Source organism: Mesorhizobium sp. P2_F8, assembly GCF_056403655.1.
The window spans coordinates 111,838-164,919 of the sequence record NZ_JBFUFB010000011.1; the positions used below are offsets into that span (position 1 = coordinate 111,838).

The window sequence follows — 53,082 nt, forward strand, 5'->3', positions numbered from 1 at the left end:
GCCCGACAGTTTTGTCCGTCAACTTCTCCCAGACGCATTTGTCGATGGGCGGGCGCGACGGAGCACCCTCGTCAGCCCAAGCCACGGCGGATACCGTGACGCATGCAAACAGGGCGCAGGCCCAGGTGATCGATCTCATGGCGCTATTCATCGCTGCATCCTGTCAAAGTAAAGGCGTCCCATGCCGAGCCATTGGGATTGGCGTTGGCGAAATCGGCCCATTCGGTGAAATGGTCACCGAAATCAGGCAGCAACAGGCCTTTCGGCGCCGGTGTCGCTTCGCTCGAATTCAACTGCTCGGCGCCGCCGCCGGTCAAGGCATAGATCTGCCCATCCCATATCCTGCACAGGCCGCTGCCATCCTGAAGGCCGGCTTCGCGGTCGTCGTCAGTGCAGGTGTGGCGGATGGTGCCGAGCGGAAACGAATTCTTGCCATTCGTCCAGGTGATGTCGGCAGGCAGACGGGTGTCGGTATGGGGAACGGTCAGCGAAAACACCTCGGCCGTCAGCGCCGCCGGCTCATTGTCCAGTGGCCGAAATTGCAGAACGGCGCCCGAGCGCGGCTCGCGGTAGGTGGCGTGGCTCAGCAAGCATTCCTTGGCGCTCGCTCCCTGGATCGGGACGAGCAGGCCCAGAAAAACAAAGGCCAGTTTGCGAATGATCATCAAATGTCTCCGGGAGAGCGTTGCCGAAGCCAAAAGCCTGTTCTCACACCAGCCCGACCAGGAAGGCGGCGCCGAGAAATCCTGCCGAACAGACCCACAGCAGCCAGAGCCCGCGCACCCGGCATTCGAGCACGGCCGAGCCGGGGTTGGCGGGATCATAGTGCACGTCGACCTTGCTGCCCTCGACATAGCGACGCGCCTGGCCACCGACGAGGCCGGGCAGCGAAGCCGTGACCGTGGCGCCGAAGGCGACGCGGTCGGCGCTGTAGCGCTGGCCGGCGACGCCATAGCTGTAGACGATGCGAGATTTGAAAACGGTGCGCCAGCGTTGATAGCTTGAATGGCTTCGCAGCGCCTGCAGACCTGACGCATCGATGCGGCCGGCGGCGACCGGCCATTTTGCCGCCTGCTCGGCAAGCGACTTCTGGGCAAAGCCCATGCGCAGGGCGAACAGGCCCATGAACAGCAGCAATGCCGCGGCACCGAGGTTTTGCGGTTTGGGCAGATGCGGGCGGATCGCCTCGAGCACGCCGCCGACGGAAAACACCAGAACCGCCGTGCCGATCACCAAACCGGCCGAGAGCTGGACCATGAACTTGAAGGCACCATCCGGCATGGTGCGCTCGATTACGGCTTTGCTCGGGTCGGCTGGATTGTAAAAGACGGTCACCTCCGCGCCGCGGGGAAACTGCGCAAGGGTTTCGGGGACTTCAAAGTTCCCCAAATTCTCCTTCACGCTGTAGCGCGAGCTTTGAAATTTCTTCCCGCCGACTTTGTATTCGAAGGTGATGGCCGGGAAATTGCGCATCTCCGTGGTATCGGTGCTGTCCGAGCCAGCGCCCGAGCTTCTGACCTCACGCGCCTCGACGCGTGACGAGATGATCTTTCCCGGCGTCGGCAACCAGCGGCTGAGGGTCTGCACCTCGCGCCATTTCACAAAGGTGATGAGCGACAGCATGCCGGAGACCGCGCAGGCAAAGCCGACAAGCAGAAATTTGAGTTCCAGCTCCACCCTGATCCCCCCGGAGTGCAGGAACAGGCACTAGACAGCACTGCGGCGGCAATGTCTCGCCTATTCGCAAAAATCGGAGGTGACGGACCCAGTCACGACGGTCTCACGGCCAGGAACGTGTTCCACTCTTCGTTGTTGCGGCCGATGTTGAAGTCGTCCCTGATAAGGACCAGCCCAGCGGCTTCGATGCGGGCGGCGAAGTCTTCCCTGCGCCAGTAGACCGTGTGATATTCGCCGCCCGTCTCGCCATCGCCATTGCGCATCGATACGAGGAACGCGCCGCCTGGGCGCAGCGACCCGGCTATCTTGGCAAGGACCTGGTCGGTCTGGTCGCGAGGCACATGGATCAGGACGCACAGGGCCAAGACTGCGTCGTAGGGGCCGCGGAGATCATCGGTGATGAGATCGAGCAGTTCACCGTGCTTGCCGCGCGCGGCCTGCAGCTCAAGAAACCGCCTTGTCGCGTCGGTGCGCCGAACCCTAGCTCCCAAGGTCTCCAGAAAGTCGGCGTCGTATCCCGCTCCCGACCCGACTTCCAGAATCTGGCCGCCTGTGCCGGCGATCGCCACGAGGCGCCTTAGCGCTGCCTGTTCCCTCGGGTTGGGAACATGCCGCACGATTGCATCATACTGCTTCGCATAATCCTCATAGGAGGAGATCGTTTGACGGCTCTTCGCCAGGGCCTCCGCAGATACGCTCATCCTTTCCTCCCGTTTGCACCAGTCAATGCACGCAAGTCAGCAGGGCACGCAAGTCAGCGGGGCACGCAAGTCAGCGGGTGCTGCCGGCAGAAGCGTGTCCGTCGAGCACGCCGATATCGCGCAGGAAATGATCCGACAGCGCACGCTGGTCGAGCACGCCGCGCGTGCGGGGTCTGAACGGAGCGGTGAAGAGGTCGAGCACCGGACGACGAAGTGTGTTGTAGAGGGTCATTGCCGTGTCCTTTCGGGTTCGAGTTGATGACCAGAGTATGCCTGGTTGCGGCCTTGGCTTCCAATCGAACGTCGCGTACTATGCATCAGGAGGTTTGATGCGTCATGAGTTGGGAGCTACCACCACTGGGCGCCATTCGCGTCTTTGAAGCCGCGGCGCGGCTGGGCAGTTTCACCAAGGCTGCCGAGGAACTCGGCATGTCACAGTCAGCGGCCAGCTATCAGATCAAGGTGCTGGAAGAGCGCGCCGGAACGCCGCTTTTCATAAGAAAAACAAGGCATATAGCCTTGACCGAGGCCGGACAGCAGTTGGCGCCGCACGCAACGGGCGCATTCTCGGCCCTGGCCGACGCGTGGGTCGCCACGAAGGGTGGAGCGACTGGCGTGCTGTCCGTCACGACCTCGGAAACATTCGCATCGAACTGGCTGGCCGTGTGGCTTGGAACATTCCAGCTGATGCATCCCGATCTCGCCGTGAAGGTGAATACATCGTCCCGGCTGGTCGATTTCACACGCGAGGACATGGATATCGGGATCAGAACCGGCACCGGAAAATGGCCCGGCCTGACGGCTCATTACCTGTTCAAAGCAGACTATACGCCAATGCTCAGCCCGAAACTGGCCGAGAGCGTGGGCGGCATTCGCCACCCCGAGGATCTCTACAAGGTGGCGCTGTGCTGTGCCGACGATCCCTGGTGGAAAATCTGGTTCGAAACAGCCGGCGTACCCTTCGAGCCCGATCGCGTCATGGCCGGACCGAACCTGGGTTCGCAGGCTTACGATGCAATGGCGGCGCTAACCGACCAGGGCGCCGCGATCCTGACCCGCAACATCTACAGCGCCCTGCTGGCAAAGGGCCAGTTGATACAGCCATTTGAAGTGCTGGGATCAGATGGCGACGGCTATTGGCTCGTCCACCTGGAAAGCCGCCGTAACACGCCGAAGATCAAGGTGTTCCGGGACTGGGTGCTGGCCCAGACGGCTGACATACGCCAGCGTGAGGTACGCCGGGCCTGATAGGCTGGCCTCAGTCGGCGTCGGCGACGGAAATCCGTCCGCCGGCCCAGGCGCGCCATTGCCGTTCGTCGCCATGGAAGACGTTGAGGTCGATGCGGCCGGTGACACCGTGCGACAGACCGGAACCGGAATACTGCCAGAACAGCCATTTGCGGTCGGGGTAGACCTTCGACGGATGCCGCGCCACCGCGCGCACCCAGAACGGATAATCGAGAAATTCGCCCCGGAGATTGTCGCGGTAGAAATCAGGCGCGGTGTAGATGATGGGCCGCTGGCCGTAATGACGCTCCAGCTTGTCCATGAACACCTGCATCTTCTCCAGCACCTTTTCGCGCGACGGCCGCCGCTTGCAGCTGGATTCGCCGTTCCATTCGACGTCGATCACCGGCGGCAGAGCGCCATCCATCTTAGGCACGTTGCGGATGAACCAGTCGGCCTGTTCGCCCGCTGTGCGGCACCAGTAGAAGAAGTGATAGGCGCCACGCTTCAGGCCGGCGGCGTCGGCATTGCGCCAGTTCTTCATGAACATCGGATCGAGATGGTCGCCGCCATCGGTCGCCTTGATGTAGGCGAAGTTGGCGCCCTGCGCGCGCAGCTTTTCCCAGTTGACGTTGCCCTGCCAGCGCGAAACATCGACGCCGTGCACGGCAAGGTGCCGGGGCGAGGACCGGCCAAAATTGATCGGCTTGGCATCGCGAAAGCCGTAACGGGTGACCGGCCCGGCCAGCATGGGCGGTGCTGCGCGGCTCAACAGCCTGGGCGGTGATACAAGCGCAGCCGGCTCGACCGGCGGCTCGGCGCTGTCGGGCAGTTCAGGCGCCGGGAATGACACTGTCTCTTCTTCAGCCAGGCCGAAGGGCCGAGTATTTTCGGCGGCAGCATTGTCGTCTTCCAGACCATTGTCAGGCAGACCATTGTCAGGCTCGGGCGCCCTTTCGGCCCTCGGCGCGCTCCTGGCCATCGCCTTCGGAGCCGCGGCGATCGGCGCGGGCGGCCGTATCACGGAACTGGTGGTTTCGTTCGACGGTTTCTGCAAATCCAGCGCGTCGACGCCGGCCGTCGATGTACAGCCGGCAAGGCATAGCGATGCGATCAAAAAACTGATGGCGCCCGGAATCCGCATCTGGACCTGTACTCAAAACACAACAGACCGAGGGCAAAACGACAGCCGACGGACAAACCAGATCGAGTTATGAACGAGAAATTACCAATAAAGTTTGAATCAAGTTTTTTCGAGCGCGCTAGGCCGCGAAATTTGGCTCCCGGTGCAGCTGATCGGCGGCAAGCGGGGTGGCAAAGCCGCTAGGATTTCCTGAAGACGCCGATCATCGGTCCGAGATTCCAGTAGTCGTCGTTGCGGCCGATGGCCGGCGCGAACAGGCTCGATATCGTGCCGTCGAGGAAAAGCGCGTTGTCGCAGCCGAGCGCGTCGCGGAAAAGACGGGCAAAGGCATGGAAGGTCACCGTGCCGTTGGAAATGGCAAAGACGGCGACGCCGTCCTTCCGCACGCCGACACCGTCGCGGGTCTTGCGCGAGGTGCTGTCGGCCTGGAATTTCGGATGCAGCTTGCCGTCGATCACGAGCATCGGCCCGGATTGCGTCGCATAATCGAGCGGCGGTCGCTTTTTCAGGAAGTCCCTGGTGGCGCGGACCGTGGCCTTGCCGTTGCTCATGTAGAAAATGCCGTTCGGCTGCAGGGAAAAATTGCCGCTTCCCGATCCCGTCTTCACCGACGCCCTTTCGTTGCCGCGCTCGACATACAGACCGACCGGATCGAGGTCCGGGTGATACATGCCGGCATTGATGGCAAACAGCATGGTGCGCCCGGCCGCCTGCTCCGAGGCATCGAGATTGTGCAGCGATTGAAACGGCTTGCCCGCCGGATCTTTCCAGAACAGTTCGATCGAATACCGTTTCGGGTCGACCTCGCAGACGAGGTAGCTGGTCGCCTCAAAGGCAAAGTCGCGGCATGGCGGCAGCGAAGCGACCCATTGGCCAAATCCCATGCCGAACGCCGCCACCGACGGCAGCGCGCCCTTGGCGAGCGCCAGCAGCAGCGGCAGCGATTGCAGGAGGGTCAAAAAATCCATGCGTGTACCGGAATCGAAGTTCAGGAGGATCCGGTAGGGATATAGCCCGTTTCAAGCGATACCGTGAAAGAGCCCTAGGCAAGCCATCCCATCGCCACGCATAGCAGCAGGACGACGCCAAGCAGGCCGCGATAGATGACGAACGGCCAGGCCGAAAAACGCTCCAGCACACGCATCAGGCCCCATATGGCGAAGAAGGCGGAAACCGAGGCGACGACCAGTCCGACGATCAGAACCGACCAGCCATGCGCGTCGAGATGGACCTTGTGCAGTTCCCAAAGCTCCTTGAGGCCGGCCAGCGCAATGGCGGGCAGCCCAAGCAGGAACGAGAACCGCGCCGCCTCGGCCCGCTTGAAGCCGAGCCCGAGTGCGGCCGTCAGGGTCGAGCCGGAACGAGAGACACCCGGAATCAGCGCGCCGATCTGGGCGACGCCGACGAGCAGCGCGTCAGTCAGCGATGCCTCGCCGACGGTGCGCCGGTGGCTGGCAAAAATCTCGGCCAGCGCCAGAAGGATCGCCATCACGATACAGGCCCAGCCGATCACCGTCAGGCTGCGCAGCGGCGAGTTGCAGGCGTTGAGCACGCCCGACAGCGCCACGCCGGCGATGACGATCGGGATGGTCGCCAGCACGATCCACAGCGCCAGCCGGAAATGCCGGTCGGCGAAATCGCGTCGCGTCAGCGCGTCGAGCGAACCAAACAGGATATCCCTGACATCGCTCCAGAAATAGCTGACCACCGCGGCCAAGGCCGCAAGCTGCATGGCGGCGGAGAAGGCGGAGCCCGGATCCTGCCAGCCGAGCACGGCCGGTACGATGCGCATATGGGCGGTCGAAGAGATCGGCAGCAATTCGGTGATGCCTTGCACCAGGCCGAGGAACGCCACCTTGGCGAATCCCAGCCCGACAAAGCCGGTGTCGACGCCTTGGGTGCAGATGTCTGCCATATCGAGCCTTTCTGTCGAACAATCGTGAGGGGCGATCCCCGCCGAGCCATAGTCTGGCGATCCCCGGAATCCAATTTACGGATTTGTAAGGCGCCGCTTGACAAGCCATGCGGTTATATTAAAATCCGCTAATCTTACACTGTAAGGCATATGACGGAGGAGAGCCATGCAGACCGCCCTGTCAGAATTGCAGCCCCTGCCCGAACCATGCCCGCCTGTCATCGCGATCGAGGATGTCTCGCGCGACCTCAGCCGTATTATCGAGCACGCCGAGGTGAATGCCTGGCTCGACCTCTACGCCGCCGTGCCTGCCGATTTCGCCGCAAGCCAAGGCCTTTCGATAGCGCAAGAAGGCGGCCTCGCCTGGACCACCTGCACGACAATTCCGTTCGTCCATTTCAACTGCGTGAAGAACTTCGGCGTCGACAGCCCGGCCACCGAAAGCCAGCTCGACGCGCTGCTGGCGCACTACCGCGCCGCCGGCATTTCGCGGCCCTGGTTCTATGTCAATCCGCACACTGAACCATCGCGCCTCAGATGCTGGCTCGAGGCGCGCGGCCTGCAGCGCCAGGGCGGCTGGGAGCGGATTTATCGCGGGGCAGAACCGCTGTCATCCGAGCCGCTCTTCACGGCTGAAGGGGTTTCAGTAGAACGTGTGACGAAGGCATCGGCAAGCGAATGGGCCGGCTTCATCGACAGCCGCTACCGGCTGCCCACCTCACCATGGCTGACGGCTCTGGTCGGCCGAAAGGGCTGGCATCACTACATGGCCAAGCGGGACGGCGCGGTGGTGGCGGTGCGCTCGCTGTTCATCGGGCCCGACGGCGCGGCCTGGAGCGGCATCGACGCGCCGGTGCCCGGCGTCATGGCGCCGAGCTTCGATCTCGACGCGGTGCTTGGGGAAGCGCTGGTGCGCGACGGGATTGCGGCCGGCGCGAAACTGTTCGTCGCCGACATCGAGGCGCCGCACGAGGAGCGCGACGGCCCTGCCTATCGCAACTACGCGCGCCTGGGCTTCAGAATCGCCTATTTCCGCAGCCATTACAGCTATTTGCCGGCCAGCTCCAACTGACCGTAGCTAAGTAAGCAGCCATTGCTGGAAACAGCTTTTGGCCACCATATGGGCCGGCGGCACCATAGGCTCGTCGACGGAAGTCCGGCGAACCCGTTCGAGCAGCATGCGCACCTGTTCGGGGCGCACACGATCGCGCTCCATCACAAGCAGGACCATCGGATCGCTCAAAAGCTCGTCCAGGGTGCTGATGCTGTCGTTCATCCGTCGTCTCCTCGAATGCCGTACCCGCGCCCCATAAATAGGGACACGATGATGGCCCGCCAATGACGCTTTGCCGGCTATCTCGTGTCTCTTTCGATTAAATTTTGTTCATGCTTGAGGCTTCCTTTCTCCCTTGCGGAAAAAGGCAAAAGCTTCAGCCTGGCGGTGCGCCTTCATACTGCGGCAGGCCATCGTCAAGCATCACCCAGGGCTGCTTCGAGGCCGTGAAAATATGCATTTGCGGCTTGAAGGCCGTGGGATCGTCGAGCGAACCGGTGGTGATGCCGATGATGCCGGCGGAATCGCGCCGGGAGAACATCGTCGTGCCGCAGCTTGGGCAAAACCCGCGCTTGAGATCGGGTGAGGTGTTCACCATCGCCAGTGGCCCCTCGATCGTCACTTCATCGACGCGAAACAGCACGCGTGCGTTGAAGGCGGCGCCAATCACCTTCTGGCACAGCCGGCAGTGGCAGACGCGTTCGTTGATGGGGGCTGCGTCGACGCGATAGCGCACCGCCTTGCATAGACATCCGCCCTGATATTTGGCCATCGTCCTTGATCCATAGGTGAAGAGAATAGGCGGCAAGGTAATGGCCGACCCGATTGGGTCAATTGAAAAGCTTTGATACAACGCCATCGCTTATCGTGATGCAGTGGACCTGAAGCCATGACACCGGACATCGAAACCATCGGCATTGAGGATCTGTTCGGGCCGTCCTCGCCCGCCCGTGACCGTACCGACGCCAGGATCATGGCCGCAGCTTCGGGGATCGGCTTCATGGCCGTCCGGGACTTTCCCGGCGATGACCGGCTGACGCCGGAAAGAAGGGCGCAATTGCTGCGCATCTTCGCGCTTCCCGACGGGGAGAAGCAGAAATTGCTGCGCTGGAATTTCGACCGCAGCAAAAAGAACGTCTATCGCGGCTGGTTCCCTTTGCAGCCGGCAGCCGTTTCCTACAAGGAAGGCATCGACATGGGTCCGGACCTTGCCGATCCGGGTCTTGTCGACGCGGCTGATGCCTCGGTTTCCGACGATCCGTTGTGCGAGCCGACACCCCTGCCGGCCGAAGAGGCCCTGCCCGGCTGGCGCGCGGCGGCAGCGGACTACTACCACGCCATGGAGACGGTGGGCAACGCGCTGATGCGGTCGATCGCCCGCGGACTTGGCCTGCCGGAAACGATCTTCGACGCCTATTTCGATCACGGCATCTCGACGCTGCGCCTGATCCGTTACCCCTTGCGTGACGCCAATGCCGGCGTCGACACCAGCGGACCGGAGTTTTCGGTGATGCACAAAGGCGAGACGCGCACAATCATCGGGCGCGAGCATGCCGATTCAGGCTTCGTCACTTTGCTGGCGCAGGACGGTGTCGAAGGTCTGCAAGCAAAGAACCTCACTGGCGAATGGATCGACGTGCCGCCGGCCAACGGCACGCTGGCGGTCAATTTTGGCCAGTTGCTGGAGCGCTGGACCGGCGAACGCGTCCGCGCGACGCGACACCGGGTGATCGCGCCGAAGACGGCGCGCTTCTCGATCCCGTTCTTCTACGAGCCACGCGTCGACGCGGAGATCGCGCCGCTGCCGTTGACCGACGCGGACCCTTTCGAGCCGTTCCTCTACGGCGACCATCTTTGGGAAGCGGCGACGAATTTCGTCGAGATGAGCGGCATCAAGCATCTCAGGCAGCCGCGCCGCGCAAAAGCCTCGTAAGCAAACCAACGGCCGCCTCGATCGAGACGGCCGGTGGGGACGGCAGGCAGTTATTCCGTTTCGCTGACGACCTCGTCCCAGGTCTTCACCTTGGTCTCGCCGTTGAGAAACGGCAGTGCGGCAGCGGTCAGTTCGGGGGCGAAGAAGACGTCGTAATGGGTGCGGTTGGGCAGGATCGCCAGGCGGTTCTGCGACAGGTTCTCGCGCATCCAGCCGGCGTCCTTCAGCCCGCCGCCGAGCATCTGGTAGAACTTGATCTCGTGCTCGGGCCGGTACATGTCGCTGTCGCCATAGGCCAGCATGACGGCATCTTCAGCTTGGCGACGTCGGCGGAGTAATCGTAGTCCTGACGCATGAAGTTGCCGAGCGTGTCGAGGAGCCTCGGGAAGTCCTCGGGATGCGGCGCCACCGCGACGTAGGATTTGTACATCGGCGTGTCCTTCATGAAATCGGCCGCCGCCGCGCTGACTTGCGCCTGCTGGCCGCGCATCTCGGCGTAGAAACCGTCCGCGGCATAGCCGGTCGAAACCAGCACAAGGCGGCGCACCGTTTCAGGATGCTGGACCGCCATGCGGAAGGCGACGCCGCCGCCCAGCGAATAGCCCATGACGTCGACCTTGTCGTAGCCGAGCGCCTTGACGAGATCAGCCATGTCGTCACCGATCGCCTCCAGGGTGAACGGCCGATCGCCGAGTGCCGTGCGGCCATGACCCTGCAGGTCGACGCCGATGACGGTGCGATTCTCGGCAAGCTTCGGCAGGATCGGCGCGAACATGTCAGTCGTGCCAAGACCGCCATGCAGCAGAAGCAGTGGCTCGCCCTTGCCGTAGACGGCGTAATAGTAGTTCAGGCCGTTGACCGGCAGCAGGCCGGACTTTTCCGGCTTCGGCAGTGGGTTCGTAGCGGTCGTCATGGCGGGTTTTGCCTCCTCTGCATTGGTGGGGCCCGGTGAAGCAAGAAGCGCTGCTGCCGAAGCAAGAATGGCGAAAATCAGGGTTTTGAACATATCGATCTCCTCCTCGTCCCGGCGGTATCAAAGCGTTCTGGCGAGCTCTTCGAGCTGGTCGGTGCACTGGCCCCAGCCCTCGTGAAAGCCCATCTTCTCGTGCTGCTCGCGGTCGGCGACACTCCAGTGCCTGACCCGAGCAATGTAGCGGGTCTTGCCATTGCCCTCGTCCTCGAAGGTCAGCACGCCGGTCATGAACGGCTTCTCCGATGGCTCCCATGCCTTTGTGTAGGCGTCGGTAAAGACGATCTTCCTGCCGGGAACGACTTCGAGGAAAACGCCGGGGTTGGGGAATTCATTGCCGTCGGGGCCTGCCATCACGACAAGGCTCGAGCCGCCGGTGCGCACATCCATTTCGGCGCGCGGCGTCGTCCACGGTTTTGGCGCGAACCACTGCGTCACCAGTTTCGGGTCTGTCCAGCAGCGATAGACGTTCTCGCGCGGCGCATCGATGATGCGGGCCAGAACCAGTTCGCGGTCATTGGCGGGGGCGATGTCGAGCTTGGTGGTCATGATGGGGTCCTTGCATGGTTTGATCTGGCTTCCGTCCCTAGGACGAACCGATGACGCGCAAGTCGACATCGCCAGAGAAAAAATCTGGGCCAGCGAAAAAATCTGGAGAAATGCGCCTGTTGGATAAAGATCACGAACGAAGGAGCGTCAGTGGCGCTTGGCTTGCACCAGATAGGCGTCGATCTCGGTCTCGCCGAGCCATTTGGCTGCTTCCAGCCGATGCAGGCCTTCGACCAGGACATGGCGCTTGCCGTCATGGCGGACCTGGATCGGTGTTTTCATGCCGTTTTCGAGGATGTCCTCGGCGAGATGCCGGACGGTCTCGGGATGCAGTGTCTTCTTGCGCGCCGTCGGCACGTAGATGTCGTCGACCTTGACCTTCTGGATTCTGAGCATGCCGCCTCCGGTGGCGGAAAACGCCGCCTTTTGTGGAGATAGTCTTTTTGGCCACAGGGGCCAAGGGCGCGGCTAACGAATGCTGGCCCGATGGTTTCCATTTGACGCTTGACCGCCAGATAGCCGAAATGGCGCCTTTGAACCTTCAGGACTTCATGATCAACCTCCCGACCGAATTCCCCGATTTCGGACTGACGCCGAAGCAGCGTCGCCACGCGGTACGCGGCCATTATTACGAATGGCCTGGGATGGATGGCGAGCGCGGCGAGATCTGGTGCTACAGCGACCGGCTTTCCTATCGCACCGGCGAGACAGCGACGTTGCATGTCAGTTCGACGGCTCCGGCATTCAACATTGCGATCGTCCGCGATGGCGGCGCCGAGACCAAAGTGTTCGTGAAATCGGGCATCGCGGCGCGCTGGCAGGACAGCCCCGACCAGTGCTCGGCCGAAGGCTGCGGCTGGGAAGCCTCGTTTGAATTCCGCGTCGGGGCAGACTGGCCGTCCGGCGCCTATCGCGTGACGCTTGAAGCGGACGGCCGCGATGGCAAGCCGATCCATTGCCATCATCTCTTCATCGTCAGCCCGCAGCCAGGCAAGAAACCCGGCCGCGTGCTGCAGGTGGCGGCGACAGGCACATGGCTCGCCTACAACACCTGGGGCGGCTCCAACCACTATCAGGGCATCACCGGGCCGGACCGCAACCAGTATTCGCCCATCGTGTCGACGCAGCGCCCGTGGTGCCGCGGTTTCGTCGTGCTGCCGAAGGATGCGCCGCGTGTGCCGCTGGAAGTCGCCGTACCGCCAAAGACGGTGCCGCGCTATCCGCACATGGAATGGGCGCTCGCCACCGGTCATTCGAAGAAATACGCCTCGTCCGGCTGGGCGAGCTACGACAGCCACTTCTTCCGCTTTGCCGAACGCGCAGGCTATGGCGTCGACCTCGCCAGCCAGCATGATCTGCATTTCTCGCCCGAGATTCTCGACGGTTACGACTGTGCCGTCTTCGTCGGCCATGACGAATACTGGACCTGGGAAATGCGCGATGCGGTCGACGCCTATGTCGAGCGCGGCGGCCATGCGGCGCGCTTTGCCGGCAATTTCATGTGGCAGACGCGGCTGGAGGACGAGGGCCGCCGGCAGGTTTGTTACAAATACCGCGCACGTGCCGAAGACCCCGCCTATCTCCGCGGCGCCGACGTGACCCGCGCCACCAATTCCTGGGAAGCGCCGGAAATCGGCCGGCCGGGTTCAGCGACCTTCGGGCTCAACGCGACGCGCGGCGTCTATGCCGGCTGGGGTGGGTGCGCACCAAGGGGCGTGCGTGGTTTTCCAGTCTACAGGCCCGAGCACTGGTCCTTTGCCGGCACCGGCATCTATTATGGCGACCTGCTGGGCGCCGACAGCCACGTCTATGGCTATGAGGTCGATGGGCTCGACTTCGAGATACGCGGCGGCCTGCCCTACCCCACCGCGACCAGCGGTGCGCCCGACGGGTTGCAGGTTCTCGCCGTCGGCATGGCATCCCAGGTCGAGGAAAGCGCAGATATCCCGATAGAGGACCAGTTCCTTACCGACGAGGATGGCCGCTTCACCGCCGAAACGCTGTTCGGCGAGGCCAGCGACGCCAATCTGGAAAAAGTCAAACGCGGCAACGGCATGATCGTCAATTTCCCACGCGGCAAGGGCGAGGTGTTCCATGCCGGAAGCTGCGAATGGGTCGCCGGCCTCCTAAGACAAGACCCGATGGTCGAACGCGTCACCAGGAATGTCCTCGACCGTTACCTCGGCCGAAAAAAGAGGGGTGAATGATCGCTGTGCAGTCCGTTGAAACCGACCGCCGACCGAACCTTTTCCATTTCACACGAATCCAACGGCCAATTGTGGACCGCGCCGATGGGATCTACCTATGGGACAAGAGCGGCCGCCGATACATCGACGGATCGAGCGGCGCGGTTAACGTCAACATAGGTCATGGTAACCGCAACGTCATCGACGCGATGACGCGGCAGCTTGATCGCGTGAGCTTCGCCTACATCTTTCAATTTGAGAACGAACAGGCCATCGAACTCGCGCGGGGGCTGGCCGATCGGCTGCCGAACGGACTCGACCGCATCTATTTCGTATCGGGCGGCTCTGAGGCGATTGAGGCCTGCCTCAAGCTTGCGCGGCAATGGGCGGTAGCAACAGGTCAGGACAAACGCTGGAAAGTCATCGGACGTATGCCCTCCTATCACGGCGTGACGATCGGCACGCTTGCCGTCACTGGCGACGACATCCTCACCAAGACTTTCGACCCGATCGGTCGGCCGATGCCTTTGGTGCCGGCCCCTTTTGTCCATCGCGATCACGACAATCTGTCGACGGAACAGCGTGGCATCCGCTACGCCGATATGCTGGAGGAAAAGATCCTGGAGGAAGGGCCGGAAAGCGTGCTCGCCTTCGTCATGGAACCGATCGGTGGTGCCGCGACCGCAGCGCTGGTGCCGCCCAACAGCTATTTTCCGCGTATCCGCGAAATCTGCGACCGCTACGGGATCCTATTGATCCACGACGAGGTAATGACTGGCATCGGACGCACCGGAAAATTCCTGGGTGGCGACCATTGGTCCTGCCGGCCGGATATCGTCGCGCTGTCGAAAGGCCTTTCATCTGGCTATGCCCCGCTTGGCGCACTTGCCGCGACACAGAAGATCGTCGGGCCGGTTGTGGAGACCGGTGGCTTCCTGCATGGCCACACATATGGCGGCAACCCGGTCGCTTGTGCAGCGGGCGTTGCGGTGCTTGGAGAGGTCGACCGCCTTGGCTTGGTCGAGAATTCGGCCAGCATGGGCGAATTGCTGAGGGGTGAACTCGAGGCCCTGACTCGGCGCTTTCCTTTCATTGCCGACGTGCGGGGCAAGGGGCTGTTCATGGGAGCCGAAATTTACGCGGATCCGCTGGCCAAGGAGCCATTGCCACAGGGCCTCAACGCCAATTTGAGGCTCATCGATCTGGCGTTCGAGCGCGGATTGATCATCTATTCGCGGCGCGTGCGTGGCGGGCCAGTGAGCGACAATTTCATGGTCTGCCCGCCTCTGATTGTGACCCGCGATCAGATTGGTGAGATCATCGCGGTCCTTGGCGACTCGCTGCAGGCGCTGGCCTCCGAGCTCGACCTGCCGGTCGAAGGCTGAGGGACAAAAATGGCGCCGCGAAAAGTCATCATCACCTGCGCCATCACTGGCTCGGTGCATACGCCGTCGATGTCGCCCTATCTGCCGGTGACGCCGGACCAGATCGCCACCGAGGCGATCGCGGCCGCCGAAGCCGGGGCCTCGATCCTGCACCTGCATGCCCGCGATCCCAGGGATGGCCGGCCAACCGCCGATCCGGAAGTCTTCATGCAGTTCCTGCCCCGCATCAAGCAGGCGACCGACGCGGTGATCAACATCACCACCGGCGGCTCGTCGCTGATGACGCTCGACCAGCGTCTGGCGGCGCCGCTGCGGGCCGAACCCGAAATGTGTTCGCTCAACATGGGCTCGATGAACTTCGCGCTGTTTCCCATGCTCGACAAGCCGAGGGAGTGGCAGCACGAATGGGAGCCGAAGCTGCTTGAAGCCACGCGCGACACCATCTTCAAGAACACCTTCGCCGACATGGAGGGCGTGCTAGAGAGGCTGGGCAAGGGCTGCGGCACGCGCTTCGAATTCGAGTGCTACGATGTCGGCCACCTCTATTCGCTGGCACATTTCCGCGACCGCGGGCTGGTGTCGGGACCGCTGTTCATCCAGTTCGTGCTGGGCATACTGGGCGGCATCGGTGCTGACCCGGACAACCTCGTCCACATGAAACGGATCGCCGACAAGCTGTTCGGCGACAGCTACCAGTTCTCGGTGCTGGCCGCCGGCCGCAATCAGATGCCGCTGATCTCGATCGCCGCGGCGATGGGCGGCAATGTCCGCGTCGGCCTGGAAGACAGCCTCTATGATGGCCGCCAATTGGCGAAGTCCAATGCCGATCAGGTGCGCCGCATCCGTGGCATTCTCGAGGGGCTGTCGCTGGAGGTTGCCTCACCCACCGAAGCGCGCGACATGCTGGCGCTCAAGGGCGGCGACAGGGTGGCGTTCTGAGGTCGTACAGGGGTCGAGTGGCAAGCGGAGGAGCTGATATGGAAAAGGTTCTCGTTTCAGCCTGCCTGCTCGGCAGCAAGGTTCGCTACAACGGCTCCTACCGGCTCAACGACCATCCCATTCTTGCGCGATGGCAGGCAGAGGGGCGGATCGTGCAGATCTGCCCGGAGGTTGCCGCAGGCTTCTCCACGCCACGTCCTCCGGCAGAAATTCGAGGCACAGGCGACGGCCGCGCAGTGCTGCACGGTCAAGGCCGAGTGGTCGAGCAAACAGGAAACGATGTGACCGCACTCTATCTCGAAGCCGGGCAGCTCGCACTCGATCTCGCCCGACAAACAGGGTGCCGGTATGCGGTTCTTACCGACGGCAGCCCGTCCTGCGGCAGCAGTTTCATCTATGACGGGAGTTTCAGGGGTACCCGGGTGGCTGGCCAGGGCACGACCACCGCGCTGCTGGAAGCGAACGGCATCCGCGTCTTTTCGGAAGACGGCATTGACGAGCTTGATGGCCTTCTGACCAGGCCGGGCTCGGCCGGCGCCGCGGCCTGACCCATGCCAGAGAAGACCCAAGCCGGGACCACCGACACCGTTATCCGACCCGGCCGCATCGACGACGTCGACACCATTCATGCGGCGATCCTGAAACTCGGGACACACATCGGCGCGCCGGAGGAGATCATCTCGACCGCAGACGATCTCAGAGCCTACGGCTTTGGCGAAAAGCCTGCCTTCTCGACCCTTATTGCCGAAGTGGGTGGCGAATTCGCCGGCCTGTGTCTGCATTTTCCGATCTTCTCGACCTGGATGGGGCGGCCTGGCGTCTATGTGCAGGATCTCTATGTCGAGGACCGGTTCCGTGGTCGCAAGATCGGCGAGCGCCTGCTGCGGCATGTCGCGGCGCAGTGCCGGAAGGAAGGCGGCGTTTATCTGAGGCTGTCCGTCGACACCGACAATGAGGTCGCCAAGGCATTTTATGAAAGGCTGGGCATCGCCTGGTCGAGCTACGAGCAGACGCAGAAGATCATCGGCGATGCCTTTTGTGCCTTTGCCGACGCGCCGCAGAATGGGGAGCAGGAATGAAAGCCTTCTATGCCGAGGAACAGAAGCGCCACGACCCCAAGGCCTTTCTTTCGAGCGGTGCGGCGAAGCCCAATCCGGAACAGCCCGAACGGGTCGAACGACTGTTAGCCGGCGCATTATCTGCCGGCTGCACGATCGAGCGGCCGCGCAATCACGGGCTTGGCCCGGTCTCGGCGGTGCACACGCCGGAATATCTCGACTTTCTCGAGCACATTTTCGAGCGCTGGCAGCGCATCGAGGGCGCTTCTGCCGAAGTGATCCCCAACATCCACCCGATCGCGCGGTCAGGCAGCTATCCGGCCTCGGCGGTCGGCCAGGCCGGCTATCATATGGCCGACACCGCTTGCCCGATCTCGGGCGAGACATGGCAGAGCGCGCTTTGGAGCGCGTGGAGCGCCGTCGAAGCCGCTGAAGCCGTGGCATCAGGCGCGCCGGCCGCCTATGCGCTATGCCGCCCGCCCGGCCACCATGCCTTTGCCGATGTCGCCGGCGGCTTCTGCTTCATCAACAATTCGGCCGTTGCAGCTCAGGTTCTGCGCAAACAGGCGGCGCGGGTGGCGATCCTCGATGTCGACCTGCACCACGGCAATGGCACGCAAGGCATCTTCTATGCGCGATCGGATGTGCTCACCGTCTCGCTGCATGCCGATCCGGTGCGCTTCTATCCATTCTTCTGGGGCCATGCCGACGAGCGCGGCGAAGGCCCGGGCCTCGGCTACAATTTCAACCTGCCACTGCCGCGCAAATCCGCCGATGCGGCGTTTCTCGAAGCGCTTGCGGTGGCGTTCCAGCGTATCCGCGCCTTTTCGCCAGACGCGTTGGTCGTGGCGCTCGGCCTCGACGCGTTCGAGGGCGACCCGTTCGGTGGGCTTTCGGTGACGACACCGGGCTTCTCACGCATTGGCGAGGCAATCGCGAGGCTCGGCCTGCCGACCGTCATCGTCCAGGAAGGCGGCTATCTCTGCGACGAACTCGGCGACAATTTGACGGCCTTCCTCACCGGTTTCGGTGGCAAGAAGGCGTGATTTCAAGCGGGCGTCAGGAGCGCTGCTGCCTGAGCATTGCGATGACCCGGTGCACGCTCTCCAGCGTCTCGTCGATTTCGGCCGCCGTGTTGTAATGCGCGATGCCGATGCGCACGACGCCATGTTCGGCCGGAATGCCGAGCTGGTTGACGATCTCCCAAGCGTAGTTGTGGCCGGACCACAGGAAGATGTTTTCGGCGTTCATCTGCCGAACGATCGTCTCCGGCACGATGCCGTCGACGGTGAAAGACACCGTCGGCACACGTTCGGCGAGCCGTTTCGGATCAGTGATGCCATGAATGGTCAGGCCTGAAATGTCCGACAGCCCGTCTATCAGCCTCTGCGCCAGCGGGTTTTCGTAGGCGATCGACACCTCGAACGCCTTGGCGATCTTGTGCCTTTGCGACCCACCCTCGCCCGCTGCCGCACCCAATCCTGAGAAATAGTCGACCGCAGCCGTGAGACCCGCCATCAGCTCGATCTGCGGCGTTCCGAGTTCGAACCGCTCCGGCAGGCCATTCGAAGAACAGCGGCACTTGTAGGGTTTCAGGCCATCGATGACATCACGTCGGCCCCACAATATGCCCATGTGCGGACCGAAGAATTTGTAGGCCGAGCAGATCAGGAAATCGCAACCGAGATCTTTGACGTCGATCAGGCCATGCGGCGCAAACTGCACGGCGTCGACATAGACCAGGGCGCCGGCATTCCTGGCGATGGCGGTCAAAGCCTTCACCCGGTTGATCGAGCCGGTGAGGTTGCTGGCGTAGTTCAGCGCGACCAGCCGGGTCTTCTGCGAAAGCAGACCAGCCAGCGTCGCCTCTTCGACCTGCCAGCTCTTTTCGTCGAACGGCAGCCAGCGCACGACCAGACCAAGGTCCTCGGCCAGTTGCAGCCAGGGCGAGACATTGCCCTCGTGGTCCATGCGGGTGAGGATGATCTCGTCGCCGGGCTTCATCGTGCGGCCGAGCGTGCGTGACATGTTATAGGTCAGCGTCGTCATGTTGGCGCCGATGATGATTTCCTCAGGGCTTTCCGCACCGAGGAAATCGGCCATCGCCTGATGCGCCTCGTCGACGACGACCTGCGCTGCGACAGTCGTTTCGAAATAGCCGCCGAGGTTGGCGTTGGTGGTCAGAAGGCAGCGCGACACGGCGTCGGCTACTGCCTGTGGCACCTGCGTGCCGGCAGGATTGTCGAGATAGATCCGCCGCCGCCCCTTGTCGGTCAGGGAGAGCGCCGGAAACCTTCCACGCACTGCCTCGATCGGAAAATCCACCATTGTCTCCACCCCTCTGTCATTCCTGGATAATTCTGTCCCCTATCAAGGACAGGGATTGCCGACGCGCTGATGGATCGCGTCCACCGCCTTCTGCATCTCTTCGGTCCAGACGACGTCGACCGAAGACAACGCCATGTCGAGCTGCGCAAGGGTGGTCGCGCCGACGATGTTCGAGGTGACGAAGGGCCGGCTCGAGACGTAGGCATTGGCAAACAGCGCCGGTTCGAGGCCAAAGGAGCGCGCCAGCTCATTGTATTCGAGCTGTGCCTCGGCCGCGTTGGGTGTCTCGTAGCGCTGGCCGCGGTTGAAGAGCTGCGTGCGCGACCCCTGAGGGCGGGCGCCATGGTCGTATTTGCCGGTCAGGTAGCCCTGCGCCAGCGGCGAGTAGGGAAGCAGCGACACCTGTTCGCGCTCGCAGACCTCGGCGAGGTTCACCTCGAAGGTGCGGTTGACGAGATTGTAGGCGTTCTGGATCGACGCGACGCGGGGACCGATGCCTTTGTCGGCCTCCGCCAGGAACCGCATCACGCCCCAGGAACTTTCGTTCGACAGGCCGAAATGGCGGATCTTGCCGACCTTCACCAGTTCGTCGAACACGGCAAGCGTCTCGGCGATCGGCGTTTCGTCGGTTGGTGCGCCCACAGAATCGGCGCGGCGCGGTGCGGCGCCGACGCGCGTCGGGTTGGCGCCCCAGGGGATGTCCCGTTCCGGCCAGTGGATCTGGTAGAGGTCGAGATAGTCGGTGCCGAGCTTGGCCAGCGATTTGTCGATGGCGTCAAATATATCGGCGCGCACCAGTTGCGACGGCCTGTCGCCGCGAAACCAGCCGTTGGCGGTGCGGCCGACGACTTTCGAGGCCAGGATCACCTTGTCACGGTTGCCGTTGGCCTTCATCCAGCTGCCGATGATCTTCTCGGTCCGCCCTTGCGTCTCCGCCTTGGGCGGGATCGGGTAGAGCTCGGCGGTGTCGATGAAATTGACGCCGCGCGAGAAGGCCAGATCCATCTGGGCGTGGCCATCTGCCTCGGTGTTCTGCTGGCCCCAGGTCATGGAGCCCAGGCAGATCTGGCTAACAAGAAGATCGGTCCGACCGAGACGGCGTTTGTGCATGGAATTCTGCTCCGGAGGGAAAGCTTGCGTGGCGGCGTGGGAAGGAAGCCGCATCTATAGGGAAAGCAGAGGCGCTCTCCAAGCCTCGCCAGCCCGACTTTTGGGTGAACCAGTGGCGTTTAGCGGCGAGCGCCGGCCAGCGCGCGGCGCTTTGCCTCGTCGATCAGCATATTGGCCACCTGCATGCGGATCATGGCGCGCTGGCGCAGGTGCGGAGCGACACGGTCCGGATGGTTGGCAAAGGCGAAGCTGCGGCGCATGCGGCCAAAATCGGCGACCTGCTTGGGCTGATTGAGGCCAAGTTCGACGGCAATGGATTCCGGATCGATCGGCGGCAGGCTTTCCTCGGGCTTCAGCTCTTCGCCGGCGAGTGCCAGTCTGGCATGCTCGAGCAAGGCGGCGAATTCGGTCGCCAGATCGGCGCCGGCCTCGCGATATTCGGTGGAAAAGCTGCTGCCCGAAACCTTGATGCGGCCAGAATGGAGTTCATCGGCCACCGAGAGATAGTCGAACGGGATGGATGGGCGAGCGCCGGACTCTTCGCCCTCGATCCCGTCGAGCTTGTCTGAAGCGACGAAGAGGTCGTCGAGCAACGAAGCGAAATCCCGCTTGGCGCCAGTAGCGATGTCAGCCTCCCCCTTGCTCGACTATCCAAGCTTCAGACCATAGAACCGGCTCGTTAAAAATGCATGCCACCGATGTTAACGAATTTAGCCGTTGCCAGGACCAAAGCTGCGGTATCTGCCGTCCCAAAACAAAAAGCCGGACTGCACTTTCACGCAGTCCGGAATTCGCCAGGAGTGGCGAGGAAAAGCCGGCCATGTGCCGGCGTTCAGCCTACGGTGCGCATCGGGAAAAAGTTTCACCCGCTCGCAAAACTATGCTCGGAAAAATCATCAGGACATGGCAGGCATGCAAATGCTGCACTGCACAATTGTCACGATTCACCTATATTAGGAGCCGTGGAGGAATCAACCAGGAGCCTGAATCATGGGTTTCTTCACTGAAATGTTCGCCCGGCCGCGGCCGCAGGAACATCTGAGATACCGCTCGGCACTCGCACTGCTTCATTCGATGAGCAATGCCGACCGCGCCGACATCGGCATCAAGCCCGCCGACTTTCCGCGCATCGCCCGCGAAATGTCCATTCGCTGAACACGTACGCTCGCGAGATGTCCCGGACCCGTCCAGGACATCTCAAAAACCTCAAGTCCTCAGCGCGCGCCGAGGAACGTCGCCTTGCCCAATGGCACGCCATTGTGGCGAAGGATGTCGTAAGCGGTGGTGAGGTGGAAATAGAAGTTGGGCATGGCCACATGCAGGAGATACTGCAGGCCGGGCATCGAGCGTTCGCGCCCGCCAAGCTTCAACTCGATCACCTTGTCATCCGACCCGTCGAACTCGGCGGCTGAAAATGTCGCCAGCAGGTCCAGGGTCTTGGTGATGCGCGCCTGGATATCGGCAAAACTCGCCTCGTTGTCCTCGTAACTCGGCACTTGCCGACCGGCGAGCCGCGACGGCGCACCCTTGGCGTGGTCGGTGGCGATCTGCACCTGCCTCGTCAGCGCAAACATATCGGGCGCCAGCCTGGAGGTCAGGAACACCTGCGGGTCGATCTTGCGCTCAAGCGCATTCTGTTCGGCTGCCGCCAGTATGGTGGAAAGGGCTTTCAGCCTCTCCGTAAACACAGGCACGGATACCTCATACATCGATATCGTCACGTCAAATCTCCTTGTCCGGCCGGAACGCCAGCGCATGGACGTAGCGCCTTCAGGCACGATTCTTCAAGCACCACCAGCGCCACGTCACCACGTTGCCGCAATCGCCATAGTAGAATCTCCCCATCGAGCGGAGATTCCCGATGAGACGCGCCCTTTTCGCAGCGACTGCCTTTCTCTCCCTTGCTACAGCAGGCCAGACGGTACTGGCCGCCGACGATACACCCGAAGCGCCGTATGTCGACGATCGATCTAGCGCCGACGCCGTCGTCCGCTCACTTTACAGCGCGATCAACCGGCATGAATTCGCTCGCGCCTGGGGTTATTTCGGAGATACAAAGCCGGCAAAGGACTTCGACAGTTTCGTCAAGGGCTATGACGGCACCGACAAGGTCGAGGTCCAGACCGGTGCAATTTCAGACGAAGGCGCTGCCGGCAGCATTTTCTACAACGTCCCTGTCGCCATTCGCGCCACCGACAAGACCGGCGGCGAAAAGGTCTTTGCCGGCTGCTATACGCTGCGCCAGGTCAATGCCCAGATCCAGGCGGCGCCGCCCTTCGATCCGATCCACATCGAAAAAGGTGCGCTGAAACCCTCGACCGCCGATTTCGAGGAGGCGCTGCCGCCAAGCTGCGGCGACGGGCCGCCACCTCCGAAGAAGGACACGGCACTGGAACAGGCCAAGAAGGCCTTCCTGGCGACTTATGGCGACCAGTGCGACAAGCAATTCCTGGCCGATGAGCCGACCGTTTTTTCGATCAAATACAAGGACAAGGATGCAGCGCCCGGCGACCCCGACAAGGAAACACGGCTGTTCCATTTTTCCTGCTCCGCCGCTGCCTACAATGAGAGCTCGGTCTACTACATGACCGACGAGCTATCGGCCGTGCAGCAATTGCAGTTCGCCGAACCCAAGATGGATATCCGCTACGAGAACAATAACAGCGACGGCAAATTGCTGGGCGTGAGCATCGTCGGCTTCCAGACGACCGGCTGGGCGGTCAATTCCGACTATGACGAGGAAGCCCACACGATCACCACCTTCAACAAGTGGCGCGGCGTCGGCGATGCATCCGATTCGGGGACATATCTGTTCCGCAATGGCAATTTCTCGCTGGTCCAGTACGACGTCGACGCATCCTACGACGGCGAGGAGAATCCGCAGACGGTTGTCGACTACAATACCGCGCCCTGAGGGTTAGCCGGCTTCCCACAGCGTCGATCAAGGTGCCTTCGACAGCATCCAGTTGAGCGTGCCGCGCCAATCGGTCATGCGGATCGGCGTGCCGTGGGTGCCTGTCTCGAAACGGACGAAGCGGGTTGGATAGGGATAGGCTTTCGATTTGGCGATGATGGCACGGAAGAAGGCTTCCTGCTTCTCCACCGGGAAAACCACGTCATGGCTGCCCTGTCCGAAGAAGACCGGGACGTGACGCCTGAAGGCCGGGCTTGAGAAAAAACTCTCGTCCCATAGCGAGCCGAGCAGCAGCAGGCCGTTGATGCGCCGGCCCGTGTCGTTGCGGGCAGCAAGCTTCCAGCACAGGGACCCGCCCATCGAGCCACAGGCGATGAAAATCTTCGCGCTGGGAGATTGTTCGGCATAATGATCGATCAGCGCCGCCACCTGGGCCGCGCCCTTGTCGCCGAAATCGGGAAAGTCGGGGCTGAGATAGAGGCCGCCATTGCCGGCCATCAGGTTCTTGAGCCGGTTGAAATTGCCACCGAAAGTGAAGTCGTCGACGCCTTGCTTGCGGCTGCCACCCTGCCCGTGCAGGTAAAGCACGATGATGCCGGCGCCCTCGGTCTTGCCGACAGCAACGTGCCTGACATCGCCGACAACGGTCTTCAGCAGCAGATCCTGCTGCACCTTGCGCACGCTGGTGTCGGTGTATTGGGCGCGCACCCTGCGCTCCGGCACCTCGTCACGCTGGTTGATGTCGCGTAGCTCGTGGTAGTCGAGGACCGTGTAGGCGCCGCCGGTGTCGGACGACAGCACGGCCGGATAGGCGAAGAGATCGTCCTTGAAAGGTTTTAGCGACAGCGTCTGACTTTGCGCGGCCGCCGACAACAGGGCTGTCGCGGTTACAAGGACACAGAAAAATCGGAAGCGGAAAGACATGCCAGCAGGCATGCGTTTTTCAGCTTCGGTTTGTCAATCCTGCAGAACGCCGCCGGCGCCTTCCAGCGCTTCGCGGGTGTCGACATCGACGGACGCCCCTGCGCCGATCTCGACATCGATGACATCGAGCCCTTCGGCCTCGACCAGATGGCGTGCACCGGTGTCGCCTTCCAGATGGGCGATCGCCGGAAACAGCGAGCGCGGCAAAAGTACCGGGTTGCCGCGCTTGCCGTCATGCGAGGCGCGCACCACCGAATTGCCGCCGGCCTTGCGGAATGCATCGATCAGCCTGTCGAGGTCATCAGACGAGACACCCGGCATGTCGCCGAGAACGATCATCACACCGGCGGAGCCTTCGGGCAGATAGGCAATGCCGGCCTTTAGCGAGGTGGACAGGCCGTCGGCGAAATCGGGATTGTCGGCGAAAGCCACATCCAGCCCCGCCAACGCCGCCTGCACCCGCTCGCGCTGGTGGCCGGTGACGACAATCGTGCCCGAAGCCTTCGAGCCGAGCGCGCGCTCGGCGGTGCGGCGCACCAGCGGCTTGCCGTCGAACAGGGCCAAGAGCTTGTTCGACCCGCGCATGCGGCTCGACCGGCCAGCCGCCAGAAGCACGATGCCAACCTTGAGCTTGTTTTTGGGCGGCAGCGGTTCACGCGGCTGCGGCCGGGTCGGGATTTCCATCAACAGCCCGCCGACGCCCATGCCGGCGATATCCTTGGCGGTCACGTCAAGGCCGGCGATCAACCGGTCCAGCACCCAGTCGAAGCCATTTTCCTTGGGGCTGCGGGCGCAGCCGGGTGCACCGATGACACGTTTGCCGCCGAGCGTGCCGAGCACCAGCAGATTGCCGGGATCGACCGGCATGCCCGCGCGGATAACAGTACCACCCGCCCTCTCGATCGCCGCGGGAATGACATCGGCGAAATCGCTCATCGCCGAGGCGCCGAAGATCACCACCATGTCGTTGTCGCGCGCCAGCAAGGCCGCGGCCTCCGCCACCGGAACGATCTCGTGCGGAGTGCGACGCTCCGCTGTCAGCCTGCCGCCGGTGCGCGCCAGCCGCGCTTCGGTGACGCGCAGCGTCTTGTCGAGCACGCTCGGCTTGATGCCCGGCAAGACGGTCTGGATGACGCCGACACGCACCGGCTGATAGGCGTTGACGGCAAAGATTTCCCCGCCGGCGCAGATTTTCGTGACCGCATCGACCAGCGCAGAGCTGACCGCGAAGGGAATGATCTTCACCGTCGCGACCATCTGGCCTTTCTCGACCGGCGCATGCTGCGCCAACGTGGCGATGGTGATGGCGGGATCGACGGCGTTGATGGCGTCGATGACGGCGGCGTTGACGGTGAAGATACCGGCTGACGCGGCGTGGAGATTGACCCGCCCGGTCGCGGCCGGCCGGGCGTCGATGCCGCGAAAGGCCATGCTCTCGGCTATTTCCTGCGCGGCGGCGTCCTCACTGAGATCGTCGGCGGCCAGCACGGCCGCAACGACCTGGGAAATACCGGCGCCGCGCAGCAAGGCCACATCTTCGGCGTTCAGCCTGTGCGCCTTGCGAAAGCGCCGTTCGCCGGCCGTGGTGGCATGCGCCAGCACAGCACCTTCGGCCGCTTCGATCGGAATCGGGCCGAATTTCACGCTGCCGCGCCTTTCACTTCCAGACCGCGCGAGCGGAAGGCATGAACGACCTGCGCCAGCACCGCGACCGCGATCTCGGCAGGGCTGGCGGCACCGATATCGAGCCCGATCGGCGCGTGAATGCGGGCGATCTGGTCGGCGCTCGCGCCCAAGGCCAGCAAGCGTTCGACGCGCTTGGCGTGGGTCTTGCGGCTGCCAAGCGCGCCGACATAGAAGCAGTTGGCGTCGAGCGCTGCCTTCAGCGCAAAATCGTCGATCTTCGGATCATGGGTGACAGCGGCAAGCGCCGTGTAGCTGTCGAGCGGCTGGCGCTTCAGCACGTCCTCCGGCCATTCGGCATGCAGGGTGACATCGGGAAAGCGGTCCGATGTGGCAAAGGCGGTGCGGGGATCGATGATCTCCAGGGGATAGCCTGCGATCCTGGCCATCGGAGCCAGCGCCTGACTGATGTGCACGGCGCCRACGACAACCAGCCGCGGCTGCGGCAGATGCGCGTTGAGAAAGAAGGTCCGTCCCTCGGCCTCGACCGAACCGGAATTGCCTGATCGAAACGCCCTGGCGACAGCAACGCCGAGATCGCCTGCAACCTGGTCGCCTTCGCGCACGATACGGTCGCGGCCGTCACCGAGATCGGTGACGAGGATCGCCGCGCGGCGGGCGCGGCGTTCGGCGTTCAACATCTTGAGCGCATACGGGTCCATAAAGGTCAGCCCAATCGTTCAACATAGACTTTGATGCGGCCGCCACAGGACAGGCCGACCTGCCAGGCGGTTTCGTCGGCAACACCGAACTCGAGCATCCTGGCCTTGCCTGTGTCGATCACATCGATCGCTTCGGTAACCACCGCGCCTTCGACGCAGCCGCCGGAGACCGAGCCGTGGAAATTGCCGTCGGCGTCGATGACCAGATGGCTGCCGACGGGGCGAGGCGCCGATCCCCAGGTCTCGACCACCGTGGCGATGGCGACATCCTTGCCGTCCTTCATCCAGCCTTCCGCGATGATCAGCGGATCGCGGGCCTCGTCGAGATAAATGCTGTTTTCCATGATCGCTTCTCTTGGAGTCTGTTTATGATCTGGGCACCGCCAGTTCGCGCAAGCGGGTTCGTCGTGATCCACTTGGCGCGTGGCAAACGCATGGTCAATCAATCACCGCAAATGCGTCAACTTCGATGAGGTAGTCGGGGGACAGGCTCGCCACGCCGAGCACCACGTCAGCTGGTTTGTGATCTCCGAACAACCCTATCCGCGCCTTTTCGATGATCGGCAGGCATTCATCGCGATTGTAGTTGACGACATAGATCGTGATCCTGGTGACCTCTGTAGGCGCCGCACCGGCGGCGGCAAGTGCTCGGCCGAGATTGGCAAACACCTGGCGCGCCTGAGCCGCAAGATCACCGCGGCCAACAAGCTTGCCATGTAGGTCTTCTGGCTCCTGGCCCGAGATGAACACCAACTTGCTCCCTGTCGCAACGACGACCTGGCTGTACGTCTGCGGAATCGGCAGATCCTTGGGGTTGATGCTTTGGAGCGTCATTGATCGGGCCTCCTGCGCGGTGATTTCAATTTTTTTCTGGGAGTCTGTTTTCCGATGGATAGACATATGGCTATGCGGCGCGCCTGACACCAGCGTCCAGCCATCGGCGCGGGTCAACGGACTGCACAGATTTCTTGTCCAGCGAGGCACAGAGATCGGCGAGCGCATCAAGATTGTGCACCGAGCGGAACTCATCGACATGCGGCAGCATCGCCTTGACGCCGCGGGCGCGCGCCTGGAAACCGTCGAAGCGCAGCAAAGGGTTGAGCCAGATCAGCCGCCGGCAGGATTTATGCAGGCGCTCCATCTCCTCCGAGAGGCCGACGACATCGTCGCGCTCCAGCCCGTCGGTGATCAAAAGCACCACCGCCCCCTGCCCCAGAACGCGGCGCGACCACAGCCGGTTGAACTCGGCCAGCGTATCGCCAATGCGCGTGCCGCCCGACCAGTCCTTGACCGCCGCCGAGCAGTCGGCCAGTGCGGCATCCGGATCGCGGTGGCGCATCTGCCGGGTCAGATTGGTCAGCCGGGTGCCGAAAACGAAAGTATGGACACGGCGGCGCTTTTCGGTCAGCGCATGCAGGAAGTGCAGGAAGATGCGCGTGTACTGGCTCATCGAGCCGGAAATGTCGGCCAGCACCACCAGCGGCGGGTGAACCTCGCGCTGTGAGCGGAATTTCGGCAGGATCAGTTCGCCGCCGGTGCGGGCGGCCGAACGCATCATGGCGCGCGGATCGATGCGGCGGCCATGCGCATCGGCCTTGAAGCGCCGGGTCCGCACCATGTCGAAGGGCAGCCGCAACTGGGCGATCGCCTTCCTGGCATCCGCCATCTCGACTGCGTTCATCTGGGCAAAGTCCTTGCCGCGCAGCACCTCGTTGCCAGAGAAGGTGAAGCGGGCGTCGACCTCGATTTCGGGGATTTCCTGCGTCGGCTGGTTCTTCTGATGGCCCTCGAACATCGCCTGGCTGACGCGGTTTTCGGCGGCGCGCGGCTTCTGTTTTTGCCTGGTGTCGGGCGCCACCGGCGAGAACATCGCCAGCATCTTCTCGATCAGTTCGCGCGACTTCCAGAACAGCCGGAAAGCTTCGTCGAAGATGGCGTGGTCCTCGTGGCGGGACACCAGCACGGCATGCAGTGTCCAGTAGAAATCATCGCGCGAACCGATGCCGGCGACGAGCACTGCCTCGATGGCATCCTTGACCGACGCCGGTCCGACCCGCATGCCGGCCTTACGCAAAGTGCGGGCGAAATAGACGATATTGTCGGCAATCCGACCGTCCGCTGTCGCCTCTTTCGGCTCGGGGCGCGGCATCGCCTACTCCGCCGCCGAAAGCTCAGCCTTCACCTCGTTGAGGATGCGCCGGCCTTCGCCCTGTTCGATACGGGCAATGTCGTCCTGGTATTTCAACAGCACGCCGATGGTGTCCGATACGGTTTCCGGATCAAGCGCCACCTTGTCGAGCTCCGTCAGCGCGCCGGCCCAGTCGATGGTTTCGGCGACGCCCGGCACCTTGAACAGCTCGATCTGACGCAGCTTCTGGATGAAGGAGACCACCTCGGCCGAAAGCCGCTGGTTGGCCTGCGGCACCTTTCGGCGCACGATCTCCAGCTCGCGCTCGGCATTGGGATAGTCGACCCAATGATAGAGACAGCGCCGCTTCAGCGCATCGTGGATCTCGCGGGTGCGGTTGGTGGTGATGATGACGATCGGCGGTTCTTCCGCCTTGATCGTGCCGAGTTCAGGCACTGTCACCTGGAAATCGGACAGGATTTCGAGCAGGAACGCCTCGAAGGCCTCGTCGGTGCGATCGAGTTCGTCGATCAGGAAGACCGGCGCGGCACCCGCCTTGCCGGTCAGCGCATCCAGCACCGGGCGACGGATCAGGTATTTTTCGGAGAAAACGTTGCGCTCCATGTCGGAGCGGTCGACCTTGCCGGCCGCCTCCTCCATGCGGATCTCGATCATCTGCGCAGCGTAGTTCCACTCGTAGACGGCAGACGAGACGTCAAGGCCTTCATAGCACTGCAAGCGGATCAACCGGCGGCCAAGCTCTTGCGCCAGCACCTTGGCAATCTCGGTCTTGCCGACACCGGCCTCGCCCTCGAGGAACAGCGGCCGTTTCATGCGCAGCGACAGGAACAGCACGGTTGCCAATGACCGGTCCGCCACATAGTCCGCACCGGTCAGGAGATCGAGCGTCTCGTCGATCGTCCGCGGCGCGGCACGCGGTTTCAACTCGTTCATTCTTTCTCCGTGAACGCCGCCGCCCCGCTGTCCAGGACATGGTAGCCGCGGGCGTGATAGATCAGCGGCCGCAAATTATCGCCCATGCGCAGACCTGTCACCTTGCCAAAAAGCACACGATGCGTGGCCAGATCCTTGCTGTCGATCAGCTCGCAGTCGAACACCGCGAGCGCGCCCTTCAGGGTCGGCGCGCCGGTCGAAATCACGTCCCATTCGCCCAGCGCGAAGCGTTCCTCGACCGGCAGGCCGGTAATGCCGGAAAAGCCGATCGAGAGCGGCTCCTGATGCGAAGCCAGCGTGTTCAGGGCAAATCTGCCGTTTTTCACGAACTGCTCATTCTTGGGGTTTTCACGGTTGAGGCAGACGAGAATCGTCGGCGGCGTGTCCGACACCGAACAGGCCGCGATCACCGTCGCGCCGCGCTTGCCTGCCGGCCCATCGGTGGTGACCACATGGACGTGGCCGGCAAAATGGCTCATCGCGTCGCGATAGGCCTGCGGCCCAATGTCATTCTTCTTCAGCACCGGAAATTGTCCACAGCCAGAAACCTACCGCTATATATGGCGACATACGACATGCCACAAGCGAAGTGCTTGGCCCATATCGTGAAATTCGCGTGTTGCACCAAGGCCGGCCAGCCTTTAGGTCTTGGCGGGAATTGGCGGCTGCGAGATGTCGCCAGTTGGGAGGAATTCATCACCAGAATGCGCCCCGGGGTAACGATATCTGCCGCACTGGCCTGGCTGTTCATGGCCGGCGTCGCCAGCGCCCAGACGCTGCTGGTGGGCGTGGCTGCGCCCTTGTCCGGACCATCTGCCATCCTCGGCAAGCAGATCGACGCCGGCACCGGTCTCGCGGCCGAAGCGAACGGCGTCGAACTCAAAACCATCGATGACGCCTGTACCGCCGATGGCGGAGCCGCCGCGGCCAGGGAATTCGTGGCGGCCAAGGTCACTGTGGTTGTCGGCTTTCTCTGCACCGACGCGATCGAGGCGGCGATGCCGATCCTGAAAGACGCCAACATTCCTGTGATCACCGTGGGCGTGCGAACCGAAAGCCTGACCGACCGGCGCGCCAAGACCGGCTGGCCAGTCTATCGTCTCGGGCCACGCGGCGACGACGAGCGCAATGCGGTCGCCGCCAACCTCACCCGCCTGTGGCAGGACGAACTGTTCGCCATCATCGATGACGGGACCATCTATGGCCGCGAAATGGCCGAGACGTTTCGGGCGGCGGCCGAACAGGCGGCGCTGAAGCCGGTTTTCGTCGATACGTTCCGGCCGCAGCTCGACAACCAGATCGGCCTGGTCGGCCGGCTGAAGAAGGCCGGCGCGACGCATGTCTTTGCGGGTGGCGACGGCGACGATGTCGCCATCATGGGCCGTGACGCGGCGCAACTCTCTGCCGGTATCGTGTTCGCCGGAGGCGAAAATCTGCGCACACCGCCCGGCGACGTGCCCTATGCGACGGGCACGCTGATGATCGCACCGCCTGAATGGGCCGATGTCGCCGATCCAAAAGTGCTGGAAAGCTTCTCCGCACGGAGGATCGTGCCGGACGGCTACACACTGCCGGCCTACGCGGCGGTCGAGATCGCCAAGGCAGCATCAGGCCTGGCCGAAACTTCAGGCAAGCCGCTGGCCGACGCGCTGACCGGGCATGATTTCACCACCGCGATAGGCCCGGTCCGCTTCGACGCGAAAGGCGACCTCAGCCAGAGCCCGTACCGCGTCTTCCGCTTCGACGGCACACGTTTTGCGCCTTTGGAAAGCAACTGATGTTTCGCACCGGCCCGCGCAATCTGATCACCGATGTTGCCGGGCTGCGGGTCGGCAACGCTTCCGATGCCGGGCTGAAGTCCGGCGTCACGACCATCCTTTGCGACGAGCCGGCGGTGGCCGGCGTGCAGATCCTGGGCGGTGCACCGGGCACCCGCGAGACCGATCTGCTCGAACCGCACAATTCGGTCGAGGCGGTCCATGCGGTGGTGCTTTCAGGCGGTTCGGCTTTCGGCCTCGATGCGGCATCCGGCGTGCAGGCGGCCCTGCGCGAGCGCGGCATCGGGCTCGAAGTCGGTGGCTTTCGCGTGCCGATCGTGCCGGCGGCGATCCTGTTCGACCTGCGCAATGGCGGCGACAAGGACTGGGGTCGTTATCCGCCCTACCGCGACCTCGGCTATGAAGCAGCGCAAGCCGCCACTACCGATTTCCCGCTCGGCACGATCGGCGCCGGCACGGGTGCGCTCACCTCCGGGTTGAAGGGCGGCCTCGGCTCGGCCTCGACGCTGCTCGACAATGGCATCACCATCGGTGCGCTGGCCGCCGTCAACCCGACCGGCTCGGTGACCGTCAGCCGAACCCGTCATTTCTGGGCAGCCCCCTTCGAAATCGGCGACGAATTTGGTGGACTTGGCTACCCCTCGCCGATGCCGGACGACGCGAAACGGATCCTGTTGAAATACCGCGACAAGCATGTCGGCAGGCAGATGGAGACCGGTGGCAACACCACCATCGCCGTCATAGCCACGGACGCGGTTCTCACCAAGGCCGCCGCAAAACGACTGGCGATAGCAGCGCATGACGGGTTCGTGCGCGCCATCTGGCCGACGCACACGCCGGCCGACGGCGACCTGGTGTTTGCGCTGGCGACGGGTACCAGTGGTGTCGAGCTTGCGGCCGATGCGGCGATTGACCTCTATGCCGCGGCCGGCGCCACGATGGCGCGCGCCATCAGCCGCGGTGTGTTTGCCGCGACGCCTGCCGATGACGACCTGTTTCCGGTCTGGTCGTCGCGCTCGGGGTGAAGCAGCCGATCAGACGGGATCGGACTTTTCTTCCTCGAAGGTCACCGCGACATCGGAATTCGCCGACAGCCACACCTTCTTGCCATCGACCTCGGCAACCAGAGCCAGGGAAATGTAGTGGTGATGGCCCTTGTGAGCGCCCTCGCCGCTGTCGGCCTTGGTCAGCTTGATCCGCTTCCCGTCGACCTTGTCGACGGTGCCGACATGCACGCCATCGGCGCCGATGACTTCCATATGCTCACGAATTTTGCTGGTGTCGGTCATGGTGGTTCTCCATTGGATTGCCGACAATAACAAATGACCGGCCGATTGGATGCATCGGCTGTCGGACTGCACGACGTTTTGATTCCGTCGTGCTAGGGGATTGAAACGATCACGGCTGCCGGAGTGAAAACCGATGCGACTGCTCTTCCTGTTTGTCGTTGCCATGCTTGCACAATTCGCGACGTCGATCGCCGCCCATGCCGGCGATGTGGCCGAGCTTGAAATCCTCGGCTTCACCAAGGACGGCGGCGTCTTCGCCTTCGAGGAATATGGCGTCCAGGACGGCTCGGGATTTCCTTATGCCAACCGTTATTATATCGACACGAACGACGACAGCTTTCTCAAGGGAACGCCGATCAGGGTCCGGATCGACGATGAGAATGCCACGCTCGAAGCCGCCCGTCTCGAGGCCCGGCAAAAAGGCGAAGCGATCGTCAAACAGGCTGAGTTGACGGCGAACAGGGGCATCACAGCGGGCTTCAACCCGGTGACCGAGCTTTCGGCCGATCCGCACCGGATGGCGGTCAACCCACGGCCGATTTTTTCGCCGGTCGACCAGCCGCTTGAATTCCGGCTCGACGAGGTCGGCATGAACAACACCGAAGGCTGCGAGAGCCAGGGCGAGATCAACGGCTTCCGGTTGCTGCGCATCGAGGCGCAGGATGGCGGCACGACCAAGCTGTTGCACGAGGACAAGTCGATCCCCAAGAGCCGAGGTTGCCCGAACGGCTACCGGATCGGCGCGGTGCAGACGTTTTCAATGGACAGTCTCAGCGGCTATGCGGTGCTGATCAGCGTGCGCCAATACGGCTTCGAGGGGCCGAATTTTCGCTGGATCGCAGTGACCGGCCGCCTGTGACATCGTTTGTTCAACCCGCTGGGCGCAATCGTGCCCTGAGCCGCCTTCGCCGCGCTATACCGGCGTCGCGAACAGCGCTTTTCGGCGCCTTGTTGTGGTCCGTGGCGATGGGCGCCAGCGCGCTCGTCACCCTGCTGTTGGATGGCTGGGAGACGCCTGAAAAGATCGGCACCGTGTCGCTGCTCTATGCCTGCGGCGGAGCACTTGCCTTTCCGTTTGGCCTGTTCGCGGCGCGGCTGGTCTCTCTTGGAAGGCGCTGGGAGGTTGCGTTCGCAGCCGCGTTCGTGTGCCTGCTCGGCGCAACCATCGGCCTGACCGGCGGGCTCTATGCCTTGCAATACCGCTCCTATTATGCCGAGTGGCATGCACCGGCTTTCACCCGCAACTGGGCCATCCAGTTCGTCTTCACGGTGTTGATTGCGCTTTACCAGTTCGTGGTGCTGGGCATCCGGCTCTATTTTCCGCTCGGTTTCGCCGCCTTGCTTGCCGCGAGCGTCTGGTTTGCGCGGCAGCGGCGTTGAGCATTTTGCCCGCCTCTGTTAGGACGCGGGCAAACTCCTCGACAAATCAGGACTGACCGATGATCCCTCGTTATTCCCGGCCGGAAATGGTCGCCATCTGGTCGCCCGAAACCCGGTTCCGCATCTGGTTCGAGATCGAAGCTTATGCGTGCGATGCGCTGGCCGAACTCGGTGTCATCCCCAAGGAAGCGGCTAAAACCATCTGGGAAAAGGGCGGCGCGGCAAAATTCAACGTGGAAGCGATCGACGAGATCGAGCGCGTCACCAAGCATGACGTCATCGCCTTCCTCACCCATCTTGCTGAATTCGTCGGACCCGACGCCCGCTTCATCCATCAGGGCATGACCTCTTCGGACGTTCTCGACACCTGCTTTGCCGTCCAGCTTACCCGGGCCAGCGACATCCTTCTGGCCGACATTGACGGCCTGCTTGCGGCACTCAAGCGCCGTGCCTTTGAGCACAAGGACACCGTCACGATCGGCCGCAGCCATGGCATCCATGCCGAGCCGACGACCTTCGGCATCAAGCTGGCGCAGGCCTATGCCGAGTTCTCGCGCTGCCGCGAGCGGCTGGTGCATGCGCGGGAAGACATCGCCACCTGCGCCATTTCGGGCGCGGTCGGAACCTTCGCCAACATCGACCCCTATGTAGAGGAACATGTGGCGGCAAAGCTCGGGCTGAAGCCCGAGCCGGTGTCGACGCAGGTGATCCCGCGCGACCGTCACGCCATGTTCTTCGCCACGCTCGGCGTCATCGCCTCGTCGATCGAGCGGCTGTCGATCGAGATCCGGCATTTGCAGCGCACCGAAGTGCTGGAAGCGGAAGAGTATTTCTCGCCGGGTCAAAAGGGCTCGTCGGCGATGCCGCACAAGCGCAATCCGGTGCTGACCGAAAACCTCACCGGCCTTGCCCGCATGGTGCGGTCCATGGCGCTGCCGGCGATGGAGAATGTGGCGCTCTGGCACGAGCGCGATATTTCGCACTCCTCGGTCGAACGCATGATCGGCCCGGACGCCACGGTGACGCTCGATTTCGCGCTGTCACGGCTGACCAGCGTCGTCGACAAGCTGCTCGTCTATCCCGACAACATGCTGAAGAACATGAACAAGTTCCGCGGCCTCGTGCATTCGCAGCGCGTCATGTTGGCGCTGACGCAGGCCGGCCTGTCACGAGAGGACTCCTACCGGCTGGTGCAGCGCAACGCCATGAAGGTGTGGGAACAAGGCGCTGATTTTCTTGAAGAACTATTGGCCGACAGGGAAGTGACCGCCGCCCTGCCGGAAGCGGAAATCCGCGAGAAATTCGACCTCGGCTATCACACCAAGCATGTCGATACGATCTTCAAGCGGGTGTTCGGCGAAGCCTGAGGCAAGCTTTCCCTTCTCCCCGTCACCATACGGGGAGAAGACGCTCTCCAAATGGCAATCAGGCCTTGCCGGGAACGGTGTTGATCACTGTCCCCCACGGGTCTTCGCGGGTTACCGGGCTGGTTACATTGTCCGAACGCATCTCGACCCAGGCCAGACCCGACCGGCTCGGATCGCGGCGGCCGGCGCCGGGGCTGCGCCAGGCATTGGCGCCGATGTGGTGGTGATAGCCGCCCGACGACAGGAACACCGCCTGGCCGCCATATTTCGCCACCGTGTCAAAGCCGAATTCCTGATTCCACCAGGCTTCGGCGTCCTCCGGCCTGCCAACGCGCAGATGGACATGGCCGACAATGCTGTTTTCCGGCGCGCCCTGCCAACCGGCGTCACCCGCCGGCACCTCGGCAACGATAGATTGAATGTTCAGCCGCTCGGTCGCCATGGCAATCTTGTCGCCATTCCACTTCCAGTCGTGCGGACGGCGGTCGGCGTAGATCTCGATGCCGTTGCCTTCGGGATCGGTCAGGTAGAGCGCTTCGCTGACCAGATGGTCGGAAGCCCCCTCGATGGCGATCTTGTCGGCAATGGCGTGGTTGATCCAGCGGCCGAGATCGGCGCGGCTGGGCAGCAGGAAAGCGGTGTGGAACAGGCCCGCACTTTGCGGATCGTCCGGCTTTGCCGCGGCATCCGCCTCGATCACCAGCAACGGACGGTTGCCGGCCCCGAGCGTGATCGCGCCATCGGCGCGGCTCAGTTCCTGCAGTCCGACGACGCTGCGATAATAGGCGGCAAGACTTTCGGCGTCGCGCGCCTTCAGCCCGACGCGGGCAACGCTGACGGGTGTCGTGGCGGCAAAAGGCAATTCGCTCATCAAATTCTCCGTTCGGCCGGCCGCGGTTAGACTTCCAAGGCAAAGAGCCCCACGCCGCCAACCATAGTACGCCGCGCAGGGGTCCCGCACACGGCTGTTTCTCTCTCCACACGACAAATCGTCGATCGGCATCGTTCACACAAGACTTGAAGAAGCGAACATCGTGTTCACTATTTGTGATCAAGAGCGCGATTCATCGCCGTTGCACGAAGCGACGCCGCTCGCTATTTCAGCGCCATGAAGGTCAAGGAAGCAGATATTCTCATCGTGCCGGGTTACACCAATTCCGGCCCGGACCATTGGCAGAGCCGCTGGCAGTCGAAGCTGTCGACGGCGCGCCGCGTCGAGCAGGCGGAATGGTCCAAACCGGTGCGCGAGGACTGGACGGCGAGCGTGGCCAAGGCGGTCAACGAGGCCGAGCGGCCTGTTGTCATCGTCGCGCACTCGCTGGGTGTGGCCGCGGCAGTGCAAGCCATGCCGCAGTTCCAGAGGCCGGTCGCCGGCGCCTTCTTCGTGGCGCCGCCCGACGTCGCCAACCCCGGGATCAAGCCCCGGCACCTGATGACCTTCGGTCCTTATCCGCGCGAGCCGCTGCCGTTTCCTTCGATCGTGATCGCCAGCCGCAACGACCCGTTCTGCGCCTTCGATGTCGCCGAGGACATTGCCGGGGCCTGGGGCTCGCTGTTCATCGACGCCGGCGAGACCGGTCACCTCAACGCGGATTCGGGCTTTGGTCCGTGGCCCGAGGGCTCGATGACCTTCGCCAAGTTCCTGACCGATCTGAAACCCTGAGTTCTCTCAGGCGTCGATCGAATCCCTGACGCTCTTCAACAGGGTTTTTGCGCCGAGCCCGATCAGCGCGTGCTCCGAGCCCATGGCCAGCAGCCGGTAGCCCATCGAGACGACGCGACCGGCAATTGCCGGCTCGACGACATAGATCGCCGCATGTTTTCCCGCCTTGCGGGTGCGCTCGGCGACCGACGCCACCGTTTCCATCATGCTTTCCAGCGTCGAATTGATGGTCGCGCCATTGCTCCAGGCGATCGAGAAATCCGACGGACCGAGGAAGATGCCGTCGATGCCCGGCGTGTCTAGGATGCCGTCGAGCGCATCGAGGGCAGCACGCGTCTCGACCATGGCGAAGGCCATGGTGCGCTGATTGGTGTCGCGCAGCCATTCAGCCTGGTCGCCTTTGCCGTGGCGCGGAAAGGCATAGGTCGGGCCCCACGAGCGCTCGCCGAGCGGCGGATATTTCATGGCCGCGGCGAACAGTTTTGCATCGGCCACCGAGTTCACCATGGGCGCAATGACAGCCTCGGCGCCGAAATCGAGCGCGCGGCTTGCCATGTCGAAGCGGCCGACCGGAATGCGCACCAGCGCCGGCTTGTTTGCAGCGAGCACCGGCACCAGACCGCGCAGCACGCTGTCCTCATGATGGCCGCCATGCTGCATGTCGAGGGTGACGGCATCGAAGCCCTGCTTGGCGACGATCTCGACAGTCAGGGCATCCGGCACGCCGGACCATGCGGTGAACAGCGTTTCATCGGCTGCAAGGCGGGACTTCAGGGACATCTACGCTTTCCTCGTTAGGGATCGCAGTTTCAGCCGGAAACCGCTGCAAGGCAAAGAAAAACCGCCCGGATAGGTCGGGCGGTCGATTGGTCCAGAGTGTGGTCGGATCAGGTGTTCTTGATCTGCTCGATCGCCTGCGCCATCATCTCGTCCATGGTGCGGCGGATCTGGTGGTCCGACTGGTCCACACCGGCGTCGTCGAAATCCTTGCGTATCTTGCGGAACACGTCGTGATCGCCGGCTTCCTCGATGTCGGAGACGACCACTTGGTTGGCATAGGCGTCGGCATCGGCGCCCGACTTTCCAAGCTTTGCGGCGGCCCACAGGCCGAGCGCCTTGTTGCGGCGAGCCGAGGCCTTGAACCGAAGTTCCTCGTCGAATGCGAATTTGCGTTCAAAGCCCTCTTCGCGATCCTTCATGCTGCTCATGGCATCCCTCCGATGGAAATCGATTCGCTGGTGATGACGTATATGTGTTGGGGAAGCACAAACCAAAAGGTCGCGAGCCGGTCAATACGCTTCGTTGCATGCTGCGCTGCGGCATTTCAGTCCCGAAAGCGGTTGATTGGAAGGATTTGCCGATTGAGCAAACGATGTGATTGGGATAGACCCGGCATTGAACCCTACAGTAGCCGCACTATTTCAGGCAGACGGACAGGAAATGGTCGATTGCCGCCTGTCTGGAACCCCAGAGAAAAAATCAGATGAAAAATCGCCGCCGCATTTATGAAGGCAAGGCCAAGATCCTCTATGAGGGACCCGAGCCGGGTACGCTCATCCAGTTCTTCAAGGACGACGCAACCGCGTTCAACAAGAAGAAACATGAAGTCGTCGACGGCAAGGGTGTGCTCAACAACCGCATTTCCGAGCACATCTTCAACCATCTCAACCGGATGGGCATCCCGACCCACTTCATCCGCCGGCTCAACATGCGCGAGCAGCTGATCAAGGAAGTCGAGATCATTCCGCTCGAAGTGGTGGTGCGCAATGTCGCCGCCGGTTCGCTGTCCAAGCGCCTCGGCATCGAGGAAGGCACCGTCTTGCCGCGCTCGATCATCGAATTCTATTACAAGGCCGACGCGCTCGACGATCCGATGGTGTCGGAAGAGCACATCACGGCGTTCGGCTGGGCGAGCCCGCAGGAAATCGACGACGTCATGGCACTCGCCATTCGCGTCAACGACTTCCTCTCCGGCCTGTTCATGGGCGTCGGCATTCAGCTCGTCGACTTCAAGATCGAATGCGGCCGCCTGTTCGAAGGCGACATGATGCGCATCGTCGTCGCCGACGAGATTTCGCCGGATTCCTGCCGCCTGTGGGACGTGGCGACGCATGACAAGCTCGACAAGGACCGTTTCCGCCGCGACATGGGCGGCCTCGTCGAAGCCTATCAGGAAGTTGCCCGCCGCCTCGGCATCATGAACGAGAACGAGCCGCCGCGCCCCACCGGCCCGGTCCTTGTTGCCTCGACCGATGGCGCCAAAGGCAAGCCGCACTGATAGCGGCTTGCGTCCCGATATTGAGAACAGGAGCATGTCCAGCGTGATCAAGGCCCGCATTACCGTCACCCTCAAGAACGGCGTGCTCGACCCGCAAGGCAAGGCAATCGAACACGCGCTGTCCGGACTGGGTTTCGGCGGCGTCGGCGCGGTGCGGCAGGGCAAGGTGTTCGACGTCGAGCTTTCCGAGACCGACAAGGCCAAGGCCGAGGCTGATCTGAAGGCCATGTGCGACAAGCTGCTGGCGAATACGGTGATTGAGAATTATAGTGTGACACTTACCTGAGGTTGTGTCGGAGGCACTATATCGGAAGTCACGAATGAATTGATGTTCGAGCTTCTGAAGCGCGTGCATCACGAAATCGGTGAGCTTCTTCAGGATGTTTCCGAGACGAAACGGGAGTTGAATGTGATGCGGGGCCACATGTGGCAACGCAAAGCGATATCAACAATGTCTACGGCATTCTAGCCTGACAAGACGAGCGTCTTGAACGCATCGACGGACGTCTCGACCTGCGCGAACTTGCCGAAGCACAAAAGCCTTATCAGCCGACGTGACACCAGTTCGGCAATTGGGGCTGAAACCGCATTGCCGCCATGCCGAACGACACACAGATTTCAAAATTCATGAGCCTGGTCCTGCGACACGCGCCGCAGGAGGCAGGACTGTCGCTCGACGAAAACGGCTGGGCCGATTTCGACGCGCTCTGCGCGGTCATCCAGTCGAAGTTCGGCACATCGGTCACCGATGTTGCACGCATCGTCGAAGAGAATCCGAAAAAGCGCTTTGCCATCGACGGCAATCGCATCCGTGCCGTGCAAGGCCACAGTCTCGATATCGATCTCGGCCTGTTGCCATCGGTGCCGCCCGATATCCTCTACCACGGCACCAAGGAAGAGTTTCTTCCCAGCATTCTCCGCGAAGGCCTGACCAGGCAGTCGCGTCAGCATGTTCACTTGTCAAAGGACGTCGAAACGGCTCTGATCGTCGCCCGGCGTCGCAATGGAAAAAGTGTTATCCTGCAGGTCGACTCGGCAACCATGACGAAGGACGGGGCGCCATTCTTTCTCTCCGACAACGGCGTCTGGTTGACCAACCACGTTTCACCCCGGTATCTGGTTCAGATGCTCGAACGGGAATTGCCATGAAATCCGCCGTCGTCCTTCTGCCTGGCCTCAACCGCGACCGCGACATGATCGCGGCGCTGACCAAGATTTCGGGAAAGCCGCCGGTCACCGTCTGGCAGACCGATACCGAAATTCCGGATGTCGACCTGATCGCCATTCCCGGCGGTTTTTCCTTCGGCGACTATCTGCGCTGCGGCGCCATCGCCGCGCGCATGCCGGTCATGCGGGCGGTTGCCGAACAGGCGGCCAAGGGGGTGATGGTCATCGGCGTCTGCAACGGCTTCCAGATCCTGGTCGAGGCCGGGCTGCTGCCGGGGGCGCTGATGCGCAACACCTCGCTCAAATTCGTCTGCCGGCAGGTCAAGCTGCAGATCACCAACGCCAACACCATGTTCACCCGCCGCTACCAGCCGGGCCAGATCATCCGCACGCCGGTGGCACATCATGACGGCAACTATTTTGCCGACGCCGACACACTTGCCCGCCTCGAAGGCGAAGGCCAGGTGGTGTTCCGCTATGCAGACGGCACCAATCCCAACGGCTCGATCAACGACATTGCCGGCATCATCAACGAACGCGGCAATGTGCTCGGCTTGATGCCGCACCCGGAAAACCTGATCGAAGCAGCCCACGGCGGCACCGACGGCCGGGCGTTGTTCGAGGGCGCGCTTGGCATTGCTGCCTGACATCATCAAGGCGAACTGCCTGAAAACAGCCGGACATTCCAGCCCATTTTATTGGGTAAGTCCGCTTCATGAGGGAGAGAGACGGTCATGAAACTCTATTCGCGGCCGTTGTCGCCCTACTCGTCGATCGTGCGGGCGCTGGCCTACATCAAGGATGTACCGCTCAAGATCATCGCGCCGCCGCCCGGTTTTCCGATCCCGGAAGAGTTTCGCGCCATCTCACCGCTCAACCGGATTCCGGTGCTGATCACCGGTTCGGGTGAAACGATCGTCGAATCGGTGGTCATCGCCGAATATCTCGAGGAGCGCTTTCCGGAACCGGCGCTGCTGCCGCCCGATTCCAAGGACCGCGCGCTGGTGCGCATGTTTGCCCGCATCACCGATCTCGACGTGCTGACCCCGACGATGAAGCTTTTCGAGCTTCATTTCGTGCCCAAGCGAAACAATGCCGAGATCGACGCCCAGTTCGCTCGCCTGCATCACGGGCTGGCGGCGATCGAGGAACGCATGGCGCAAGGTCCCTTCGCGCTTGGCAACGACATCAGTTTCGCCGATGCGTGGCTGACGCCGACGCGGTTCATCTTCAACAATTTCCGGGCCATGACGGGACGCCACGACCTGCTCGACGCCTATCCCAAATTCGATGCCTACGAACAGATCGCCTCGCAGCATCCGGCATTGTCGCGGGTGTGGGGCGAGATGACCGACGGGTTGAAGATTTTTCTGTCGGAACTTGAGATGGGTGCCGCTTGAGCAGGAGCAAGACGATCGCCCTGGTAGCGGCCGCGGGTTTCGCCCTGGCATCCTGCCAATCGAGCCCGAAGAGCGCTCCCGCCCCCTCGGGCAAAAGTGCCTCGTTGCTGGCCATGGAACAGGTGGCGATATCGGCCCACAAATGCTGGATCGCCAGCAAGGACCCGGCCTTCAAGCAATACCAGATGGCCAATGAGTTGAATTCGTTCAGCGGCACGCCGCGTTTCCTGCTGGTGCCGGCCAAGCACTATGGTGGCAAACCGTTGCTGGTCGTTCAGGCACAAGGCAATTCCAGCCGCGTCGACGTGTTCGGACCGCTGATGAACGACCCGCTCGGCGCGCGCATCGGCTCCGACATCGCCCGCTGGCAGGCGGGCAATACCTCCTGCACGGCGGCCGCATAGGGCAATGGGCCGGTTCCTGCAGATCGCGGGTCTGGTCATCGGTCTGGCCGGACTCGTGCTGCAGTTCTGCATCAGCATTCCGGCGTCGATGGAAGCTGGCCGCAGCCTGCTCGGTTCCATCATCTTCCTTTTCAGCTTCTTCACCATCCTGACCAATATCGGCGCGGTGCTGGTCCACACCTCGCTGCTGTCGTCCACCGGCTATGCATGGCTGCCTGCCTTCGCAGGATCACGGATGCGCGCGGGCATCGCCGTTTCGATCGCCTTGGTGTTCATCGTCTATGCGAGCGTGCTGGCGCAGCTCTGGCAGCCACAGGGCCTGTTCCTGCTCTGCGACGTCCTGCTGCACTATGTGACGCCGGTGCTGTTCGTGCTGTGGTGGCTGGTCGCAGGCGCCAACGGCGGGACGCGGTGGGGCGACATCTCCTGGTGGATGCTCTATCCCGTGGCATACCTGATTTATGCGCTGGCGCGGGCCCCGTTTGCCGGCGAGGTGCCCTACCCTTTCCTCGATGTCGCCAAGAACGGCGCAGCCAGCGTCGCCATCTCGGCGGCGGCCATCACGGGGCTTTTTCTCGTGCTCTGCGTGGTCGCCGTCGTCGTCGACCACGGCGTTGCTCGCATCAGAACATCGAGCGTCCGTTAGTCAAGCGGACTCCGGCCCCGCGTCTTGGGATGGTCAGTCCCAGAACGGCCTGATGGCCTCGCGGTGGGCATCGCAGCGCGAGACACCGATATCCTTGAGCTGATCATCGGTCATCTCAAGCAACACCAGCCGGCTGCGCCGGCGCTCCAGCAGATAGTCGATCCATTTCGCCAATGACCGGACCAAATGCACCAGACGGCCGGCAAAGCCGCGCCGGCCCGATGGGCGTGTCGATTGACCCGATGACTCGGCTCTCGAATGGCTGATTGTCGCGATTGTATTCATTTTCTTTCTACCAGAGTTCCAAATTGCACCCTTTTTAGCGCGTGACTGATATGTATTGACTCACAATTCGGTGCAATATAGAAAATTGTCACCATGACAAATTGGCTTCCAGATCTCACCGCCGGCTCCGGGCCGCTGTATCAACGGCTTGCGGATTCCATCGAAACGGACATCGACCGGGGGGTGATCGATGCGGGGGCAAAGCTGCCGCCGCAACGCGACCTCGCCTACGACATCGGCACCACCGTCGGCACGGTCGGCCGGGCCTACCAATTGCTGCGCGAGCGCGGGCTGGTGAGCGGCGAAGTCGGGCGTGGAACCTATGTGCTCGGCCAGCGCGGCGATGATGCGAGGCCGAGCTCGCTGGCCCCAGACGTCACCGGCGAAGGCACACGCTATATCGATGCGCCGCGCGGCAAGCTGCGTTTCGACAGCACGGCCGCGCCCGACATCGGCCAGGGCGCCATAGTCGCCGATGTCCTGACGCGCGCGGCGCAGGATTATCCGCATGAGATTTCAAGCTACACGCGGGATTTTCCGGACCGCTGGTACGAATCCGGCGCCCGCTGGCTGTCGCGCAATTCGTTTCGCCCGAACGCCGACGCCATCGTTCCAACGCTGGGCACACATGCCGCTGTGATGGCGGCGATCGCAGCGCTGACAACGCCCGGCGATTATGTCGCCTTCGAGCACCTCACCTACTCGCAGATTTCCCGCAGCGCCGGGCTGATCGGCCGACGCACCGCGCTGGTGGCGTCGGACGACCAGGGCATCGACCCGGCCGATTTCGAGCGCGTCTGCGCGCAAAAGCATCCCCGAATGATCTTCCTGATGCCGACGGCGCAGAATCCCACGCTGGTGACGTTGTCGGCGGCGCGCCGTGAGGCGATCGCGCGTGTCGCACGCGAATACAATGTCGTTCTCATCGAGGACGATCTCTACGGCAACCTGACTGATGATCCGACGCCGCTGCTGGCCGAATACGCGCCCGAACGTACCATTGTCGCCGGCGGCCTGTCGAAATCGGTCGCGGCGGGTGTGCGCGGCGGCTGGCTGTCCTGCCCGCCCGCCTATCGCCATCGCATCCGCGTCGCCCACAAGATGATGACCGGCGGCATGCCTTTCCTCCTGGCGGAAGTGAATACAAGGTTGGTGCTGTCCGGCCAGGCAGACGAGATACGCAAACACAGTATCACCGAAATCAGCGCCCGGATTGCCATCGTGCGCGAGACGCTGGCCGGATTCGCGTTCAGATCACACGAAAAGGTTCCCTTTGTCTGGCTGACCCTGCCCGACCCCTGGCTTTCCGGCACCTTCAAGAATGCTTGTCTCGAACATGGCGTGCTGATCGACGACGAGGACGAATTCAAGGCCGGTCGCTCCGAGCAGGTTTTCCACGGCGTCCGCTTCGGCGTTTCACAGCCGAGGCAGCGCAAGGACATTGCCGAAGGCGTCGCGGTCATCAGGCGTCTGCTGGATGAGGGCCGCGCCGGTTACGACAGCTTCTCCTGAGCCATGAGGCGTCTTGGCGCGAGAGATCGCTGCCCGCTCGGGATTGGTCTGTGGCTTTGTCCGGCTTTCGCGCGTTTTTCGTCGATCCATGGGGTGTATCGGCCGCAAGGCTTGCGATAAGACGGGACTCAAAATCCCAACGCTCCGGATACAAACCGCCGCCCATGACCATTTCCAATTCCGTGCCGATCACCCCCGAGCTCATCGCAGCGCATGGGCTGAAGCCCGACGAGTACCAGCGCATCCTCGACCTCGTCGGCCGCGAGCCGAGCTTCACCGAACTCGGCATCTTCTCGGCGATGTGGAACGAGCATTGCTCGTACAAATCCTCGAAGAAATGGCTGCGCACCTTGCCGACCACGGGCCCGCAGGTCATCCAGGGACCAGGCGAGAATGCCGGCGTGGTCGACATCGGTGACGGCGACTGCGTCGTCTTCAAGATGGAGAGCCACAATCACCCCTCCTTCATCGAGCCCTACCAGGGTGCGGCGACCGGCGTCGGCGGCATCTTGCGCGACGTCTTCACAATGGGCGCCCGGCCGGTCGCGGCGATGAATGCGCTGCGCTTCGGCGCGCCTGACCATCCCAAGACCAGGCATCTGGTCTCAGGCGTGGTTTCCGGCGTGGGCGGCTACGGCAACGCGTTCGGCGTGCCGACGGTGGGCGGCGAGGTCAATTTCGACGCCCGCTACAACGGCAACATCCTGGTCAACGCCTTTGCGGCCGGCATAGCCAAGACAGACGCCATCTTCCTGTCGGAAGCCAAGGGCGTGGGCCTGCCGGTCGTCTATCTCGGCGCCAAGACCGGCCGCGACGGCGTCGGCGGCGCCACCATGGCGTCGGCCGAATTCGACGACAAGATCGACGAGAAGCGCCCGACCGTGCAGGTCGGCGACCCCTTCACCGAAAAGTGCCTGCTGGAAGCATGCCTCGAACTGATGGCCTCAGGCGCGGTCATCGCCATCCAGGACATGGGTGCGGCCGGCCTCACCTGCTCGGCGGTCGAGATGGGCGCCAAGGGCGATCTCGGTATCGAGCTCGACCTCGACAAGGTGCCGGTGCGCGAAGAGCGCATGAGCGCCTATGAGATGATGCTGTCGGAAAGCCAGGAGCGCATGCTGATGGTGCTGCGCCCCGAAAAGGAAAAGGAAGCCGAGGCGATCTTCCACAAATGGGGCCTCGACTTCGCCATCGTCGGCAAGACCACCGACGATCTGCGTTTTCGCGTGCTGCACCAGGGCGACGAGGTCGCCGACCTGCCGATCAAGGATCTCGGCGACAAGGCACCGGAGTATGATCGCCCCTGGGTCGAACCCAAAAAACCGGCGCCGCTTGCCGCCAACGACGTTCCGCAGGCCGATGTCGCCGAGGCGCTTTTGAAGCTGCTCGGCGGACCGGACCTATCGTCGCGCCGCTGGGTGTGGGAGCAGTACGACACCCTGATCCAGGGCAATTCGCTGCAGCTTCCCGGCGGCGACGCCGGCGTGGTGCGCGTCGACGGCCATGCCACCAAGGCGCTCGCCTTCTCCTCCGACGTGACGCCGCGCTATTGCGAGGCCGACCCCTATGAGGGTGGCAAGCAGGCGGTGGCCGAGTGCTGGCGCAACCTGACTGCCACCGGCGCGCTGCCGCTGGCGGCCACCGACAATCTCAATTTCGGCAACCCGGAACGGCCTGAGATCATGGGCCAGCTGGTCGGCGCGGTGAAAGGCATCGGCGACGCCTGCCGCGCGCTCGGCTTCCCGATCGTCTCAGGCAACGTCTCGCTCTACAACGAGACCAACGGCCAGGGCATCCTGCCGACGCCGACCATCGGCGGTGTCGGCCTGATCGCCGACTGGTCGAAGATGGTGCGCACCGGTTTTGCGGCGCAGGGCCAGATGATCCTGCTGGTCGGCGCGCCCGCTTCCTGGGGAACGCATCTTGGCCAGTCGGTCTATATGCGCGACATCCATGGGCGCAGCGACGGTCCGCCGCCGCCGGTGGATCTCGAGCATGAAAAGCGCGTCGGCGACCATGTGCGCGCTCTGATTGCATCCGGTATCGTCACGGCGGCGCATGACGTATCCGACGGTGGCATCGCCGTGGCGCTGGCTGAGATGGCGATGGCGTCGGGCATCGGCGCCACGGTTCCCGGGCTTGTCGGCACCGACCCGATCCCGGTCTGGTTCGGCGAGGATCAGGGCCGCTATCTCCTGACGCTGTCGATCGATCCGGATAGCGATGAATGGGACGCCATTCGCAAGCAGCAAAGCGAACTCGGCATCTTCGCGCCGTGGATCGGTTCGACCGGCGGCAGCGCGCTGAAGCTTGGCGAGGCGCGGGCGATCCCGGTCGGCGAACTGAGCGCGGCGCACGAAGGCTGGTTCCCCCGCTTCATGGATCAGGCCAGTTGACCAGAGCATGATCCCGAAAAGTGGTAACCGGTTTTCTCGGACAAACGGAAAACCGCTTTGTCCAGAGATCATGCTCAATCACAGGAACCTGGCTGCCCGGGCACTGCTTGCAGTCGTTTTCTGGCCGTCGCTGTTCTTCTTCTGGTTCCTCGGGCCGTTCGTCCTGTTCCTGCTGTCGACGACCTCGAGCGAGGTTTGCGCGCGGCTGGAAACACGTGCCGAGTTCCTCGCCGCGGCCAACGGCACCATTCCGATGCTTGTCGTCCAGAACTTCATCTACGCGGTTCCGATCGTTTGCCTGGTGTTGTGGGGCCGCCTTGTGCCGGATCCGGCACGGGCAAGGCATATTGTCACCTGCATCAAGCTTTTCGCCGCGGCGATGGTCGGCGGAGCCCTGTGGGAATATGGCTCCTCGCTTGTCTGCGATGGCTACGGCCAGCCATTCTTCTCGCCCGCCTGGCAAATGACGAGCTATCTCCCCATCGTCAGCCTGATAATAAACTTTCCGCTCTATGTCCTGGCCTTCAGCCTTGGCCGCGCCTTTTCGACGCGCGAGGATGTGGGCGAGGACGAAGCACGCCCACCAGCCTAAGTCTGCTTCTGAGGCCCCAGGACCTTCTTGCCGGTGGCAAGGACTGAACGGCTTCAATCCGGACCCGAAAGGCTTTAGGCTCACCCGACTCTTATCTTAAGGCCGACCATCGGCCGCTCGAAACAGGATTTTGCCATGGCAATGGATGCCCACGACATCGAAAAACTGATCAAGGACGGCATTCCGGACGCCAAGGTGACGATCCGCGATCTGGCCGGTGACGGCGATCACTACGCGGCCGAGGTGGTGGCCGAGAGCTTTCGCGGCAAGAGCCGCGTGCAGCAGCACCAGATGGTCTATGACGCGCTGAAGGGCAATATGGGCGGCGTGCTGCATGCTCTGGCGCTGCAGACAAGCGTTCCTGACTAACCCGCACCAGAACAAGACCGCTTGACCGGCAGCAGCGAAGACCGCTTGGCCCAAAACGGCCCATCCTTTGCGCCATTTCAGCTAGGGCACGGCTAACGTCTTGTTTCGAGCAATCGTTGGGTTTATTTGAAAGGTATGTTTCGAGCCTGACTCCCACAGGCGGGAAAGGATATTTTATGAGCGGCATCAACGACTACATCGACAATGAAGTGAAGGGCAACGACGTCGTCCTTTTCATGAAGGGCACGCCCGGCTTTCCGCAGTGCGGATTTTCCGGCCAGGTCGTCCAGATCCTCGACTATATCGGCGCCGACTACAAAGGCGTGGACGTGCTGACCTCGGCCGAGCTGCGCCAGGGCATCAAGGAATATTCCAACTGGCCGACGATCCCACAGCTTTACGTCAAGGGTGAATTCGTTGGCGGCTGCGACATCATCCGCGAGATGTTCCAGGCAGGCGAACTGCAGACGTTCCTCGTCGAGAAGGGCGTCGGCGTCAAAGGCGCCGCCTGATTTCTGTTTTTGCATGAACTGAAAATCGACGTCGATTTTCGGTTCATGCACCAGGCGCCTGGGCAGCCCCACCTCGGCAATTAATATGTCCCGGATACCGGGACCAAGACGAGCCAATGCGCCGGCCCGCCGGCGCGTTTTCGTTTGAGAGATCGGACTTGCCGTGGACCAGCCAACAGCAGCGCCGCTATCGGCAAGCAAACTGCCCATTCCGCGCTGGGAGTTCATCGCGCTGTGCGCAGCGCTGATGGCGCTGAACTCGCTGGCCATCGACATCATGCTGCCGGCCCTGCAACAGATCGGCGCCTCGCTCGGCGKCGAGAATGAAAACCATCGGCAATATGTCATAACAGCCTATATTCTGGGCTTCGGCGGCGGCCAGCTCTTTTTCGGTCCGCTCTCGGATCGTTTCGGACGTCGTGCGCCGCTGGTTGCCGGGCTGGTGATCTATGTCGCCGCGGCTGCGGCGGCCGCTGTCGCGCCAAGCTTTGAAACACTTCTGCTGTGCCGCGCCGTGCAAGGCATTGGCGCTGCCGCCACACGCGTCATCGCCATCTCGATCGTGCGCGATACGTTCGACGGTCGTCGCATGGCTGAGGTGATGTCGCTGATCTTCATGGTGTTCATGGCGATACCCGTCATTGCGCCGGGGATCGGCCAGTTCATCATGCTGTTTGCAAGCTGGCACTGGATCTTCGTCACCATGGCTGTCGGCGCGCTGATCGTGTCGGCGTGGTCGCTGCTGCGCCTGCCCGAGACGCTGCATCCGGAGTATCGCAGGCCGCTGACGGTTTCATCCGTCGTCGGCGGCTTCCGCATCGTGCTGACCAACCGCATGGCGCTCTGCTACGCCTTCGCCAGCACTTTCATCGTCGGCGCCATGTTCGGCTTCATCGCTTCGGCGCAACAGATCTATGTCGACGTCTTCAATGTCGGCGAGATGTTCCCGGTGATCTTCGCCGGTGTCGCCGGCGTGCTCGCCTTTTCCAACTATTTGAACTCACGCCTTGTCGGCCGCATCGGTATGCGCCGACTGTCGCAGAGCGCGCTGCTGCTGTTTTTGACCATCAGCCTGGTCTGGCTGGTGGTTTCCCTGGAAATGAAGATGCCGCTCTGGCTGTTCATCACCCTTTTTGCCAGTGCCATGCTTCCGTTCGGTGCGCTCGGCGCGAATTTCAATGCGCTCGCCATGGAGCCGCTCGGCCAACTGGCCGGCACGGCGTCATCCATACTGGGTTTCATGCAGACCTTTCTCGGCGGCATTCTCGGCACGCTGATCGGCCAAGCCTTCAACGGCACGGTAACACCGTTGGCCGCCGGCTTCTGCAGCGTGTCGGTGGCTGCACTTCTGATGATCCTGATCGCCGAACGCGGCAAGATGTTTCAGCCACACAACCCGCCGGTTTGAGGCGACCCTGCCCGTTTGAGGCGACTCTGCACAGAGCGGTGCGGCTACTCAGCCCAGAGTTCGTGACGCAGGACCTGCCAGCTTTCCCTATCCGGAGCGACAAGCAGGCCACCGCCAACATGCGACGGCAGATAGGCGCTGCCGTCGAAACGCGCGGCGTGGCCGCCGGCCTCGACATGGATCAGCACACCGGCCAGATGATCCCACGGCATCAGCTTGTTGTAGACGACGAAATGGGCATGGCCGCTGGCCAAGAGACGATATTCGTGCGCCGCGCAGCGATAGGCGAATTGCGACAGGATCTTCGTCTGGTTGCGCGCCAGCCGTGACCGCTCCGGTTCGGGCATGTATTGCCAGGAGACCGAGCCGGTCATTTCCGAGATCGGCGCAGGCGCCGCGACGTGGACCTTCTCAAGGGTACCATGCGCATCCCGGATATGGCTGCCGGCGCCCTTGGCGCCGATCAGCCAGTCCTTGCCGACCGGATCGTGGATAATACCGGCAACCGTCTCGCCCTTGACCACCACCGCCAGCATGACGCCGAACAGCGGCACGCCGGACGCGAAATTGAAGGTGCCGTCCACCGGGTCGATGACGAAAGCAAGATCGGCATCGCCCAGGCCATCAAGCAGCGCCGGATTGTCGGAACAGGCTTCTTCGCCGACCACCATCGCCGAGGGATAACGCTTGCGCAGCGTGGCGGTGATGAGGCGCTCGGCATTGACGTCGGCCTCGGTCACCAGGTCGGCGGCCGAGGTCTTCTGCCGGATGTCGCCGTCGCCCAGCCGGCGAAAGCGCGGCATGATCTCGACCTCTGCCGCCTCGGCCAGAACGCCGGCCAGCCAGTCGATCGCGGTGTCGTCAAATGTCATTGGAAACATCTTGCCTGGTGGTGAGGGTGTCGTTGAGCGCGGCGAAGTCGAACAGTTTTCTGTCGAGCAGGTGCGACGGCCTGGTATTGGACAGCGCACGGATCATGGTGTCCTTGCGGCCGGGCATGCGCTTTTCGATATCCTCGAGCATCGCCTTCATGGCGTTGCGCTGCAGGCCTTCCTGACTGCCGCAGAGATCGCAGGGAATGATCGGGAACCGCATCGCTGCGGCGAACTTCTCAAGGTCGGTTTCGGCGCAGTAGCTCAGCGGCCGCAGCACCATGACGTCGCCCTCGTCGTTGAGCAGTTTCGGCGGCATGGCAGCGAGACGGCCGCCATGGAACAGGTTCATGAAGAAGGTCTCCAGAATGTCCTCGCGATGGTGGCCAAGCACCAGCGCCGAGCATCCCTCTTCCCGCGCGATGCGATAGAGATGGCCGCGCCGGAGACGCGAGCAGAGCGAGCAATAGGTGCTGCCCTCGGGCAGCTTGTCGGTGACGACGGAATAGGTGTCCTGATACTCGATCCGGTGCGGTATGGCGTGGCTGTCGAGATAGTCCGGCAGGATGTGTTTGGGGAAATTCGGCTGGCCCTGGTCCAGGTTGCAGGCCAGCAGATCGACAGGCAAAAGCCCGCGCCATTTGAGATCGAGCAGAACCGCGAGCAGCCCGTAGGAATCCTTGCCGCCCGACAGCGCTACGAGCCAGCGCTGGCCGGGCTTGACCATCGAGAAATCCTCGATCGCCTGACGGGTGAGACGCAGCAGCCGCTTGCGCAATTTGTTAAACTCGACCGAGGACGGCACATCGGCAAACAGCGGATGGAAGCCGCCTTCGCCGTCGGCAATCGGTTCAAGCGTTTCGACGTCTGGCAGCATGTTCATAGCATGTCGCTTTCAGTGGACCGGTCATCGTTTCAAGGAAACTCCAACCGCTCTATCACTTTGTTTGGAGCGCCCGGATTAGCGGACATGGCAGACAAAGAAAAGGCCGCCTCGATGGGCGGCCTTTGGATGGTGTCGCAAAATGGGTTCGCTTAGCGCGAATGAAATTCGTCGCTTAGCGCGAATAGAACTCGACGACGAGGTTCGGTTCCATCTGCACGGCGAACGGAACGTCAGCCAGGCCGGGAATGCGCGAGAAGGTCGCGACCATCTTGTTGTGATCGGCTTCGATGTAGTCCGGCACGTCGCGTTCGGCCAAGCCCACCGATTCCAGAACGATGACCAGCTGCTTCGACTTTTCGCGGACTTCGACGACGTCGCCCGGCTTGCAGCGGAACGAGCCGATGTTGACGCGCTTGCCGTTGACGTTGACGTGACCGTGGTTGACGAACTGACGGGCGGCGAAAATGGTCGGCACGAACTTGGCGCGGTAGACGACCGCGTCGAGACGCGACTCGAGCAGGCCGATCAGGTTCTCGGAGGTGTCGCCCTTGCGGCGATCGGCCTCTTCATAGACCTTGCGGAACTGCTTTTCCGAAACGTCGCCATAGTGACCCTTCAGCTTCTGCTTGGCGCGCAGCTGCAGGCCGAAATCGGAAAGCTTGCCCTTGCGGCGCTGACCATGCTGGCCGGGACCGTATTCACGCTTGTTGACCGGGGACTTCGGGCGGCCCCAGATATTTTCGCCGAGACGGCGGTCGATCTTGTACTTCGCGGATTCGCGCTTGCTCATCGCATTCCCTTTTCAAAACAACACACCCGGAACCTCATGGTCCGGGTGAAGGAAACGCGCCCTCCTCTGGCCTCCGTTTTCGAGACCTGACAGGGTTTTCCCACGCAACGCGGCGGAAAACCCACGGGACACGTCATTTCAAACAAGATCGGAAACGACTAGGCATCCTGATCTTGCGCATACAAAACAAACACCGGACATCGCTGCCCGGTGGTTGTGACGGCTGGTTAAACCGAGATTCAACCGGTGTCAAGCTTGTGACTGGCATAGGGCCCGGCGACGAGATACCCGTTTTCCCGCGTAGATGCAGTGCACTTTGGTGCAGCTTCCAGACGACACGCGACCGGGGTCAGCTGTCCGACTTCTTTTCCGGCAGTCCCTTGCGCTTCGTCTCGGCAAACTCCTCGAGCTGCTTTTCGCTCATCGATTCATACATTCCCTTCGAAGCGCCTTTGAGCTCGCTCTTCTTGGTCTCGCCGCGCTTGGCCGACAAAGCGGCGCCGGCAGCTTTCTGCTGGGCTTTCGAGGTGGCTGGCATGGCTGTTTCTCCGTTGCTTTCAGAAGAAACGCCCCGGTTTGGTGACGGTTCCAGTCCCGGTGGCTCGGTTCCCGGCCCGCTGGTGCCAGTTCGCCACGTATTCAGGCTT

At 62.5% G+C, this 53,082-nt stretch carries 63 protein-coding genes and 1 pseudogene (1 of these 64 only partly in view); 30 read left to right on the forward strand and 34 right to left on the reverse strand.

Features of this window, described 5'->3' with window-relative positions; all coding sequences use genetic code 11:
• From AC1DZP_RS25600 to AC1DZP_RS25620, 5 genes are all read right to left on the reverse strand, one after another.
• Positions 1 to 22, reverse strand: partial view of a hypothetical protein gene (locus AC1DZP_RS25600; protein WP_477306222.1) — the 5' end (the start) only. The gene continues 476 nt to the left of window position 1, outside the view; only the first 22 of its 498 coding nucleotides appear in the window; it begins with the start codon at positions 20 to 22; its stop codon lies beyond the left edge, outside the window.
• 121 nt (positions 23 to 143) lie between these two features.
• A complete protein-coding gene (locus AC1DZP_RS25605) occupies positions 144 to 665 on the reverse strand; it encodes a hypothetical protein (protein WP_477306224.1) in 522 nt (173 codons plus the stop codon).
• Positions 666 to 708: 43 nt separating this feature from the next.
• Positions 709 to 1,677, reverse strand: a complete 969-nt coding sequence (locus tag AC1DZP_RS25610; RefSeq protein WP_477306226.1) for a DUF3592 domain-containing protein — start codon at positions 1,675 to 1,677, stop codon at positions 709 to 711.
• Positions 1,678 to 1,769: 92 nt separating this feature from the next.
• On the reverse strand, positions 1,770 to 2,378 hold the full coding sequence (locus AC1DZP_RS25615) for a class I SAM-dependent DNA methyltransferase (RefSeq protein ID WP_477306228.1): 609 nt from the start codon (positions 2,376 to 2,378) through the stop codon (positions 1,770 to 1,772).
• 70 nt (positions 2,379 to 2,448) lie between these two features.
• Entirely contained in the window at positions 2,449 to 2,610 is a 162-nt protein-coding gene (locus AC1DZP_RS25620; RefSeq protein ID WP_477306230.1) for a hypothetical protein, read from the reverse strand.
• A 104-nt stretch (positions 2,611 to 2,714) separates the two neighbouring features.
• Between AC1DZP_RS25620 and AC1DZP_RS25625 the strand changes: the two genes are divergently transcribed.
• On the forward strand, positions 2,715 to 3,626 hold the full coding sequence (locus AC1DZP_RS25625) for a LysR substrate-binding domain-containing protein (RefSeq protein WP_477306232.1): 912 nt from the start codon (positions 2,715 to 2,717) through the stop codon (positions 3,624 to 3,626).
• Between the two features lie 10 nt (positions 3,627 to 3,636).
• On the opposite strand, the gene AC1DZP_RS25630 is transcribed toward AC1DZP_RS25625, so the two are convergent.
• From AC1DZP_RS25630 to uppP, 3 genes are all read right to left on the reverse strand, one after another.
• Positions 3,637 to 4,749 (reverse strand): glycoside hydrolase family 25 protein, encoded by a 1,113-nt coding sequence (locus tag AC1DZP_RS25630; RefSeq protein ID WP_477306234.1) that lies wholly within the window; start codon positions 4,747 to 4,749, stop codon positions 3,637 to 3,639.
• A 179-nt stretch (positions 4,750 to 4,928) separates the two neighbouring features.
• On the reverse strand, positions 4,929 to 5,717 hold the full coding sequence (locus AC1DZP_RS25635; protein ID WP_477306236.1) for a phosphodiester glycosidase family protein: 789 nt from the start codon (positions 5,715 to 5,717) through the stop codon (positions 4,929 to 4,931).
• Between the two features lie 74 nt (positions 5,718 to 5,791).
• Positions 5,792 to 6,664 carry an undecaprenyl-diphosphatase UppP gene (uppP, locus tag AC1DZP_RS25640; protein ID WP_457154129.1) on the reverse strand — a complete coding sequence of 291 codons (873 nt, stop codon included), beginning with the start codon at positions 6,662 to 6,664 and terminating at the stop codon, positions 5,792 to 5,794.
• Between the two features lie 166 nt (positions 6,665 to 6,830).
• Between uppP and AC1DZP_RS25645 the strand changes: the two genes are divergently transcribed.
• Positions 6,831 to 7,736: a hypothetical protein gene (locus AC1DZP_RS25645; protein ID WP_477306238.1), complete on the forward strand. Its 906-nt coding sequence runs from the start codon at positions 6,831 to 6,833 to the stop codon at positions 7,734 to 7,736.
• Positions 7,737 to 7,742: 6 nt separating this feature from the next.
• On the opposite strand, the gene AC1DZP_RS25650 is transcribed toward AC1DZP_RS25645, so the two are convergent.
• Together AC1DZP_RS25650 and AC1DZP_RS25655 are read right to left on the reverse strand one after the other, a co-directional pair.
• Positions 7,743 to 7,940, reverse strand: a complete 198-nt coding sequence (locus tag AC1DZP_RS25650; protein ID WP_095085597.1) for a hypothetical protein — start codon at positions 7,938 to 7,940, stop codon at positions 7,743 to 7,745.
• A 154-nt stretch (positions 7,941 to 8,094) separates the two neighbouring features.
• Entirely contained in the window at positions 8,095 to 8,490 is a 396-nt protein-coding gene (locus AC1DZP_RS25655) for a GFA family protein (protein ID WP_477306239.1), read from the reverse strand.
• Positions 8,491 to 8,607: 117 nt separating this feature from the next.
• Here AC1DZP_RS25655 and AC1DZP_RS25660 point away from each other — a divergent pair, with 117 nt between their 5' ends.
• Positions 8,608 to 9,651 (forward strand): isopenicillin N synthase family dioxygenase, encoded by a 1,044-nt coding sequence (locus AC1DZP_RS25660; RefSeq protein ID WP_477306241.1) that lies wholly within the window; start codon positions 8,608 to 8,610, stop codon positions 9,649 to 9,651.
• Positions 9,652 to 9,701: 50 nt separating this feature from the next.
• Here the strand turns inward: AC1DZP_RS25660 and AC1DZP_RS25665 are convergent.
• The 3 genes and pseudogenes from AC1DZP_RS25665 to AC1DZP_RS25675 form a co-directional block, all read right to left on the reverse strand.
• Positions 9,702 to 10,657 (reverse strand): annotated as a pseudogene (locus AC1DZP_RS25665) (alpha/beta fold hydrolase).
• Between the two features lie 27 nt (positions 10,658 to 10,684).
• Positions 10,685 to 11,170: an SRPBCC family protein gene (locus AC1DZP_RS25670; RefSeq protein WP_457154010.1), complete on the reverse strand. Its 486-nt coding sequence runs from the start codon at positions 11,168 to 11,170 to the stop codon at positions 10,685 to 10,687.
• A gap of 147 nt (positions 11,171 to 11,317) precedes the next feature.
• On the reverse strand, positions 11,318 to 11,566 hold the full coding sequence (locus AC1DZP_RS25675; RefSeq protein ID WP_477306243.1) for a ParB N-terminal domain-containing protein: 249 nt from the start codon (positions 11,564 to 11,566) through the stop codon (positions 11,318 to 11,320).
• 155 nt (positions 11,567 to 11,721) lie between these two features.
• On the opposite strand from AC1DZP_RS25675, the gene AC1DZP_RS25680 reads away from it, so the two are divergent.
• Genes AC1DZP_RS25680 through AC1DZP_RS25705 form a run of 6 tightly spaced genes read left to right on the forward strand, consistent with a single transcriptional unit; the run spans position 11,722 to position 17,784 of the window.
• Positions 11,722 to 13,377: a N,N-dimethylformamidase beta subunit family domain-containing protein gene (locus tag AC1DZP_RS25680; RefSeq protein ID WP_477306426.1), complete on the forward strand. Its 1,656-nt coding sequence runs from the start codon at positions 11,722 to 11,724 to the stop codon at positions 13,375 to 13,377.
• Positions 13,374 to 14,741, forward strand: coding sequence for an aminotransferase family protein (locus AC1DZP_RS25685; protein WP_477306245.1), 1,368 nt, complete (start codon positions 13,374 to 13,376; stop codon positions 14,739 to 14,741). The genes AC1DZP_RS25680 and AC1DZP_RS25685 overlap by 4 nt, the downstream gene beginning before the upstream one ends.
• A gap of 9 nt (positions 14,742 to 14,750) precedes the next feature.
• Positions 14,751 to 15,680, forward strand: coding sequence for a 3,5-dioxohexanoate:acetyl-CoA acetone transferase (gene kce, locus AC1DZP_RS25690; protein ID WP_477306247.1), 930 nt, complete (start codon positions 14,751 to 14,753; stop codon positions 15,678 to 15,680).
• 38 nt (positions 15,681 to 15,718) lie between these two features.
• Positions 15,719 to 16,228, forward strand: coding sequence for a 2-thiouracil desulfurase family protein (locus AC1DZP_RS25695; RefSeq protein ID WP_477306249.1), 510 nt, complete (start codon positions 15,719 to 15,721; stop codon positions 16,226 to 16,228).
• 3 nt (positions 16,229 to 16,231) lie between these two features.
• Entirely contained in the window at positions 16,232 to 16,759 is a 528-nt protein-coding gene (locus AC1DZP_RS25700; RefSeq protein WP_477306251.1) for an N-acetyltransferase family protein, read from the forward strand.
• Positions 16,756 to 17,784, forward strand: coding sequence for a histone deacetylase family protein (locus tag AC1DZP_RS25705; protein ID WP_477306253.1), 1,029 nt, complete (start codon positions 16,756 to 16,758; stop codon positions 17,782 to 17,784). The genes AC1DZP_RS25700 and AC1DZP_RS25705 overlap by 4 nt, the downstream gene beginning before the upstream one ends.
• Positions 17,785 to 17,797: 13 nt before the next feature.
• Here the strand turns inward: AC1DZP_RS25705 and AC1DZP_RS25710 are convergent, their stop codons facing one another.
• The 3 genes from AC1DZP_RS25710 to AC1DZP_RS25720 form a co-directional block, all read right to left on the reverse strand.
• Positions 17,798 to 19,066: a cysteine desulfurase-like protein gene (locus AC1DZP_RS25710; RefSeq protein WP_477306255.1), complete on the reverse strand. Its 1,269-nt coding sequence runs from the start codon at positions 19,064 to 19,066 to the stop codon at positions 17,798 to 17,800.
• A gap of 42 nt (positions 19,067 to 19,108) precedes the next feature.
• Complete coding sequence (locus AC1DZP_RS25715; protein WP_477306257.1) at positions 19,109 to 20,176, reverse strand: aldo/keto reductase; 1,068 nt, start codon at positions 20,174 to 20,176, stop codon at positions 19,109 to 19,111.
• A 119-nt stretch (positions 20,177 to 20,295) separates the two neighbouring features.
• Positions 20,296 to 20,769, reverse strand: a complete 474-nt coding sequence (locus AC1DZP_RS25720) for a hypothetical protein (protein ID WP_095085555.1) — start codon at positions 20,767 to 20,769, stop codon at positions 20,296 to 20,298.
• Positions 20,770 to 21,166: 397 nt separating this feature from the next.
• Between AC1DZP_RS25720 and AC1DZP_RS25725 the strand changes: the two genes are divergently transcribed.
• Positions 21,167 to 21,331, forward strand: coding sequence for a hypothetical protein (locus AC1DZP_RS25725; RefSeq protein ID WP_023810361.1), 165 nt, complete (start codon positions 21,167 to 21,169; stop codon positions 21,329 to 21,331).
• 59 nt (positions 21,332 to 21,390) lie between these two features.
• On the opposite strand, the gene AC1DZP_RS25730 is transcribed toward AC1DZP_RS25725, so the two are convergent.
• Positions 21,391 to 21,897, reverse strand: coding sequence for a DUF1993 domain-containing protein (locus tag AC1DZP_RS25730; RefSeq protein ID WP_095085553.1), 507 nt, complete (start codon positions 21,895 to 21,897; stop codon positions 21,391 to 21,393).
• Positions 21,898 to 22,037: 140 nt separating this feature from the next.
• Between AC1DZP_RS25730 and AC1DZP_RS25735 the strand changes: the two genes are divergently transcribed.
• On the forward strand, positions 22,038 to 23,090 hold the full coding sequence (locus AC1DZP_RS25735; protein ID WP_477306259.1) for a DUF1176 domain-containing protein: 1,053 nt from the start codon (positions 22,038 to 22,040) through the stop codon (positions 23,088 to 23,090).
• A 27-nt stretch (positions 23,091 to 23,117) separates the two neighbouring features.
• On the opposite strand, the gene AC1DZP_RS25740 is transcribed toward AC1DZP_RS25735, so the two are convergent.
• From AC1DZP_RS25740 to AC1DZP_RS25775, 8 genes are all read right to left on the reverse strand, one after another.
• Positions 23,118 to 24,026 (reverse strand): alpha/beta hydrolase family protein, encoded by a 909-nt coding sequence (locus AC1DZP_RS25740; RefSeq protein ID WP_477306261.1) that lies wholly within the window; start codon positions 24,024 to 24,026, stop codon positions 23,118 to 23,120.
• 21 nt (positions 24,027 to 24,047) lie between these two features.
• Positions 24,048 to 25,658, reverse strand: coding sequence for an NTP transferase domain-containing protein (locus AC1DZP_RS25745; protein ID WP_477306263.1), 1,611 nt, complete (start codon positions 25,656 to 25,658; stop codon positions 24,048 to 24,050).
• Positions 25,655 to 26,359, reverse strand: a complete 705-nt coding sequence (locus AC1DZP_RS25750) for an XdhC family protein (RefSeq protein WP_477306265.1) — start codon at positions 26,357 to 26,359, stop codon at positions 25,655 to 25,657. Before AC1DZP_RS25750 ends, AC1DZP_RS25745 begins: the two co-directional genes overlap by 4 nt.
• Positions 26,360 to 26,364: 5 nt before the next feature.
• Positions 26,365 to 26,703, reverse strand: coding sequence for an XdhC family protein (locus AC1DZP_RS25755; RefSeq protein WP_095085542.1), 339 nt, complete (start codon positions 26,701 to 26,703; stop codon positions 26,365 to 26,367).
• Positions 26,704 to 26,797: 94 nt separating this feature from the next.
• Positions 26,798 to 27,310 carry a RidA family protein gene (locus tag AC1DZP_RS25760; RefSeq protein WP_477306267.1) on the reverse strand — a complete coding sequence of 171 codons (513 nt, stop codon included), beginning with the start codon at positions 27,308 to 27,310 and terminating at the stop codon, positions 26,798 to 26,800.
• Entirely contained in the window at positions 27,264 to 28,508 is a 1,245-nt protein-coding gene (locus tag AC1DZP_RS25765; RefSeq protein ID WP_477306269.1) for a vWA domain-containing protein, read from the reverse strand. Before AC1DZP_RS25765 ends, AC1DZP_RS25760 begins: the two co-directional genes overlap by 47 nt.
• Positions 28,509 to 28,511: 3 nt before the next feature.
• On the reverse strand, positions 28,512 to 29,441 hold the full coding sequence (locus tag AC1DZP_RS25770; RefSeq protein WP_477306271.1) for an AAA family ATPase: 930 nt from the start codon (positions 29,439 to 29,441) through the stop codon (positions 28,512 to 28,514).
• Positions 29,438 to 29,965, reverse strand: a complete 528-nt coding sequence (locus tag AC1DZP_RS25775) for a flavin reductase (RefSeq protein WP_477306273.1) — start codon at positions 29,963 to 29,965, stop codon at positions 29,438 to 29,440. The genes AC1DZP_RS25770 and AC1DZP_RS25775 overlap by 4 nt, the downstream gene beginning before the upstream one ends.
• A gap of 180 nt (positions 29,966 to 30,145) precedes the next feature.
• Between AC1DZP_RS25775 and AC1DZP_RS25780 the strand changes: the two genes are divergently transcribed.
• Together AC1DZP_RS25780 and AC1DZP_RS25785 are read left to right on the forward strand one after the other, a co-directional pair.
• Entirely contained in the window at positions 30,146 to 31,219 is a 1,074-nt protein-coding gene (locus tag AC1DZP_RS25780; protein WP_477306275.1) for a branched-chain amino acid ABC transporter substrate-binding protein, read from the forward strand.
• Positions 31,219 to 32,244, forward strand: coding sequence for a P1 family peptidase (locus AC1DZP_RS25785; RefSeq protein ID WP_477306277.1), 1,026 nt, complete (start codon positions 31,219 to 31,221; stop codon positions 32,242 to 32,244). The genes AC1DZP_RS25780 and AC1DZP_RS25785 overlap by 1 nt, the downstream gene beginning before the upstream one ends.
• A gap of 9 nt (positions 32,245 to 32,253) precedes the next feature.
• On the opposite strand, the gene AC1DZP_RS25790 is transcribed toward AC1DZP_RS25785, so the two are convergent.
• The gene (locus tag AC1DZP_RS25790) at positions 32,254 to 32,508 is read right to left on the reverse strand and encodes a DUF2171 domain-containing protein (protein WP_184870741.1); all 255 of its coding nucleotides are present in this window, start codon (positions 32,506 to 32,508) and stop codon (positions 32,254 to 32,256) included.
• Positions 32,509 to 32,641: 133 nt separating this feature from the next.
• On the opposite strand from AC1DZP_RS25790, the gene AC1DZP_RS25795 reads away from it, so the two are divergent.
• The 3 genes from AC1DZP_RS25795 to purB all read left to right on the forward strand — a co-directional run bounded on the left by AC1DZP_RS25795 (position 32,642) and on the right by purB (position 35,255).
• Positions 32,642 to 33,367, forward strand: a complete 726-nt coding sequence (locus tag AC1DZP_RS25795) for a DUF2259 domain-containing protein (RefSeq protein WP_477306279.1) — start codon at positions 32,642 to 32,644, stop codon at positions 33,365 to 33,367.
• Between the two features lie 107 nt (positions 33,368 to 33,474).
• Positions 33,475 to 33,888 carry a hypothetical protein gene (locus AC1DZP_RS25800; protein ID WP_095085500.1) on the forward strand — a complete coding sequence of 138 codons (414 nt, stop codon included), beginning with the start codon at positions 33,475 to 33,477 and terminating at the stop codon, positions 33,886 to 33,888.
• Positions 33,889 to 33,947: 59 nt separating this feature from the next.
• Positions 33,948 to 35,255 carry an adenylosuccinate lyase gene (gene purB, locus AC1DZP_RS25805; RefSeq protein ID WP_477306281.1) on the forward strand — a complete coding sequence of 436 codons (1,308 nt, stop codon included), beginning with the start codon at positions 33,948 to 33,950 and terminating at the stop codon, positions 35,253 to 35,255.
• Positions 35,256 to 35,313: 58 nt separating this feature from the next.
• Here the strand turns inward: purB and AC1DZP_RS25810 are convergent, their stop codons facing one another.
• Positions 35,314 to 36,126, reverse strand: a complete 813-nt coding sequence (locus AC1DZP_RS25810; RefSeq protein ID WP_477306283.1) for a VOC family protein — start codon at positions 36,124 to 36,126, stop codon at positions 35,314 to 35,316.
• A 237-nt stretch (positions 36,127 to 36,363) separates the two neighbouring features.
• Here AC1DZP_RS25810 and AC1DZP_RS25815 point away from each other — a divergent pair, with 237 nt between their 5' ends.
• Positions 36,364 to 36,918 carry an RBBP9/YdeN family alpha/beta hydrolase gene (locus tag AC1DZP_RS25815; protein WP_184872185.1) on the forward strand — a complete coding sequence of 185 codons (555 nt, stop codon included), beginning with the start codon at positions 36,364 to 36,366 and terminating at the stop codon, positions 36,916 to 36,918.
• A 6-nt stretch (positions 36,919 to 36,924) separates the two neighbouring features.
• On the opposite strand, the gene AC1DZP_RS25820 is transcribed toward AC1DZP_RS25815, so the two are convergent.
• Together AC1DZP_RS25820 and AC1DZP_RS25825 are read right to left on the reverse strand one after the other, a co-directional pair.
• Complete coding sequence (locus AC1DZP_RS25820; protein ID WP_095085493.1) at positions 36,925 to 37,698, reverse strand: HpcH/HpaI aldolase family protein; 774 nt, start codon at positions 37,696 to 37,698, stop codon at positions 36,925 to 36,927.
• 107 nt (positions 37,699 to 37,805) lie between these two features.
• Entirely contained in the window at positions 37,806 to 38,126 is a 321-nt protein-coding gene (locus tag AC1DZP_RS25825; protein WP_477306285.1) for a DUF1476 domain-containing protein, read from the reverse strand.
• A 275-nt stretch (positions 38,127 to 38,401) separates the two neighbouring features.
• Between AC1DZP_RS25825 and purC the strand changes: the two genes are divergently transcribed.
• The 7 genes from purC (at position 38,402) to AC1DZP_RS25860 (ending at position 42,813) form a co-directional block, all read left to right on the forward strand.
• Positions 38,402 to 39,196 (forward strand): phosphoribosylaminoimidazolesuccinocarboxamide synthase, encoded by a 795-nt coding sequence (purC, locus tag AC1DZP_RS25830; protein WP_095085488.1) that lies wholly within the window; start codon positions 38,402 to 38,404, stop codon positions 39,194 to 39,196.
• Between the two features lie 43 nt (positions 39,197 to 39,239).
• On the forward strand, positions 39,240 to 39,482 hold the full coding sequence (gene purS, locus AC1DZP_RS25835) for a phosphoribosylformylglycinamidine synthase subunit PurS (protein WP_095085690.1): 243 nt from the start codon (positions 39,240 to 39,242) through the stop codon (positions 39,480 to 39,482).
• Positions 39,483 to 39,793: 311 nt separating this feature from the next.
• Positions 39,794 to 40,345 (forward strand): RNA 2'-phosphotransferase, encoded by a 552-nt coding sequence (locus AC1DZP_RS25840; RefSeq protein WP_477306287.1) that lies wholly within the window; start codon positions 39,794 to 39,796, stop codon positions 40,343 to 40,345.
• Positions 40,342 to 41,010, forward strand: coding sequence for a phosphoribosylformylglycinamidine synthase subunit PurQ (purQ, locus tag AC1DZP_RS25845; RefSeq protein ID WP_095085482.1), 669 nt, complete (start codon positions 40,342 to 40,344; stop codon positions 41,008 to 41,010). The genes AC1DZP_RS25840 and purQ overlap by 4 nt, the downstream gene beginning before the upstream one ends.
• 87 nt (positions 41,011 to 41,097) lie before the next feature.
• On the forward strand, positions 41,098 to 41,763 hold the full coding sequence (locus tag AC1DZP_RS25850) for a glutathione S-transferase family protein (RefSeq protein ID WP_095085469.1): 666 nt from the start codon (positions 41,098 to 41,100) through the stop codon (positions 41,761 to 41,763).
• Positions 41,760 to 42,167 carry a hypothetical protein gene (locus tag AC1DZP_RS25855; protein WP_477306289.1) on the forward strand — a complete coding sequence of 136 codons (408 nt, stop codon included), beginning with the start codon at positions 41,760 to 41,762 and terminating at the stop codon, positions 42,165 to 42,167. The genes AC1DZP_RS25850 and AC1DZP_RS25855 overlap by 4 nt, the downstream gene beginning before the upstream one ends.
• Positions 42,168 to 42,171: 4 nt before the next feature.
• Entirely contained in the window at positions 42,172 to 42,813 is a 642-nt protein-coding gene (locus tag AC1DZP_RS25860; protein WP_477306291.1) for a Pr6Pr family membrane protein, read from the forward strand.
• A 33-nt stretch (positions 42,814 to 42,846) separates the two neighbouring features.
• Here AC1DZP_RS25860 and AC1DZP_RS25865 read toward each other — a convergent pair whose 3' ends face one another.
• Positions 42,847 to 43,098 carry a DUF1127 domain-containing protein gene (locus tag AC1DZP_RS25865; RefSeq protein ID WP_477306293.1) on the reverse strand — a complete coding sequence of 84 codons (252 nt, stop codon included), beginning with the start codon at positions 43,096 to 43,098 and terminating at the stop codon, positions 42,847 to 42,849.
• 93 nt (positions 43,099 to 43,191) lie between these two features.
• On the opposite strand from AC1DZP_RS25865, the gene AC1DZP_RS25870 reads away from it, so the two are divergent.
• The 6 genes from AC1DZP_RS25870 (at position 43,192) to AC1DZP_RS25895 (ending at position 49,887) form a co-directional block, all read left to right on the forward strand.
• Entirely contained in the window at positions 43,192 to 44,610 is a 1,419-nt protein-coding gene (locus AC1DZP_RS25870) for an aminotransferase-like domain-containing protein (protein WP_477306295.1), read from the forward strand.
• A 164-nt stretch (positions 44,611 to 44,774) separates the two neighbouring features.
• On the forward strand, positions 44,775 to 47,006 hold the full coding sequence (gene purL, locus AC1DZP_RS25875) for a phosphoribosylformylglycinamidine synthase subunit PurL (protein ID WP_477306297.1): 2,232 nt from the start codon (positions 44,775 to 44,777) through the stop codon (positions 47,004 to 47,006).
• Between the two features lie 70 nt (positions 47,007 to 47,076).
• Positions 47,077 to 47,598: a hypothetical protein gene (locus AC1DZP_RS25880; protein WP_477306299.1), complete on the forward strand. Its 522-nt coding sequence runs from the start codon at positions 47,077 to 47,079 to the stop codon at positions 47,596 to 47,598.
• 135 nt (positions 47,599 to 47,733) lie between these two features.
• Positions 47,734 to 47,967: a BolA/IbaG family iron-sulfur metabolism protein gene (locus AC1DZP_RS25885; protein ID WP_010909092.1), complete on the forward strand. Its 234-nt coding sequence runs from the start codon at positions 47,734 to 47,736 to the stop codon at positions 47,965 to 47,967.
• A gap of 176 nt (positions 47,968 to 48,143) precedes the next feature.
• Entirely contained in the window at positions 48,144 to 48,479 is a 336-nt protein-coding gene (gene grxD / locus AC1DZP_RS25890) for a Grx4 family monothiol glutaredoxin (protein ID WP_095085430.1), read from the forward strand.
• Positions 48,480 to 48,642: 163 nt separating this feature from the next.
• A complete protein-coding gene (locus AC1DZP_RS25895; RefSeq protein WP_477306301.1) occupies positions 48,643 to 49,887 on the forward strand; it encodes a multidrug effflux MFS transporter in 1,245 nt (414 codons plus the stop codon).
• 44 nt (positions 49,888 to 49,931) lie between these two features.
• Here AC1DZP_RS25895 and AC1DZP_RS25900 read toward each other — a convergent pair whose 3' ends face one another.
• The 4 genes from AC1DZP_RS25900 to AC1DZP_RS25915 all read right to left on the reverse strand — a co-directional run bounded on the left by AC1DZP_RS25900 (position 49,932) and on the right by AC1DZP_RS25915 (position 52,973).
• Complete coding sequence (locus AC1DZP_RS25900; protein WP_477306303.1) at positions 49,932 to 50,759, reverse strand: inositol monophosphatase family protein; 828 nt, start codon at positions 50,757 to 50,759, stop codon at positions 49,932 to 49,934.
• Positions 50,749 to 51,642, reverse strand: a complete 894-nt coding sequence (gene ttcA / locus AC1DZP_RS25905; RefSeq protein WP_477228569.1) for a tRNA 2-thiocytidine(32) synthetase TtcA — start codon at positions 51,640 to 51,642, stop codon at positions 50,749 to 50,751. The genes AC1DZP_RS25900 and ttcA overlap by 11 nt, the downstream gene beginning before the upstream one ends.
• A gap of 175 nt (positions 51,643 to 51,817) precedes the next feature.
• Positions 51,818 to 52,435: a 30S ribosomal protein S4 gene (gene rpsD, locus AC1DZP_RS25910; protein WP_095085417.1), complete on the reverse strand. Its 618-nt coding sequence runs from the start codon at positions 52,433 to 52,435 to the stop codon at positions 51,818 to 51,820.
• Positions 52,436 to 52,784: 349 nt separating this feature from the next.
• On the reverse strand, positions 52,785 to 52,973 hold the full coding sequence (locus tag AC1DZP_RS25915) for a DUF3008 family protein (RefSeq protein WP_457151355.1): 189 nt from the start codon (positions 52,971 to 52,973) through the stop codon (positions 52,785 to 52,787).
• Positions 52,974 to 53,082: the final 109 nt, after the last annotated feature.

What these genes read in the sequence shown, in the direction of transcription:
- AC1DZP_RS25605 (WP_477306224.1), bottom strand. Translation starts at nt 665, where the DNA reads ATGATCATTCGCAAACTGGCCTTTGTTTTTCTGGGCCTGCTCGTCCCG.
- AC1DZP_RS25615 (WP_477306228.1), bottom strand. Translation starts at nt 2,378, where the DNA reads ATGAGCGTATCTGCGGAGGCCCTGGCGAAGAGCCGTCAAACGATCTCC.
- AC1DZP_RS25620 (WP_477306230.1), bottom strand. Translation starts at nt 2,610, where the DNA reads ATGACCCTCTACAACACACTTCGTCGTCCGGTGCTCGACCTCTTCACC.
- AC1DZP_RS25625 (WP_477306232.1), top strand. Translation starts at nt 2,715, where the DNA reads ATGAGTTGGGAGCTACCACCACTGGGCGCCATTCGCGTCTTTGAAGCC.
- AC1DZP_RS25630 (WP_477306234.1), bottom strand. Translation starts at nt 4,749, where the DNA reads ATGCGGATTCCGGGCGCCATCAGTTTTTTGATCGCATCGCTATGCCTT.
- AC1DZP_RS25635 (WP_477306236.1), bottom strand. Translation starts at nt 5,717, where the DNA reads ATGGATTTTTTGACCCTCCTGCAATCGCTGCCGCTGCTGCTGGCGCTC.
- uppP (WP_457154129.1), bottom strand. Translation starts at nt 6,664, where the DNA reads ATGGCAGACATCTGCACCCAAGGCGTCGACACCGGCTTTGTCGGGCTG.
- AC1DZP_RS25645 (WP_477306238.1), top strand. Translation starts at nt 6,831, where the DNA reads ATGCAGACCGCCCTGTCAGAATTGCAGCCCCTGCCCGAACCATGCCCG.
- AC1DZP_RS25650 (WP_095085597.1), bottom strand. Translation starts at nt 7,940, where the DNA reads ATGAACGACAGCATCAGCACCCTGGACGAGCTTTTGAGCGATCCGATG.
- AC1DZP_RS25655 (WP_477306239.1), bottom strand. Translation starts at nt 8,490, where the DNA reads ATGGCCAAATATCAGGGCGGATGTCTATGCAAGGCGGTGCGCTATCGC.
- AC1DZP_RS25660 (WP_477306241.1), top strand. Translation starts at nt 8,608, where the DNA reads ATGACACCGGACATCGAAACCATCGGCATTGAGGATCTGTTCGGGCCG.
- AC1DZP_RS25670 (WP_457154010.1), bottom strand. Translation starts at nt 11,170, where the DNA reads ATGACCACCAAGCTCGACATCGCCCCCGCCAATGACCGCGAACTGGTT.
- AC1DZP_RS25675 (WP_477306243.1), bottom strand. Translation starts at nt 11,566, where the DNA reads ATGCTCAGAATCCAGAAGGTCAAGGTCGACGACATCTACGTGCCGACG.
- AC1DZP_RS25680 (WP_477306426.1), top strand. Translation starts at nt 11,722, where the DNA reads ATGATCAACCTCCCGACCGAATTCCCCGATTTCGGACTGACGCCGAAG.
- AC1DZP_RS25685 (WP_477306245.1), top strand. Translation starts at nt 13,374, where the DNA reads ATGATCGCTGTGCAGTCCGTTGAAACCGACCGCCGACCGAACCTTTTC.
- kce (WP_477306247.1), top strand. Translation starts at nt 14,751, where the DNA reads ATGGCGCCGCGAAAAGTCATCATCACCTGCGCCATCACTGGCTCGGTG.
- AC1DZP_RS25695 (WP_477306249.1), top strand. Translation starts at nt 15,719, where the DNA reads ATGGAAAAGGTTCTCGTTTCAGCCTGCCTGCTCGGCAGCAAGGTTCGC.
- AC1DZP_RS25700 (WP_477306251.1), top strand. Translation starts at nt 16,232, where the DNA reads ATGCCAGAGAAGACCCAAGCCGGGACCACCGACACCGTTATCCGACCC.
- AC1DZP_RS25705 (WP_477306253.1), top strand. Translation starts at nt 16,756, where the DNA reads ATGAAAGCCTTCTATGCCGAGGAACAGAAGCGCCACGACCCCAAGGCC.
- AC1DZP_RS25710 (WP_477306255.1), bottom strand. Translation starts at nt 19,066, where the DNA reads ATGGTGGATTTTCCGATCGAGGCAGTGCGTGGAAGGTTTCCGGCGCTC.
- AC1DZP_RS25715 (WP_477306257.1), bottom strand. Translation starts at nt 20,176, where the DNA reads ATGCACAAACGCCGTCTCGGTCGGACCGATCTTCTTGTTAGCCAGATC.
- AC1DZP_RS25725 (WP_023810361.1), top strand. Translation starts at nt 21,167, where the DNA reads ATGGGTTTCTTCACTGAAATGTTCGCCCGGCCGCGGCCGCAGGAACAT.
- AC1DZP_RS25735 (WP_477306259.1), top strand. Translation starts at nt 22,038, where the DNA reads ATGAGACGCGCCCTTTTCGCAGCGACTGCCTTTCTCTCCCTTGCTACA.
- AC1DZP_RS25740 (WP_477306261.1), bottom strand. Translation starts at nt 24,026, where the DNA reads ATGCCTGCTGGCATGTCTTTCCGCTTCCGATTTTTCTGTGTCCTTGTA.
- AC1DZP_RS25755 (WP_095085542.1), bottom strand. Translation starts at nt 26,703, where the DNA reads ATGGAAAACAGCATTTATCTCGACGAGGCCCGCGATCCGCTGATCATC.
- AC1DZP_RS25765 (WP_477306269.1), bottom strand. Translation starts at nt 28,508, where the DNA reads ATGCCGCGCCCCGAGCCGAAAGAGGCGACAGCGGACGGTCGGATTGCC.
- AC1DZP_RS25770 (WP_477306271.1), bottom strand. Translation starts at nt 29,441, where the DNA reads ATGAACGAGTTGAAACCGCGTGCCGCGCCGCGGACGATCGACGAGACG.
- AC1DZP_RS25780 (WP_477306275.1), top strand. Translation starts at nt 30,146, where the DNA reads ATGCGCCCCGGGGTAACGATATCTGCCGCACTGGCCTGGCTGTTCATG.
- AC1DZP_RS25785 (WP_477306277.1), top strand. Translation starts at nt 31,219, where the DNA reads ATGTTTCGCACCGGCCCGCGCAATCTGATCACCGATGTTGCCGGGCTG.
- AC1DZP_RS25790 (WP_184870741.1), bottom strand. Translation starts at nt 32,508, where the DNA reads ATGACCGACACCAGCAAAATTCGTGAGCATATGGAAGTCATCGGCGCC.
- AC1DZP_RS25795 (WP_477306279.1), top strand. Translation starts at nt 32,642, where the DNA reads ATGCGACTGCTCTTCCTGTTTGTCGTTGCCATGCTTGCACAATTCGCG.
- AC1DZP_RS25800 (WP_095085500.1), top strand. Translation starts at nt 33,475, where the DNA reads ATGGGCGCCAGCGCGCTCGTCACCCTGCTGTTGGATGGCTGGGAGACG.
- purB (WP_477306281.1), top strand. Translation starts at nt 33,948, where the DNA reads ATGATCCCTCGTTATTCCCGGCCGGAAATGGTCGCCATCTGGTCGCCC.
- AC1DZP_RS25810 (WP_477306283.1), bottom strand. Translation starts at nt 36,126, where the DNA reads ATGAGCGAATTGCCTTTTGCCGCCACGACACCCGTCAGCGTTGCCCGC.
- AC1DZP_RS25815 (WP_184872185.1), top strand. Translation starts at nt 36,364, where the DNA reads ATGAAGGTCAAGGAAGCAGATATTCTCATCGTGCCGGGTTACACCAAT.
- AC1DZP_RS25820 (WP_095085493.1), bottom strand. Translation starts at nt 37,698, where the DNA reads ATGTCCCTGAAGTCCCGCCTTGCAGCCGATGAAACGCTGTTCACCGCA.
- AC1DZP_RS25825 (WP_477306285.1), bottom strand. Translation starts at nt 38,126, where the DNA reads ATGAGCAGCATGAAGGATCGCGAAGAGGGCTTTGAACGCAAATTCGCA.
- purC (WP_095085488.1), top strand. Translation starts at nt 38,402, where the DNA reads ATGAAAAATCGCCGCCGCATTTATGAAGGCAAGGCCAAGATCCTCTAT.
- AC1DZP_RS25840 (WP_477306287.1), top strand. Translation starts at nt 39,794, where the DNA reads ATGCCGAACGACACACAGATTTCAAAATTCATGAGCCTGGTCCTGCGA.
- purQ (WP_095085482.1), top strand. Translation starts at nt 40,342, where the DNA reads ATGAAATCCGCCGTCGTCCTTCTGCCTGGCCTCAACCGCGACCGCGAC.
- AC1DZP_RS25850 (WP_095085469.1), top strand. Translation starts at nt 41,098, where the DNA reads ATGAAACTCTATTCGCGGCCGTTGTCGCCCTACTCGTCGATCGTGCGG.
- AC1DZP_RS25860 (WP_477306291.1), top strand. Translation starts at nt 42,172, where the DNA reads ATGGGCCGGTTCCTGCAGATCGCGGGTCTGGTCATCGGTCTGGCCGGA.
- AC1DZP_RS25865 (WP_477306293.1), bottom strand. Translation starts at nt 43,098, where the DNA reads ATGAATACAATCGCGACAATCAGCCATTCGAGAGCCGAGTCATCGGGT.
- AC1DZP_RS25870 (WP_477306295.1), top strand. Translation starts at nt 43,192, where the DNA reads ATGACAAATTGGCTTCCAGATCTCACCGCCGGCTCCGGGCCGCTGTAT.
- purL (WP_477306297.1), top strand. Translation starts at nt 44,775, where the DNA reads ATGACCATTTCCAATTCCGTGCCGATCACCCCCGAGCTCATCGCAGCG.
- AC1DZP_RS25880 (WP_477306299.1), top strand. Translation starts at nt 47,077, where the DNA reads ATGCTCAATCACAGGAACCTGGCTGCCCGGGCACTGCTTGCAGTCGTT.
- AC1DZP_RS25885 (WP_010909092.1), top strand. Translation starts at nt 47,734, where the DNA reads ATGGCAATGGATGCCCACGACATCGAAAAACTGATCAAGGACGGCATT.
- grxD (WP_095085430.1), top strand. Translation starts at nt 48,144, where the DNA reads ATGAGCGGCATCAACGACTACATCGACAATGAAGTGAAGGGCAACGAC.
- AC1DZP_RS25900 (WP_477306303.1), bottom strand. Translation starts at nt 50,759, where the DNA reads ATGACATTTGACGACACCGCGATCGACTGGCTGGCCGGCGTTCTGGCC.
- ttcA (WP_477228569.1), bottom strand. Translation starts at nt 51,642, where the DNA reads ATGAACATGCTGCCAGACGTCGAAACGCTTGAACCGATTGCCGACGGC.
- rpsD (WP_095085417.1), bottom strand. Translation starts at nt 52,435, where the DNA reads ATGAGCAAGCGCGAATCCGCGAAGTACAAGATCGACCGCCGTCTCGGC.
- AC1DZP_RS25915 (WP_457151355.1), bottom strand. Translation starts at nt 52,973, where the DNA reads ATGCCAGCCACCTCGAAAGCCCAGCAGAAAGCTGCCGGCGCCGCTTTG.